We start from the raw sequence: 57,671 nt of genomic DNA, 5'->3' as shown, positions 1-57,671 counted from the left end.
TTAATAGCAAATCTACGACCGTTGCTATCCAAGCTAAAAACAGAACCAGGCGAATAACTGTTACTGGCAACCAAGTCCCCGTGACCATCAAGATGAGACCTAGCAGAACAAACAAGAACCCCTGAGCAAGTAATTTCTTACCTGTCAGACCTAAAGATAGAATTTTCTCCATATAAAAACCTTTCAACAATAAAAATTAAACACTCCGATTAAACTGACTAGTAAATAGCCAACACTACAAACAGCCTGTGCCAGCAACATATGGTGACTAGAAATGACTGTAGTAATGTCACCATCTTGTCTTATGCACTTCTAAAATTTGTTATATTGATTAGAAACCAGAGCTTATAAAAACTAGCTAAACTCGAGAGATAGACACAATTGCGACGAAAAAATGTATAACCAATTCAACTTGTTAAGGTAAGAAAGCATTATTTCCAATCTATTAATTATTCATCTATTACCTATTATGACACAATATTCCCTATAGTTCAACTTTTTACTTGTTTTTATATTACACGGACTAAAAAGTTTTCAACAGTTGATTGCATTTGTTTTAATAAGTTTTAACCTTTCTTGGTTAGATAAAAAAAGAACCATACAGTTTAGAATCTGTATGGTTTTTGCCCCACTTTTGTCCCATTTTTAAATCATGACATTGAAAATACCTAAAATCACTTATATTTCAATATTTTTAATTGCTCTCAATATGAAAGTCCTTTCCAAATCCCTGTATGTACTGCACCCCAAAAGTTAGACATAAAAATCTAACTTTTGGGGTGTTTTTTTATGAAATTAACTTATGAAGATAAAATAGAAATTTATCAACTAAGAAAACAAGGTGAAAGCTTAAAGAATCTTTCACAGAAATACGATATCGCCGTTTCTAATATTAAATACTTAGTTCGATTGATTGATCGATATGGGATAGAAATTGTTAAAAAAGAAAAAAATCGTTACTATTCACCAGAGCTAAAGCAGGAAATAATGGATAAAGTTCTTTTAGAAGGTCGTTCACAATCAAGTGTATCTATTGATTATGCACTTCCAAATTGGGGTTTACTTTCGAATTGGCTAGCACACTATAAGAAAAATGGGTATACTATTGTTGAGAAAACAAAAGGGAGACCAAGAATAATGGGACGTAAACCAAAGAAAACAATAGAAGAAATGACAGATTTAGAACGTCTTCAACTAGAGAATGAATACTTAAGAGCGGAGAATGCCATTCTAAAAAAGTTGAGAGAACTCCGATTGAAGGAGGAAAAAGAGAAAGAAGAAAGACTGAAATTGTTCAAGAATTAATCAATGAATTTCCATTGGATATTCTTCTTAAAGTAATTAAATTAGCTCGTTCAACGTACTATTACCATTTAAAACAAATGAACCAACCAGATAAGAATCAACAGATTAAAGATGAAATACAAGAAATTTTTACCGAACATAAGGGAAACTATGGTTACCGTCGAATTCATTTAGAATTGAGAAATCGTGGTTTTAAAGTGAATCATAAGAAGGTACAACACTTAATGAAAGTTCTTGGTTTAATGGCTCGTATTCGTCGTAAACTCAAGTATTATTCGCATAAAGGAGATGTTGGTAAGAGATCAGATAATCTGATTCAACGTGATTTTGAAGGGACTAAACCAATGGAAAAATGTTACACAGATGTAACTGAGTTTGCCATTCCGAGTAGCGAACAGAAACTATATTTATCACCAGTTTTAGATGGATTTAACAGTGAAATTATTGCGTACAATCTTTCACGCTCACCTAACTTACAACAAGTAAAGACAATGTTGAATGAGGCATTTACAGGTGAAAAGTACGAGAACACAATTCTCCATAGTGACCAAGGGTGGCAATACCAGCATGATTCTTATCATCAATTTTTAGAGAATAAAGGTATACTACCGTCTATGTCACGTAAAGGAAACAGTGCAGATAATGGTATGATGGAATCTTTCTTTGGTATTTTGAAATCAGAAATGTTTTATGGATTTGAAAAGGAATTTAAGTCTCTTGATGAATTAGAGAAAGCTATTATCAATTATATTGATTACTACAACAATAAACGTATAAAAATTAAACTGGATGGACTAAGTCCTGTAAAATACAGGATGTATCATTCAAACTCTGCTAGTATTGCTTAACTAGAAAATCTATTTGAACGTTTAAAGATATATCAAAAAAACGCGCCAAAATTTTTGGCGCGAACCCCCTAGGGGGTTATTCATACATTTTATCAATCAAAAAGAGACGACTAAAGTCGTCTCAAAAAAAGTCTAACTTTTTGGGGTCACTTCATGTAGGGGGCATTTTTTGTATTTTCTAGTGTTTCCTGGGATTGTAAAACGTTGTTAAATCAACGTTTTCTATTTTTTGTTTCGCCGATTTCACGGAACATTTACGGAACACGGAACATTTTTGGAACATGGAATAGATACGAAATAAATACTTTTAAAATCAATATTTTATAATGTGGGAAGTTTTGATTTTTAAATTATTTTTAAATTACTTGAGTAAATGGGTGTCTAAAGAAAAGTCTAAAGAGATTTTTGATAACAATATTAAGAAAAGAAAATAACACCCCTATGGTTAAGATGAAAAAATGCACCTTGCTTTTTGAAGTGAGGTGTTTTTTATTTTTGAACTTAGAGGTTGAGAAGTATCAGAATCCAATGCGACATCTCATAGGAGATGTGCCAGAAATATAGGAGACCCGACAGTCCTGCTTATTTTGGCATCTAGTTTTTACTAGATGCTTTTTTTATGCAAAAAAGCACTTAACAAGTGTTAAGTACTTGGATGAAATTTAGTATTAAAATACACGAGCTATGTGTTTGATTCGTACGTTATCCCCTTTATATTCTTCAATGCCTAAATGGTCTAATATAGCTATGTACAAATCATGAAAAGTCATTTTTGCAAAAGTCTCAAATTCATAATCGTCTTTTAGTATAGATAATTTCTCAGCTTTTTCTTCTGGAGTTAAATCACTTTTTAAAACTGTAGCTATTAATTTACATTTTTCAATCATTGATAGTTTTTTCATTGTTCCTTATCTCCTTCCTTTTTAAAATTAGAGTTATATTCTTAATTCATTAATCTTTATCTCTAATCATCCCAACTCTATTTTCTGGAAGATAACAAAAATGATGTTTAAGATATAATTTATCAGCCGGGATTTTAGCTACTAAAGTAATAAAACTACTCTCATGTGTATTTTCATCAAACCATTGATCAATGATTCCCATAATTTTATTAGCAATTCCACGTCTCTGAAACTTTTTATCCACCATAATATCAGACACGACAAAGGTAATTCCTCCATCACCTACGACTCTTCCTAGTCCAATAAGTTCATTATCCTCATATACAGAAACAGCGAAAAGTGTCCCCTCAAGTGCCTTTTTAACTTCAGAATTTGGTTTAGTACTATTCATCCCTGAGTTAACTCTCAATTTGTTATAAGCTTCAACACTTGGTACTTTATGAATAAATTCCATACTAGTAATTCCTCCAATACCTTCGTATAAAGTTATTATATCACTTAAATTCAATACTGTGTTTTATAAAGGCTATTCTATACAAACTTGCTTTAGTTATGTCGCTGTTTTGGATATAGACTTTAACTCAATCTAAAAAACAATCATGACCAGCAGTTAGATAGCTGAACATGATGGTAAATTATGTGCAGTTAATGAAAAAACTTTTTGATTGGTTTGAAAAAATCGAACCAATCAAAAAGCTGAATTAGTTTTACGCCATAATTATATCAAAGAAAAAAATGAAATGCAATTAGAAAACAACCGTCTACGAAGTCCACTTCTACCATTAGAGCAAGAGATAAAAAATACCCCTATACACCTATTTCAGCCACAACTTCTTCCACATCAAACAACTCTAGCGTACCATTTATTTTTTCTTTTTCATATTCAGCAATTATGTTTAACTCATGCTCTAATTCAATCTTTTCCAATAAAGCTCGTTTAAATAAAGTGGACAAATCTACTCCTGTAAATTCAGCGTAATTTTTGAAGAGTTGTTCCTCTTCTTCACTCAGATGTATCGATACTATCATTCTGTCTATCCCTCGCTTCCACTGAGTCTATAGTTTCCACCCATATTTTCTAATCTTACAAGTCGTCTTCACTTTCACGATACTCAACATGCAATTCGTCCTTATACTCTTCACAAATCGTTTGATAATCGTATTCAGATAAGCTTGCGATAAATAAGTCATAGTCTAAATTCAAGTGATCAGCTTCAAAGCTTTCTTTCCAAATTTCAAATTCTCTTTCAAATGGTAATGTGCTCTTCCATTCATCTTCTTCTGAGAAGCAATGTTCTGAAATAAAATGTGCTAATGCTTTGTAAGAGTCAAAATAGTAATAATCCTTCTCCATTGGTAGTGCTACTTCTAATGATTCATTTCCTTGTTTTACTTGATTACGATGTACATATAACTGACTCATATTAAATCCCTCTTTTTCTTATATTCTCTTACACTTCAAACTATATACGAAATACCTATTTCCAGCAATCAAAATCCTTTATTCTGCTTGTCGAGTCTATCTCAAACAAACAAAAACTCAACGAACCCCGCTCTACAGGAACTCGTTGAGTTTAAATTTTACAATGATTCATCTCCTATCGGTAATAAAATTTCAAATATGCTTCCTTTTCCTAGTTCACTTTCTACTGAGATTTCTCCTTGTAGACGATGCACAATTGATTGAACAATTGCAAGCCCTAATCCATTTCCTTCTTGAACATGAGAGTGTTCTGCTTGGTAAAATTGTTCAAAGATATGTCGTTGTGCTTCAGGAGAGAGTCCAATTCCCTTGTCTTCTATCTGAACCTTTATGTGCTCATTTTCTTCAAGAATCGTAATAATTAATTCTACCGTATCTCCAGAATATTTAATAGCATTATCAATTAAATTTGTCCAAACTTGCATCATCAAGTCTGCATCCGTTTGACAATAGACAGGCTTGCTTGAAAAAGTTAGGTGAATGTCTTTCTCTTTCCATTTTTCTGTCATCAAAATAACTGCATGTCGAATTTGTTCATCCAATTGTACTCTTGTTTTCTGTGGCAAAAAGTCTTTTTCCATTTTGGTAAGTGTTACAATATCATCACATAAACGGCTCAATCGCATACTTTCCGATTGTAAAATATGCGTTAAGTCCCTCCTTGTAGCTTCATCCAATTTTTCATCTGCTAATAAATCACTCACTCCGACTAATGCTGCAATGGGAGTTTTTAATTCATGGGAGAAATTGGCTATAAAATCAGCACGGTGTTGGCTACTCTTCTTTAAATCTTCAGCCATTTGATTGACATTTTGAGCTAATTGGTCAATTTCATTATGATATTTTGCAGTATCTTTTGGATATTTTCTACGATGGATTTTATGATTATAATTCCCCTTAGAAATTGCTTTAACTGATTCATTCAAATCAGAAATGGGACGTGTTAAATGAACGGATCCCCACCACATCACTAAACTTCCAATCACAATAATCGTGCCACTAAAAATCAATAACCAAATTGTTAAACTTGTTTCAATTTTTAAAAGATTTTTTAGGAAAAATATGACTGCTACTCCAATCAAACTTGTCGCTATCAATATCCTAAAAAATAAGCGGAGAAAATATTTCCGAAGTGAAAATTGAATTTCTTTTTGTTTATCCATGTTTCATTGTTCCTTTATAGCCTAATCCTCTAACGGTTACAATATCAAAGTCTTCATTTCCTTTCAATTTTTGACGAAGTCTTTTAATACAAGCATCGATTAAACGTTCATCATAATCTTCTTCCATTCCCCATATATCATCTAACAAATCTAATCGTGTAAAGATTTTTTCTGGATAACTTAATAATTTATATAACAAGAAAAATTCTTTTGGGGGAATTTGTACTTGTTCTCCTGTTGTTAACTCCGTCATTGTTAAGGTATTGTAATCTAATCGAGTGTGAGTAAAAGTCAGCACTTTTTCTGCTTCAAGTTGAGATCTTCTCAGTAATGCTTTCACTCTTAAAACGAGCTCTTCTAACCGTAGAGGCTTCACCATATAATCATCCACCCCTAATTTAAAAGCTGCTTCTAGCGATTCTAATTGAGATTTTGCTGTTATCATTAAAATAGGCAATGTATGCTTCGTTTCTCGCAATGTTTGAACGAATTCATAGCCATCCATTTCAGGCATCATAATATCTGAAATGACTAAGTCAATCTGCTGTTTTTCCATCAAATTTAAAGCTTCTTGTCCATTTTGTACGGTATAGACTGAGTAATTTTCTTGCTTTAATTTTGTTGAAATCATTGTTTTAATCGCAAAATCATCTTCACAAACTAATATACTAAACATAGTTCCTCCTTATTAGGAACATTATAGCATATTTCTTATAGGCGAACTAAACTTCCTTTTTTTAATTCATAGACAGTGTCCACATATTCTAATACAGAACGGTCATGAGTAACCATAATAGCACTCTTTTGTTTTTCTTTTACTTCTCTTTGAATTAATTGTGCAATTTCCTGTGCTTTTTCCGGATCCAAACTCGCCGTTGGTTCATCTGCTAAAATTAATTGCGGATTTCCGATAAATGCTCTTGCAATGGCAACTCTTTGTTTTTGCCCACCAGAAATTTGATTTGGGTATAAATAATAACATCCCTCTACTCCTAATTCTTTTAATAATGTTTGAACTTCTTCTTTACGTTTAGCAGCATCTTTTTGTCCTTTTAATTTAGAAACCTCTTCTAATTGGTCTCCGACTGTCATATAAGACAATAATTGATGATCTTGGAAAATAAATCCTAATAATTCTAAACGCTTCTTAGTCCATTCACTTTGCGTTACATTTGTTAAATTTTGATTTGCTATATGAATTTCTCCTGAATCAGAAGATAATAATAATCCAGCAATCGATAAAAACGTTGATTTTCCTGAACCTGAAGGCCCTACAATCGCAACAAATTCCCCTTTATTCACTGTCAAATTCAAATCATGAAGAATTTCTCTTTTTTGCATTCCATCCATAAATGATTTTGTAATATTTTTTAATTCAATAACTGACATTTTATTCACCCTTTCCACCAATGACTTCAATTGGGTCTACTTGTTTAATTTTTAAGATGGATAATATTCCACATAATATAGAAATCATAATAAAACTTAATGCAATTGTTACATTTCCTTGTAATGTCATATAAAAAGGCATTGAACTTGGGAGAACAAAAACTAAACCTAAAGCACACCCTAATCCAATACTTACTCCGATAATAGATAAAATACTAATTTGAGATAATTGAATCATGGTAATTTGTTTCATAGACATTCCAATTGCTTTTAACACCCCAAATTGTTGTAATTTTTGTAGTGTTAAAATATAGAAGAATACTCCTAAAACTGCTGAGGACGCTACTAATAATACCCATGTAATCATTGTTAGAGTTAGATTTGTAGCAGTATACCCTGGAATTTTTTTAATTAATTCTTTTGAATTGTAGACAACCAATTGACTTGATAAATCTTCTGAATTGATTGTTTGATTCGTTATAATTGTTTGTGGCTTCCAAGTGTAATTTGGATCAATTTTTTTACGCATCGCTTCATATGTTTCTGTTGTTACAAACGCAATCGAACTATGTCCATATTTAGCATTTTTTGCAAAAGCTACTACTGTTAAATTCTCTTTTGAAGTTTTATCTTGAATCGTATCTCCTACTGCAATTCCTTTTTCTTTATACGATTCATCTAATACCACTTCTTGATTTCCTAATTTTTCTAATGAATAATCCATCGTTTCTACTTTACTTGATACTAAATTTAATTGATCGATTGCAAAAAACGTTACATCTTGATTATTATCTTCATCTTCTTTAGAAAGAGATGAACGTTGAATGACTAACCCAAAAGAATCTTCTAATTTTAAGGCTTCAATTTCTGTTACATTTTGATTTGTTAAATTAGAAAAAGGGATAACCCCTTGCGAATCTTTCGAAAGAATATAATGTACTTCTCCAAAATTTTCAATTTGTGCGGTAATAATTCTTCCTAAACCATTTGATAATCCAGATAAAAAGATAACCATAAACATCATTATGACGATTAGTACCTCGATTAAAATAAATTTTTTAGGTTGATATTTAATTTCATTCCATGCAATTTTCATATAAAATTCTCCTTTGTTCTCAATGTATATGTCTACTATAAAAGAGAAATATGACCTGAATATGACATTGACTAAAAAAATAACCCGTTGATTGAACAACGGGTTATTCCTTTAAATTCCAAAACTAATTCTGAGTCCTTCATTTACTTTTTCCATAAAGGCATCATCAACTTCTGTTATTTTTTCAATTAATCGAACTTTATCAATTGTACGAACTTGTTCTAATAATACAGTAGATTCCCTGCTAAATTGAAATTGATCTTTTTGAATTTCAATATGTGTTGGTAAATTTGCTTTTTCGTGTTTTGCCGTAATAGCAGCGACAATGACCGTCGTACTAAAATGATTTCCAACATCATTTTGAACAATTAGAACGGGACGTTTTCCTCCCTGTTCACTTCCTACTACAGGAGATAAGTCCGCTAAATATACTTCTCCTCGTTTTACCATTTATCTTTCTCCTAATCATCATTTATAACTTCTTGGCACACGATCACTAATTAAACAAAGTGATTCATATGAAATTGTGTGGCTTCTATGAGACAATTCTTCTGCTGTAATGCGCTCATTACCATTTTTTCCTAATAGAGTTACCTTTGTACCAACAGGAATTTCATAAGGAAGACGAATCATACATTGATCCATACATACTCGTCCAACAATCGGACATCTTACTCCAGAAACAATGACTTCACCAGGAGCATACGCACGAAGATAGCCATCAGCATATCCTACTGGTAATGTGGCAATCCATTCATCATCACTACAAGTATAGGTAGCACCATAACTAATTGTGTCCCCTGCATGTAATTGTTTTACAAAAACAATCTCCGTTTCCCAAGTTAATGCTTTTTCTAATGGTAATGTATCAGGAAGTCTTAATCCTCCATTAGAAGGATTTAATCCATACAAGCCAATACCCCAGCGAATAACATTTGTTGTTAATCCTTCATGCCAAATAGCCGCAGCTGAATTTGAACAATGAACATAAGTAGGACGTTGTTCTAAAGCTTCAACACACTCGTTAAATGATTTCAACTGCTGTTCAAACTGACTCGTATCTGCTTCATCAGCAGTCGCAAAATGAGTAAAGATTCCTTCAAAAACAAATTGCGAATCATGTTCTCTTAAAAATTGTTCGATCTCTTGAACTTGCTCTGGTGTTCGAACGCCAATTCTTCCCATCCCTGTATCAATCGCTAGATGCACAATCAGTTGCTTTCCATCTGGAATTAGAGTCTGTGCTTTTTCTAACCAATCCAAAGAACTCACTGTAGTAGATATACGATAGTCACAGAGAATTGGTACATCTTCTAATCGGCTAATTCCTAATATCAGAATCGGTTCTTGGAATCCTTCTTGTCTTAATTGAATCGCTTCATCTAATAATGCGATACAAAACCCCGCAACTCCTTCTTCATGAGCCGCTTTAGCCACTTCCATCATTCCATGTCCATAAGCATTTGCCTTTACTACGGCAAAAATATCTGTATTGGGATAATGATCTTTAACAGCTTTAATATTTTGTTTAATTGCATTTAAATGAACGATTACACGTGTATTCCTATGAATTGCAGGAAACATATCTTCACTTTCCTTCTTCTATATTTGGGGAGTCTCTTCTAATATAACGACAGCATACGCATCATGGTTTGTATGCGTGATACTGACATGTTTTTGATAATGGTGCGGAGCAGTTAATACTGGTTGTCCAGTCTCAGCATTTAGAATTTCAATCTCTTGAAAAGACACAGCTTTCCCTATTCCAGTGCCTAACGCTTTAGAATACGCTTCTTTTGCTGCGAATCTTCCAGCTAAGTATTCAACTTTTCTTTTCATCCCTAAAGTTTCATACACAGAATATTCCATTGGAGTTAATACTCGTTGAATGAAAGATGAATCTTGTACTACAATTTTTTCAATTCGTGATAATTCAATAGCATCCATTCCGACACCAATAATCGCCATTTCAATTCTCCCTTTAAAAACATAATGTTACTTCTTATTGTATCAAATGAAATACTATTTGTCAGAAAAATTTAATAATCTTTAGTAAATTTTGTTTCAATTATAGGAACGAAAAAAGACGACCGGAGCCGTCTTAATCCATTTGGTTTTATAAAATTTTACTCTACCTTACTCTTTTACCCATTGATCATTATCCATAATAAATGGTTTTGCCAAGCCATCTCCTGTATAATGTTCATATTTTGTTGCTAAATATTTATAACTATCTTCTTTACTCGCAAATTTAATGGCTTGATATGGTTCTTCAAATGTTAATTTTTCTACAAATAAAAATCCATCTTCTGCTGGCACTAAAACTCCTACATGTCCTACAAATAAATATTCTCCATCTAAGTTATCATGTAAAACAACAGAAAGCATTCTTGCATGTTCATTAAATTCAAATTGCTTAAAGAATTTTTCCATTTTTTCTGCGTGAACTTTCATATCGGTCGTAGCTTCTGTTTTCACACGTGAAAATAAAATATCAAACTCTTGCTTATCCTTATCATTCATTAAATTACCTTTATCAATCGCCTCATTATCTAAAAATAATAATTCATCATTTTTCTCAATTGAAGGAATTTTAACGGTATTTTTCAATAAAGTATAAGTTGTAATTCTACAATTTGTTCCTACAAAGTCTCCCTTTTTCTTACCCCAAAGCGAACTAATCTTTTCAACATCATATTCTGTAGTTGTAAATGTTTTAAAATCTCCTGTTAATTCTGTTTCTCCAACTGTATGATTATAATCATTTACGGAGTTAAAGAATTCATCTACACTATTTTTATCTAAATAAGCATATAATAATGACTCTACTTCTTCTGCACTTACTTGATTATTTAAATTCGAATAAGATGCATTCCACGAAACAGGCTCTTTTTGAAGTTGAGTTGTTTCTATTTCTTCTTTTGTACTTCCATTATGTTTCGAATTTGGGCTACAAGCAGCCAAACTCAGTACAAAAGCTGTGCAAAAACTAAATTTTACTAATTTACTATATTGTTTCATTTGTTTCTCCCTTATCAAAAAAATTTTTAAAACTTACTTTTTTAAGTTATCACTATACAATTTCAAAAAAACTACCTTTTTTAATAAAGAAACATTATCTATCCAAGATAACGTTTTCATTATTATAACATGTATTTAACAAAAAGCTTTAGTGATTTTATCTTGATAGAATTTAAATACAAAAAAAGACGACCGAAGTCGTCTTATCACTGATTATTTTTGACGGATTGTAAATCCTTTGTCAGATTTCTTTTTATGATTTCTACGACGAGAATCTTTACTCTTATATCCACGAGTATATTCTTCGTCTAACCCACGACCACGGCGGTCTTCTTTACGTTTGAAGCTTCCTTTACCATTACGTCCACGATTATCTTTACGATCGCTACGGTTGTAGTTTCCACGGTTATTACTACGTTTACGGCTTGGTAACGGACGTTCTGGAGTGATTTTAACAGGAATTTCTGTTGGGTCTTTAATCATTCCACTCACTAATAATGCTGCTAATTCATCTGCTTCATATTCATCTAATAAATAAGAAATAGCTTCTTTGAAACGACGTGTGTCTACTGACTTCATCTTTTCATCAATTTGCTCAATGGCAGATTTCATTTGTCCTTCTATTGCTTCCATTTGAGTTGGTGGACGTAATGCAGTCATTCTCTTACGAGTTAAATCTTCAATGACTCTTAAATAATCCATTTCATTTGGTGTTACAAAAGTAACAGACATTCCTTCTTGTCCCGCACGTCCTGTACGTCCAATACGGTGAACATAACTTTCTGGATCTTGTGGAATATCGTAGTTATAAACATGCGTTACACCTGAAATATCTAATCCACGTGCTGCTACGTCTGTTGCTACTAAAATATCTAAATGATTATTCTTAAAATCACGTAAAACGCTCATACGTTTTTGTTGACTTAAATCTCCATGAATTCCTTCTGCACGAAAACCACGCATTTCAAGTCCACGTGCTAATTCATCCACACGACGTTTTGTACGGCCGAATACAATCGTTAATTCTGGTGTTTGAACATCTAATAAACGAGTCATAATATCAAATTTTTCGAAATCTTTACATTTTACAAAATATTGATCAATTAATGTCGCTGTCATTTCACTTGATTTAATACGAACATGTTCAGGTTCTTTCATAAACTGAACTCCAATTCGTTTAATATCATCTGGCATTGTGGCAGAGAATAATAAAGTTTGACGGTTTTCTGGAACTAATTTAATAATCGATTCGATATCTTCTAAAAATCCCATGTTTAACATTTCATCTGCTTCATCTAATACTAATGTTTCAATATTGTCTAAACGAAGTGTTTTTCTAGAAATATGGTCCAATAAACGTCCAGGTGTTCCTACTACGATATGTGGTTGATCTTTTAATTGGCGAATTTGACGACCAATATCTGCACCACCATAAACTGCTTGTACATGAATTTTTTTATCTTTTCCTAAGCGATATAATTCTTCTTGAGTTTGAATCGCTAACTCACGTGTTGGAGCAATGACTAATCCTTGTACTTTACGATTACGAAGATTAATTTTTTGAAGCATTGGCAATCCAAAAGAAGCTGTTTTCCCTGTACCTGTTTGCGCTTGACCAATGACGTCTTTGCCTGCTAAGGCTAATGGAATCGTTTGTGATTGGATAGGTGTAGCTTCCTCAAATCCCATTTTTTCAATTGATTCTAATAAGGCTGAATCTAAGCCTAATTCATTAAATTTCATATTTTCCTCCTTGTACTACTGAAGAGAAGCACACGAGGTATTTTACCTTCACAATAAAAGTCTGGAACATCTTGAGCTCCAGACTTCTGAACATTATGAGATTATACAATATTACTTGTTCAATCTTCATCATATATATCATTACATTTGTGTAAACTTCTCAACTCTTCAAGTACTATAGCATGTTCAAAGCTAGATTGCAAAGAAAAGGCCTTAAATTTCACAAATGAAATACTGAACAAATAGAAATTAACCTTCTTTTAAGGCCTCTACGACTGATAACAATCCAGTACCATTACTAGATTTCACTAATACTTGATCATTTTGTCGCAATTCCTCTTCCAACAGTCGGATTAATGCCTGTTTATCATTTTCAACATAATGTAAGTGAGATGCTTCAAAACGAGTTTTTAATGCTTCAAATAAAGCACTCATTTCTTCCCCATATAAATACACTTCTTGAATGTCCTCTGGGAACATCACTTCAGAAATACTAGCATGTAATGCTTTTGATTGTTCTCCTAATTCACGAATATCTCCTAACACGACAATTTTACGTCCTTTAGTTGCTACAGATGTAAAGGATTGGATCACAGATTTCATCGCAATTGGACTTGCATTATAGGCATCATTTAAAATTTTAGAACCATGAATGCCATCTACCCATTGCGTACGATTTTTTGTTAATTCAAACTGTTGAATTGCTTCAATTGCTTGTTCTAATGGCACACCACATTCTAATCCTACTTGAAGGGCAGCTAGCGCATTATTGACATTGTAAGCTCCTAATACAGGAAGTTGAACAGACTGTTTAGAAGGTTTCACTAAATCAAAAATAGTATGGTCTTCAAATAATTGAATATTTTCAGCCTGAATCACACTGCTACTACCTTCTCCGAACGGTAACACCTTAAAGTGTTCTTCTGCCTGCATTTCTTCTAGTTGTTGTTCTAATAAAGGTTCATTTGCTGGGAAAATGATACTTCCTTTTTCACGCAATCCTTTTAAGATTTCTAATTTAGCCTTTGCAATTCCTGCACGACTTCCTAAATTTTCCATATGGGATTCACCAATTAGAGTAATCGCTGCTACAGAAGGTTTTGCTAGTTTGCTTAAAAATTCAATTTCACCAAAATCACTCATGCCCATTTCTAATACTAATTGTTCGGTATCTTCTGGCATATCTAAAATCGTTTGAGGTAATCCAATATCATTATTAAAATTTCCTTGCGTTTTATAGACACGATAACGACTAGCAAGTACTGCAGCTGTCATATCTTTTGTCGTTGTTTTCCCAGAACTTCCTGTAATTCCAATAACATTTGGTTGAATTTTTTCCAAATACCATTTTGCTAATTCTTGGAAAGCTTCTAGTGGATCATCCACCCATATCGCACAAATTCCTTCTGGTGGAGTTTGGTCTTGTCTTCCCCAAAATACAGCTTTTGCGCCCTGATCTATTGCTTGTTGAATATAATCATGTCCATCTGTTTGTCCTTTTAAAGGAATAAATAGACTATTTTGAGATAATTTTCTTGTATCAAATGAAACTGACTCAATCATATCAAAACGATAATCTGTTTGATAATCAATTGCTTTAACAGCTTTTACAATTTGTGCAACTGTTCCGATTGCCATATTTTTACTTCCTCTCTCACAAAAAGCGCCTCTGTGAGGCGCCTTTCTTATCCATTTTGTCGATCTTTATAACGTTTTAAAGCTAATTGAATTAATTCTTCAACTAAATCTTTATAAGAAATTCCTGTTTTTTCCCATAGAAGTGGATACATACTAAATTGAGTAAATCCTGGTAAAGTATTTACTTCATTAATGTAAATATCATTTGTTTCCGTTAAGAAGAAATCACATCTTGTTAACCCACTACCATCAATGGCACGGAATGCTTTTGCAGAATATTCTCTTACTTTGGCAGAAACTTCATCTGAAATTTGCGCTGGAATTTCTAAGGTGACAGTATTATTAATATATTTTTCATTGTAGTCATAAAATCCACTTGTTTTTACAATTTCACCTACAACAGAAGTATTCGCTTCATCATTTCCTAGAACCGCACATTCAATTTCTCTTGCTTCAATTCCTTGTTCTACTACAATTCTACGATCATATTTCAAAGCCTCAACAATTGCAGTGGTTAGTTCTTCACGATTTTCTGCTTTTGAAATTCCTACACTTGATCCCATATTAGCTGGTTTAACAAATACTGGGTAAATTAATGTACCTTCAATTTTATTAAAAATACTTTCAGGATTTTGTTTCCATTGAGTTTTATTAAATGGTACATATGGTAATTGTGGTAATCCTGCTTGTTGGAATAATTGTTTGCTTGTAATTTTATCCATTCCACAAGCGCTTGCCAATACGCCACATCCAACGTAAGGAACATCCATCATTTCAAACAATCCTTGAATGGTTCCATCTTCCCCATTAGGTCCATGTAATACTGGGAAAACCACACATTCCTCTTCTTTTAAATCATAAGGAGTTACAAGTACACCTGTCGAAACTTCTCCTTCACTTGTTGCAAAGTGAGCTTCTTGACTTACTTCTAATCTTAATGCTTCAGAAAAAGCTACAGGACCTGTTAATGGTTCACCTTTCAGCCATTCTCCTTTTCGATTAATATAGACTGGTTGAACTTCATAATAATCAAAATAGATTTCTTTAATAATTGAAAAAGCCGTTAAAATTGAAATATCATGTTCAGCACTTTTGCCTCCATAAACGACTATAATTTTCATAAACAATCCTCCAACTAGAACTATCTTATCTAGATACTTCTTTCATAGTTCATACACTAGTATATCAAATGCACTATAAACTGACAAGGTACTCACATTTTGCAAAAACACCTTCAGAAAATATAAAAAGAGCCAAGCGAACTTGACTCTTCAACAGATTTACGATTATTCCTTGGCTGGTCGGTGTATCCAGCATCTCAGGTACCTCAATAAGGTGCGGCAGGAACCCTTTCTGCCCTCAAAGAATAATACTTGTTATCTGTATTTTACGGCTTATTATTTTTATTGTCAACTTTTTTCAGTCTCCCACTAAATAATCGGGATTGCAATTTATAATCTGTTATTGTATACATACTAGGTATATAATAAAAATCCTTAGAACCATGAATTTTTAATGCTACTAAAACATTATCTTCAAAAATCTTTACATACTCTATACTCTCAGATTTTTCATTTGGATTCATTCCTACATAATCTGGATTATTTATAATTTCTTCTATCTTATCAAAATATTTTAAAACATCTATATGGTTTCTTTTAATTAAATGTTTTTCAAGATTAGTTTTTGAATACTTAATATTCTGGACTTCACTAACTATACCTAATAATTCTTTAATATACCTCTCAACTTTCATTATCCAATCCTCCCACATAAAGTGTAGCAAAACTTGTTAACTATTGTGGGAAGTATTATAGAAATTATCACAATAGTAAAAATAAATGAAATCTATCTTATGTAAGTAGTAAATTTTAATTTGACTTTTTTGATAAAACTTTAACCTTTTAAATCTAAGAATTTCAAATTAAATATCCCTCTTTAGAAATACCCCTCTTCCTTTAAAGAGCAATAGGTATGATCCCCCACAATAAAATGATCTAACAATTCAATTCCCATCATTTCTCCACATTCTGATAATCGTCTTGTAAAATCAATATCAGCTTGAGACGGAGTAACATTTCCACTTGGATGATTATGTCCGATAATGATTCTTGCTGCAGAAAAACGAACCGCTTCTCTAAAAATTTCTCTTGGATGAACGACTGCTTGATTCAGTCCTCCTCGAAAAATAATTTTTTTCTTAATAACTTCATTTTTTGAATTTAAAAATAATGCAATTAAATGTTCTTGGTATAAATCTTTCAATTCTTCCATAATACATTCTCCTGCTTTTTGCGAGCTTGTAATATGTCCTAATTTTGTTTGCTTCGCTGTTCCTAATCGAATTCCCAATTCCATTGCAGCTTTTAATTCAATAGCTTTTGTTCGTCCAATTCCATGAATCGCCATTAATTCTTCTACTGTTGCCATTTTTAATGTAAATAAATCTTCAAACGTATTCAACACAACTTTCGATAATTGCAATACATTTAATTCTCTGGATCCTGTCCGAAGCAAAATTGCTAATAATTCATAAGTTTCTAAACTTTTAGCTCCTAATTTTTCTAATCTCTCCCTTGGCATAGATTCTAATGGCAATTCTAATAATTGTTGATCCATTTCCATTTTATTTCCCCCTTTTGCTATAGTTCTTTCAACTTATATATACGCAAAAAAGGCTTAAAAATATTTATTTTATAAAAATTTTTCTCACAAAAGAAATAAAATAAAGTGAACCTGTAATCCAAAGTATTTCTTGGTCTGACGTTTTGTTAATGTAATTCTCGATAAATTGTTGAGCATTCTCTACAAATTCAATCTCACTAGAAGGGTAGTCCGTTTTTTCAATTGCACCTGCATACTCAAATGTTGTTACTACTAAACGAGCTTCAGGTAACTCTTTTCGTAAATAATCGACCATTTCTATATAGTGTTTTCTCTTTAGTGCAGAAAATAAAATCGTATGTTGAGCTTCCAGTTCTCCATGTTGTTTCACCGTTTCAACAAATCGTTTTAATGCATGAATATTATGAGCTCCATCTAATATTACTGTAGGACTTTGATGCACTACTTCCATTCTTCCTGGCCAAGTAACCGTTTGGAAACTTTCTTGAATGGCAGATAGTTCAATTGGCAGTTGGAAATTCTTTTCAAATTGTAAAAAGCATTCTAACGCTACTGCAGCATTTTCTAATTGATAATTTCCTTTCAAATTCAGATAAGAAATGTGAATTCGAGTATCTGAATTTGTAAAAATAAACCCATCTTCAAACGGTTCGATGTTAAACTCTCGTTCGAACGTATGTAAGTCACAGTTATAAGCTTTTCCGACTACTTCAGCTACTTGTAGTGCTTCTGTTGGTAATTTTCCTAATACGACTTCTTGATTTGGTTTAAAAATTCCCGTTTTTTGAATCGCAATTTCTTCAAGCGTATTTCCTAACATTTCTTCATGATCCATCCCAATCGATGTAATCACGCTCATCGTTGAATGGACAATATTAGTTGTATCTAATAATCCACCAATCCCTACTTCTAATAAAGCAACTTCTACTTTTTTTCTAGAAAAATAGACTAACGCCATAGCCGTCATGATTTCAAAGAAACTTAATGGTTCATACTCATCTATCAATTTTACTTCTGCTTGTTGAACGAGATTTCCAACGATTTCAAAATCTTCTTCGGGCATTACGTTACCATTGATTAAAAACCGATCCGTATAATCGATTAAATGAGGGGAAACAAATGCTCCTACCTTTTGCCCATGATGAACAAATAAGGACGATAACATCGCAATTGTTGAACCTTTTCCATTTGTTCCTGTTACATGAATAATCGGATAATCTTCCTGAGGATTTCCAAGAAGCGACATTAATACTCTCATTCTGTCTAATCCGTATTTTCGTTTATATTTCATTCGATCTAAGATCCACTCTCTAACTGTTTGCATGATTCCCCTTCTTTCATTTTTCATCATACAAATTCCCTCTTCAACTTGCAAGACATAATAATCTTGAACAAATAAAGGTTGTTCGACAAATCCTGTTGGTGAGAAATCACCGACAGGATTTTTTATATGAAAAAAAGAGAAATCCAGGTTATGATTAAGTCGACCAAAACCAATCAAAGGAGGATTTCTCTCATGGACTATTGTATACGAAAATTACTAGGATTAACAGAAAAAAATTTTATTGCGGATGAAAATTGGTTAGAAACGGTGACAGAAAACCACGAAATTGTTCATAAAGTTAAAGGAACTTGGACAAATACTTGTACTTCTTGTCCATATTGTTCTAGTAAAAATGTCATTAAACATTCTCCAATGGAACATAAAATTAGAATTCCACATCTATACGGGAATAAAACTCTTTTAGAATTAAAAGTACAACGATTTATCTGTAAAGATTGTCGTAAAACTTGGGTTACAGATTGCCCTCTTGTTCCCAAAAATAGTAATATTTCTTATGATTTAGCGTGCCAAATTATGTTGTACTTAAAAGAAAACTTTTCTAGAAAAACAATTGCCAAACTTCTTTCAATTTCTGACAAGACAGTCGAAAGAGTGATGAAAAAGTTTAAAATAAAAACAATGCAACGATATAACTATTTACCTAAAGTGCTTTGTTTAGATGAATTTAGAGGCGTTAAAACGCAAGAAGGGAAAATGAATTTCATTTGTTTAGATGGAGAAAATCACCAATTAATTGATATTTTACCTGGTAGAACACTTCATGAATTGATTTCTTTCTTTATGAAGTTCTCCCGTAAACAACGTTTAAAAGTAAAATATTTAGTGATGGATATGAATGCTTCTTATCAAAACCTTATTAAAGCAGTATTTCCAAACGCTGTTATCGTAGTAGATCGATTCCATATTGTCCAACATATGAATCGTAATTTTAATCAACTTCGAGTTGTAATTATGAAGCAATTCTCTGCTAAATCAACACAACAGAAGACATTAAAACGTTACTGGAAACTACTGTTAAAACCAAGTGAAGAATTGGATGAAGAAAAGCTACGCTATAACTATCACTTTAAAACGCATCTCACCCAAGCACAATTAGTGGAAAAACTATTGAGTTTTGATGAAGTGTTATCAGACGCATATGATTTCATTCAAGAACTTAGAAAAGCCTACAAGAAGAAAGATTATGAGGTATTTATGACATGTATAAAACAGATTCCAAAACAATTACCTTATGAATTTAAGAAGAAGTTTGAAGTATTCAAACGCTTTAAGGATGGGATTTATCAAGTATTTATGACAGGATATTCCAATGGAGCTATTGAAGGAACGAATAATTTCATTAAAGTGATTAAACGTGTGGCATATGGATATCGAAATTTTGAGAATATGAAATTAAGAATTAAGATTATCAAAGGGTGTTTCTTTACCCCGGTCAATAGAAAATCATTATGATTTAAGAGAGGTTGTATAGAGTCGTTTTAACTTGACAATGAGCCTCCATGGGCATGTTGAATTGGGGGAAGCGAAAAATAATATCAAATTTCACAGCCCCCAAACCGCTAATCGCGGATAACATGCCCCTGCTCATTATAAAGTTAAAACTAGATTTCATTCATAGTTATGTTTGTGGTGGATTCATCAATAGACTAAATATTTCAGTTTCTCTCACCTTATTATTAAAAATTAAAGACTTAATTTGGTGTTAAATTTGATCCACCAACAGAATTTGTCGATGAGCCCAAATCATGACCACCCGTCTAACGGGTGGTTTGAACCGGGGCTATAAGCCCAGATTACAAGCCAGCGCCTCAAGACGCTGGCTTTCACTTTGTTCAAGCCTTATTGCTTTTGACTCGTCACTTGCCTCTTAAAGAGGCGTTTGTATTACTTACCATCATCCCTGAAGGGATCCTCATACTCTTTTACACTTAATTTATCGATTGCTATATCATGTTTTTCTTGTTCTTGTATATACTTTCTTATGGTAGCTTCATTGAGTCCTACTGTACTTACATAATAACCTTCTGCCCAAAAATGACGGTTCCCAAATTTATATTTTAAATTTGCGTGTTTATCAAACATCATTAGTGCGCTTTTTCCTTTTAAATACCCCATAAAACTTGAAATACTTATCCTTGGTGGAATACTTACCAACATATGAACATGATCCGGCATAAGATGTCCTTCTATAATCTCTACCCCTTTATAACTACACAATCGACGAAATATTTCTCCCAAACTTTTCCTATATTGATTATAGATAACTTTCCGTCTATACTTAGGTGTAAAAACAATGTGGTATTTACACATCCATTTTGTATGTGATAAACTATTAGCTTTTTCAGCCATATTTTTTCTCCTCTCGCTATATGATAGGCTTGAACACCTTTATTGTATCGCGATTGGAGTTTTTTTTGGTATAACCTTTGATGCGCACCCGCATAGCGGGTGGTTTATTTGTCACGCACCTACGGAGCGTGACGGACTGAAAGTCACATAATAAAAAATCCTGCTAGTGATTTCTCACCAACAGGATTTATCGAACACCTGATTTATCTCAGTATTCTTTTATGCTAATGTTTTTAATGTTGCAATACGTTCTAGAACTGCTTGACGTTGATCAGCGTATTCTTTACCTTTGGCACGTTCTGCTTCTACAACAGCTTCTGGTGCTTTCGCAACGAATTTTTCATTTGATAATTTTTTCTCTACACGATTCACTTCATCTTGTAATTTAGCCGCTTCTTTTTCTAAACGAGCAATTTCATCATCAATATTAATTAATCCTGCTAATGGTAAATAAATTTCAGCTCCACTAATCACACTTGTTACAGCGTGGCTTGGTGCTTCTACTTCTAAACCATATTCAAATGATTCAGGATTACAGAAACGAGCAATATAGCTTTCATTTTCTGATAAAATAGCTTGAATATCTGCGCTTGAAGTTTTGGCAACAATTGCAATTGGTTTAGATAATGGTGTATTCATTTCATTTCTGCTTGTACGAACGGAACGAATAAAGTCCATTAAGAATTCCATTTTTTCTGCTGCTACTTCATCCATTTGACTTTCTTGTACAACTGGATATGAAGCAACTACTAATGAATCTCCAATATGAGGAACTGATTGCCAAATTTCTTCTGTTACGAATGGCATAATTGGATGTAATAAACGTAATGTTTGATCTAATACATACACTAAAATACTACGAGTTGTTAATTTAGCAGCTTCATCATTTCCTGCTAATGTTTCTTTAGACATTTCAATATACCAGTCGCAGAAATCATCCCAAATGAAACGATATAATAGACGACCCGCTTCACCAAATTCAAATTTTTCGAATAATTCTGTTACTTTAGCAATGACTTGATTTAAGCGAGTTAAAATCCATTTGTCTGCTAATGTTTTTTCACCAGTGATATCTAATTGATCCACTGTTAAATCACCAATATTCATTAATGCATAACGACTAGCATTCCAAATTTTATTGATAAAGTTCCATGCAGCATCCATTTTATCAGTTGAATAACGAACGTCTTGTCCAGGTGCTGAACCATTTGCTAAGAACCAACGTAATGCATCTGCTCCGTATTGTTCGATAACTTCCATTGGATCTACACCATTACCAAGAGATTTACTCATTTTACGTCCTTGGCTATCACGAATTAATCCGTGAATTAATACATTTTTAAATGGACGTTTGCCAGTAAATTCTAATCCTTGGAACATCATACGACTTACCCAGAATGTTAAAATATCATAACCTGTTACAAGTGTACTTGTTGGATAGTAACGTTTATAGTCGCTAGCTTCAACATCTGGCCAACCCATTGTTGAAAATGGCCATAATGCAGATGAGAACCATGTATCTAATACATCCACATCTTGTGTCCAGTTTTCTGCATCTGCTGGAGCTTCCATTCCAACGTATACTTCACCTGTTTCATTATGATACCATGCTGGAATTTGATGTCCCCACCATAATTGACGAGAAATTACCCAGTCATGAATATTTTCCATCCAACGTAAGTAAGCATCATTAAAACGTGGTGGATAGAAATTAACCGTATTGTCTTCTTCTGCACGTTGTGCTTGAATTGCTTGTTCTGCTAAAGGTCCCATTTTAACAAACCATTGTTTTGATAAACGAGGTTCTACAACAACATCTGTACGTTCAGAATGTCCCACACTGTGAACATGTTTTTCGATTTTTACAAGAAGACCTGCTTCTTCTAAATCTTTAACAATAGCTTTACGAGCTGCAAAACGATTCATACCTTCGTATTTTCCAGCTAATTCATTCATCGTTGCATCATCATTCATCACATTTACACGTGGTAAATTATGACGATTACCTACCTCAAAGTCATTTGGATCATGAGCAGGTGTAATTTTTACAACCCCTGTTCCAAAATCTTGTTCAACATACTCATCAGCAATAATTGGAATTTCTTTTCCAACTAATGGTAAGATAACTGTTTTTCCAATCAATGCTTGATAACGTTCATCTTCAGGGTGAACTGCAACAGCAGTATCTCCAAGTAGCGTTTCAGGACGAGTCGTTGCAACTTCTAATACTCCACTTCCATCTGCTAATGGATAATTCATATGGTAGAAAGCACCTTCTACATCTTTATGAATAACTTCGATATCTGATAATGAAGTTTTTGCTTTTGGATCCCAGTTAATAATGTATTCTCCACGGTAAATCAAGCCTTTTTCATATAATGTTACGAATACTTTTTTAACAGCATCTGATAAGCCTTGGTCTAATGTGAAACGTTCACGACGATAGTCTACAGAGATTCCCATTTTTGCCCATTGTTCACGGATATGGCTTGCATATTCTTCTTTCCATTCCCATGTTTGTTCTAAGAATTTTTCACGTCCAAGGTCATAACGAGATAAACCTTCTCCACGTAATTTTTCTTCTACTTTTGCTTGAGTCGCAATTCCGGCATGGTCCATACCTGGTAACCATAATGTATCGTACCCTTGCATACGTTTTTGACGAATAATCATATCTTGTAATGTAACGTCCCACGCATGTCCTAAATGTAATTTACCTGTTACATTTGGTGGTGGGATAACGATTGAATAAGGTTCTGCATTTGGATCTTCGTTTGGATGGAAGACTCCTGATTCAACCCACCATTGATATTTTCCTGCTTCAACTTCTTGTGGTTGAAACTTTGGTGACATTTCTTTTGCCATTCTTTTTCCTCCTTAATGAAATGATTTTGATACAATAAAAAAATCCTATGAAGAATTCACTTCATAGGACGATTATTTTCGTGGTACCACCTAATATTCGCATCATAACTGATGCCTTTAACGTTGTTAACGAAGTCTACTCCGAGCTAAGTTACTATGATTCCCCTAGCCAACTTACAAGCTACCTTCATACAAATTTGTTAAGAAGTTTCACCAACCCTTCTCTCTCTATCAACTAAAATTCGTATTACTCCTCTTGTGCAATGCTTTTATTCTATGGAATATAGTCTACCATTGTTTAAGAATACTTGCAAATGATTTTCCTTCCATTTATCACACTTATTTTTTCAAGAAACGACGCATTGAGAAAATAGAACCAAATGATCCAATTAAAATCCCTACTCCAGCCATCGCCCAAGATAAGCGATATAAGAAAGGATTTGGTGCTAATAAGCTAAAAGTTGATCCCGCAAAGAAATCACTTCCACCTTTATAAATCCATACATATAAAGCCCATAATAAAGCAATTGGTACAATTGAGCCAATTAACCCAATTAATCCACCTTCTAAGAAGAAAGGCCAACGAATATAAGCTTTTGTCGCTCCTACTAATTGCATAATTTCAATTTCTGTTCTACGAGCATGAATCGTTGCACGAATTGTATTAGAAATTAAGAAAAGAGCAATAATAATTAATACAGCAATAACTCCTATTCCTACATTTCGAGCTGTTGCAATAACTTTAAATAACGTATCCGCACGAGCTCCACCATAGTTTACACGAGCTACGTATTCCATTTTTTCAATCGTAGTGGCAACTTCTTTTGTTTGCTTTGGATTTTTTGTACTTACATCAAATGCATTTCTTAAAGGATTACTATCATTTTTAAACAACTCAAATTCTTGAGCAACACTCTTTGTAATATCCTCTAACTCCTCATCTTTTGAACGGAATTTTACTGTAGAAACTGCTTCTAATGCTTCAATTGCAGCTCTTAATTCTTCAGTTTTTGTTTCATCTGCTGCTAAATCAATATAAACTCGTACATTCACGTCTTGCTCAATATCTGTCGCAATTTTATTCATATTAAATAATAACGAAACAAAAACTCCTACTAATAATAATACCATTGATACTGCAGAAATCGCTCCAAAAGTTGACCAACCATTTCTGAATAAGCTTTTAACCGCATCACGAATATGACGCAACATAGTTCTAATCTTCATATCCGTACTCCCCTTCCTCTTGGTCACGGACAATGCGTCCCATTTCAATTGCCAAAACTCGATGTTTCTTTTCATTTACAATTTGGCTATTATGAGTTGCCATTACAATGGTTGTCCCTTGTTGATTAATTCTTTCTAAAATATCCATAATTTCCATAGAAGTTTCTGGATCTAAGTTACCTGTTGGCTCATCAGCAATTAATACAGCTGGAGTATTTACAATCGCTCTTGCAATTGCAACACGTTGTTGTTCTCCCCCTGATAACTGATCCGGGAACATAGTCATACGGTGTTTTAAGTTTACTAATGCTAATACTTCTTCAACTCGACGTTGAATCTCTTTTGGTGCTTTTTCAATTACTTCCATCGCATATGCAACATTTTCATATACGGTTAAACGTGGTAATAATTTAAAATCTTGGAAAACTACGCCTACATAACGTCTTAAATGAGGAATTTCACGTTCTCTCATTTTCGTTAAATCATATTTTCCAACGGTAATTCTTCCTTTGGTAGCTTTTTCTTGACGATACATCATTTTAATAAATGTAGATTTTCCTGCACCTGATGGGCCTACAACATATACAAATTCTCCGTCTTGAATTCTTACAGATAAATTATTAACGGCTAAAATACCTTTTCCATATTTCTTTGAAACATTCATCATTTCAATCATTTGCTCACCAGCTTTCTCTAATCATAGTATATGTCTTATCCATTATACCATTTTTCAGATGACATTCTATTGACAGCATATTACAAAAATATGTCAATTTAACACTGCGAGGTTATTCTACTATAGTGAAACTTGATGATAAAGTTGTGTCAGATATAATAATAAATATTGCAAGTTCTCCTCTTTTATTAGATGAGGAGATAAAAACTTTTCATCCACACAAAACGAAGATAAAGTTTGATTTCTAAAATGATGTAATAATGGTTTAAAAGGATGATCATAATGATCATTTAACATCCCACGTTCAAAAGCAGTTAATATAATTCCAATTCTTACTAATGGAATCCCTACCCCTTCTAACAGGTGTTGAAATATTCTCAATGTAATTTCAAACTCATTAAAAGAAGTCTTACCAAAATATTCAACTATTAATTCCTGCCATTTGATTAATAATTCTCTTGAAGTAATTTCTCCATCAATCCACTTTTCCTCCAATTCATACCCTATCATATCAATTAAAAACAATTGAAAGACATTAATATTGGATAATGAGATAGGATTTCTTCTAATTGCTAAATAATTTTTTAATAAAATATTATAAATTTCTTCAGCACTCCCTATTCCCACAAAAAATTTTTCAATCATCTTAGAAAAATCAATAGAAATAATAGGTATGAGAGTAGCATAACAACTAAAAGCTTGTTTTTCGTAACTTTTAGATTCTTCTGTTTGTTCATTTTTTAATGGTTTTTCTAAAATTTTAGAATAAACTTCACCTAATAAGGTTAAAAATTCAAATAAAGAAACTGAAAAAGAGTGATATGGGGATAAATTAATAAGGAATTTTTGATTGATTTTGATAATCTTTGCTTTTTGAGTAAATTCTACTTTAACGTTACAAGAATGGATTAAACTACTAAATTGATTTAAAAAGAAATTAAAGAAATAGAACGCTTGTTGCTCTGTAATTCTCAAATCAGAGACACTTGCATTTGTTGGAATTGTTTGAGATAAAAGATAGGATTGATAAAAACGGATGATTTTTTCACGATATTTTTTTAATTGTCCACAACACGAGTATACAAATTCCTCGCCATACATATTCGTTAAAAAATCTTTATATTTAGGAGATTGAAGTTGAAATTTTTCTACAAAATAATTGGAATAAAACAATCTGAGACGATCTAAATCTTGCTCGAACGATTCCTCGAATTGATTTGAGTTTAAAGACTCCTGCCATTTGTCTTTTAATTCATCTTGTACTACGTTATAACTTTTCCCGAAAAATTTCTCAGCATATTTATCTTTTAAATAATAATCGGAAATTTTTTGAATCTTCCTTTGTTCATTAGGAGTTAACTCGTCTAAATGATTCATAAAATACTGATAAATCATCAATGAACTTTGAGATCTCATATACTTATCCATAAACTCAAATCGAATAATATGAATATCATGATTCCTTTGATATTTATCCAAGCTCTCATACGATTGAATTAATTCTTCAATCATATCCATTGTATCCAATAATCCACGAAGTTCACTAACTGCATATTGCATTCCCAAAAACCCCCTTTTTTATCTTATTTTTATTTTACTGCTTCCATCCTTTTAAAACAATTATTTTTTCTATTTTTTCGTACTTTTTTCCGAAAAAATAAAGTTGTTTAGATATGACCCCAAACAACTTTATTTTAATCATTATTCTTAGTAGCATTAGCCATGAGATTCACCTACGAAGCTACTGGCGTCCTCTAGAAACTTTGAGACCCAGGCTCAAAGTTTAGCCATGAAATTCGCCTAGCGAAGCAGCTGGCGTCCTCCTACTACTATATTAAAAAGTCACTGTTTTATACGTACCCTCATTCGATTTCCGTTCAAATAAAAATGACTTTTTATAGTAGTATTAGTGATAGAAACCACGAGATGTGGTTTCTATCACAGGAAACTTTGAGACCTTAGGCTCAAAGTTTAGCCATGAGATTCGCAAAGCGAAGCTGCTGGCGTCTTCTTTCTACTATTTAAAAAGTCAATTTTTATTCCGTTTCGCCGGATAGTGTCCATTTTAAGTACGCATCCATAAATGGATCTAAATCTCCATCCATGACAGCACCAATATTTCCTGTCTCATGACCAGAACGCAAATCCTTCACTAATGAATACGGATGGAAAACATAATTCCGAATTTGAGAACCCCAAGCAATATCTTTTTGTTCGCCACGAATTTCAGCTAATTCAGCTGCTTTCTTCTCTTCTTCTAATTGATATAATTTTGTTTTTAACATCGCCATCGCTTGATCCTTATTTTTAAATTGCGAACGCTGCGCCTGACTTTGAGTTACAATCCCAGTCGGAATATGTGTAATACGAACAGCTGATGAAGTTTTATTAATATGTTGCCCACCAGCACCACTCGCACGATATACATCAATTTTCAAATCATCTGGATTAATTTCAATATCAATATCGCCTTCTAATTGAGGCATAATATCAATGGAACAAAACGAAGTATGGCGTTTTCCGGCAGCATCAAATGGAGAAATTCTCACTAAACGATGCACCCCTTTTTCGCTCTTTAAATAACCATAAGCATTTAATCCTTCAATAGATAAAGTAACAGACTTAATACCCGCTTCTTCTCCATCTTGATAATCGACTGTTTCGATGCGGTATCCATGTTGTTCAGCCCATCGTGTATACATTCTTAACAACATACTTCCCCAGTCTTGCGATTCTGTCCCACCAGCTCCTGGATGAATTTCTAAAATCGCACTACATTTATCATGAGGCCCACTTAGTAACATACTCAATTCATATTTTTCTAGTTCTTTTTCTACACTATGAACACGTTCCACTAATTCATCATGAATTTCTTCTTCGGGATCTTCCTTATACATTTCAAATAATAGTTCCACTTCTTCTACTTGCAATTCTAATTGATGAAAGGTATCATATACAGCTTTTAATTCATTACTTTTTTGAATGACCATTTGTGCTTTTTCATTATCATCCCAAAATCCAGGTTCAGACATTTGTTGCTCATAAGAAGCAATGTCTTCTTCTAAATGATCTAAGTCAAAGAGACCCCCTATAACTTGTCATTTGCGTACTCATTTTTTCTAATGCATTTCTGATTTCACTAATTTCCATACCATTCTCCTATCTCATTGTAAAAAGGTAGGCTGGACTTTTGCCCAGCCTACTTCTTATTATGCTTGTTCTGGTTCCTCAGTTGGACGATCATGCCCTTGAGCAATCACACTTCTAGCACCTTGTACTTGTTCACGTTGTAAGTTTTGACGAATTTGAGATTTCATCAAGATACGAGTCACATCATAATCAATAGCCGCAATCATTTGTTGGAAACGATTGAAACCTTCTGTTTGATATTCTGTTAATGGGTCGATTTGTGCATATCCACGTAAACCTACACCCTCACGTAATTGATCCATATCATCGATATGATCCGTCCATTTACGGTCAACTACTCGTAAAATAACAACTTTTTCAAACTCAAGCATTTGAGAATCCCCATTTAATTGCTCTTGTTTTTCTTTGTAAATTTCCATTGCTTTCTCATTCAATAGACCTTCGATTTCTGAAGGAGTTTTTCCTTTTAAGTCAGATAATGAAATATCGTCTGGATGACAAATTGCATTAGCTGCGAAATCTACTAAGCTTTCTAAATCCCAAGTTTTCTTTTCACCTAATGTATGATTTTCTACCATACGGTGAATTGTTCTACGAATCATTGATTTTGTTACTTTTTCTAATGAATTTTCTTCATTAATAATTTGTAATCTTTGTGAATAAATGATTTCACGTTGTTCACGCATGACTTCGTCATATTGTAATACGTTTTTACGTGTATCATAGTTATTTCCTTCAACACGTTTTTGAGAAGATTCAACTTGACGTGATAACATTTTACTTTGGATGAAATTGTCGTCTCCATTTTCGTCAATATTTAATCTTTCCCAGATTGCTTGCATTCTTTCTCCACCGAAACGTTTCATTAAGTCATCTTCTAATGATAAGTAGAATTGAGTCGCACCTGGATCTCCTTGACGTCCAGAACGTCCACGTAACTGATTATCGATACGACGACTTTCATGACGTTCTGTTCCGATAACACATAAACCACCTAATTCTTTAACACCTTTACCTAACTTAATGTCTGTACCACGACCTGCCATGTTTGTTGCAATTGTAACGGCACCACGTTGTCCAGCCATCATAACGATTTCTGCTTCTTTAAAGTGGTTTTTAGCATTTAATACTTCGTGAGGAATTCCTTCTTGATGTAACATTTGTGAGATTAACTCACTTGTTTCAACTGCTACTGTACCAACAAGAATTGGTTGTCCTTTTTCATGACGTTCTTTAATATCACGAACGACTGCTTTAAATTTACTCTTCAATGATGGATAAATTACATCATGAGCATCGATACGTTGAATTGGACGGTTCGTTGGAATACTAATAACATTCATATTATAAATTTCACGGAATTCTTCTTCTTCTGTTTTAGCTGTCCCTGTCATACCAGATAATTTACGATACATACGGAAGAAGTTTTGGTAAGTAATTGTCGCCATTGTTTTAGATTCATTTTCAACTTCTACACCTTCTTTAGCTTCAATCGCTTGGTGTAAACCATCTGAATAACGACGACCTTCCATAATACGACCTGTAAATCCATCTACGATTTTTACTTGCCCTTCATCTACTACATAATCAATATCTCGAATCATAATGTAGTTTGCACGTAATGCTTGGTCAATGTGGTGAACTAACGCTGAATTATCTATATCATATAAGTTTGGTAAACGGAAAGTTTGTTCCGCTTTATTAATCCCTTCATCTGTTAATGAAATAGATTTAGAAGTTAGATCAATAGTGTAGTCTTCATCTTCTTTCAATGCTTTAACAAAGAAATCTGCACGTTGGTATAAAACTGTAGATTTTTCAGCTTGACCTGAAATAATCAATGGTGTACGAGCTTCGTCAATTAAAATTGAGTCTGTTTCGTCAACTACCGCATAGTTTAATGGACGTTGTACCATTTGTGATTTATACACCACCATGTTATCACGTAAGTAGTCAAATCCTAATTCACTGTTTGTACTATATGTGATATCTGCGTAATAAGCTGCGCGTTTTTCTTCTGGTGATTGTCCAGTTAAGTTTACCCCTACACTTAATCCTAGGAAATTATATAATTCTCCCATTTCTTTCGCGTCACGTGTAGATAAGTATTCATTAACTGTTACTACGTGTACACCATCCCCTGAAAGTGCATTTAAATATACTGGCATTGTTGCTGTTAAAGTTTTACCTTCCCCTGTACGCATCTCCGCAATATTCCCATTATGTAGAGTAATTCCTCCCATAATTTGAACTTTATAAGGGAATAAACCTAGTACACGTTTAGCACCCTCACGTACTAAAGCGAACGCTTCTGGTAATAATTTATCTAATGATTCTCCTGAAGCATATCTTGCTTTAAACTCTTCTGTTTTTACTGGAAAGTCTGCATCACTTAATGCTTCCATTTTACTTTCCAAACTAATTACTTTATCCGCTAATTTTTCAAGTTTACGAACTTCGCGTTTGTTATTTTCAACTAATTGCTTTAAAAAATTTGCCATTCTATGACTCCTTTATTTTATTCTTTCCTAATCATCTATCTTGCAAATGAGTATACCAATTGCATCTTATTCATTTTACCATCATTATTCAAAATAGAAAAGAAAAAAAGGCAGAGTTGGAAAAAATTTTCCAACTCTGCCTTAAAAAGAAGGTATTTTTTATGCATTTGTTTCAATTAAGCCATATTTTCCATCTTTACGACGATATACAATATGAGTTTCATTTGTTTCAGCATCTTGATAGATAAAGAAATTATGTCCTAACATATTCATTTGTAAAACTGCTTCTTCACTATCCATTGGTTTTAAATCTACTCGTTTTGTACGTACAATTTCTAATACTGATTCATCTTCGTCAACCGGTTCTGGTACAACTGGTGCAACAGGAATATCAAATCCTTTTTCACGAGATTTACGATTAATTTTTGTTTTATATTTACGAACTTGTCTTTCTAATTTATCAATTACTAAGTCGATACTACCGTATAGGTCTCCAGAAGTTTCTTCTGCACGTAAGACTAAGTATGGAAGAGGAATTGTTACTTCAACTTTTGCTGTTTTTTCGGTATATACTTTCAAGTTAACATGTACGGTTGCATTTGCAACATCCCCGAAGTATTTTTCTAATTTTGAAAGTTTCTTTTCCGCATAGTTACGAATTGCTTCTGTAACTTCAATGTTTTCTCCGCGAATATTATATTTGAACATAATAATCTCCCCTTTCATCTGGCTTTGCCAGACTGAAGAAATCTCTTAAGGACCACTCTTAAGAATCCCTTCTTTTGATTTCTTTCTATGCTTAAATTATAAACCTTTTTCTATTTTTTTACAACCGTTTTCAAATTTCTTTAAAGAATCATAAACATTTATTTGAACATTTTTTAAAATATAGAAAAATTAGTCGAAATAACATTTAGTTTTTAAAAAAATACATGATTTATTTTGTTAACTTTTTCTCAATGCTCGAATAAATTCATTGTAAAACAAGAAATAAACTGATTACTTCTATTGACAGAAACCGTTCTCAGTATTACATTGAAGATATCTTATAACACAAAGGAGTGTTGTTTTATGGAAAAAGTTTTTGCAAGTCCTTCTCGTTATGTTCAAGGAAAAGATGTGTTTAAAACAGGTCTTTCCCATGTTTTAGCTTTAGGAAATCGACTACTTCTTCTATGTGACCCAATCGTTTATGATTTAGTCGGAAAAGAATTAGAAGAAAATTTTGTTGCTGCTGGAGCAACTGTTTATCATGAAAGCTTCAATGGTGAAGCTTCGAACAAAGAAGTTAGTCGTGTAGCTGACATTGTTAAAGAACATGAATTAACAGTGGTTGTTGGTTTAGGCGGCGGTAAAACAATTGATACTGCTAAAGCAATCGCAGATGACTGTCAATGTCCTGTAGCTATTTTACCAACAGTTGCTTCTACAGATGCTCCAACTTCTGCTTTATCTGTTATTTATTCTCCAGAAGGAGTATTTGAACGTTATCGTTTCTATACAAAAAATCCAGAATTAGTTTTAATTGATACAAATGTTATCGCTCATTCTCCTGTTCGTTTACTTGTTTCAGGAATTGCAGATGCTCTTGCTACTTGGGTTGAAGCTCGTGCAGTGATCGAAGCTCAAGGAAAAACAATGGTAGGAGATACTCCAACAATCGCTTCAGAAGCTATTGCTCGTGCTTGCGAATCTACTTTATTTGAAAATGGTCTTCAAGCATTAGCTTCAGCAAATGCAAAAGTAGTAACTCCTGCTTTAGAAGCTGTTGTTGAAGCAAACACATTATTAAGTGGTATTGGTTTTGAATCTGCTGGTTTAGCTGCTGCTCACGCCATCCATAATGGATTTACAGCATTACATGGAGATATCCATACTCTAACTCATGGTGAAAAAGTAGCTTATGGTACATTAACACAACTTTTATTAGAAAATCGTCCTAAAGAAGAATTAGATAAATATATTACATTCTACAAAGAATTAGGCTTACCAACTACATTAAAAGAAGTAAAATTAGATACTGTACCATATGAAGATTTACTAAAAATCGGTCGTTTAGCTACACAAGATGGCGAAACAATCCATCAAATGGTTGTTCAATATACTGCTGAAGATGTAGCCAATGCTCTAATCGCTCTTGATCATTACGTGACAACTCGATTTTAATTTTTAAAGAATACATTTTATTCAAAAAATAATACCAATCAGCTCAAGCAGATAACTGCTTCTGCTGAATTTTTTGTATATTTCCTAAATAATTCATAACCCCTATATAAATACTTCATTAAACACAGTATAATATAGGTAAAAAATTCATCTAAATTCATTTGAATCATTAAAATTGAACGGAGGGTTATTATGTTAAAAAAAATTATTGCTTCTACTAGTTTGTTATTATATCTATTACTACCTTTTTTCAATATCCAAATGATGAATATATTTTATCCTAACTTTTCAAGAAATAATCATACTGCTTTTTTAGGAATATTCATTCTATTTATCTTAAATATTGTATTAACAATTTTAGTCATTACTCTATCAATCAAAACTAATATACTGAAATCTCGTATGATAACAGTTGGAATCTATCTTTTTATAGGATTTCTCCTTCTTGTTTTGATTATTGGAATCCCAAAGAGCTTACAATTTTTTATTCTTACCCAATTAATTACATCCCTTTTTTCATTTGCTTTTGTTTTCGGGGTAGTTATTTCTTTAACTGTTTTATCAAAATTTTAAACAATATCTATATTAAAGTTTAAAAGGAATTAAGTAGCTTTAATGACTTAATTCCTTTTTTATTTCATCATATTATCGAAACACCGTAAACAATTTAACGTCTTCTATCCCTTTATCCTGTAATAACTTAGCAGCTAGTCGAATGGTTTTCCCAGTCGTATAAATATCATCAAACAATAAAATTTTATTGGGTAACGGTATCTCTTCTTTCAATACAAAAGGTTGTTGGAGTTTCATTCTCTCTTCTCTTGTCTTTTCAGATTGTTTTTTTCCTTTTCCAATATGTTGAAAGAGTTGCTGATATGGAATTTTTGAGAGTTCTAAAAGATATTCAACCGATTCAAATTCTCTTTTTTCTAAACTTTGTTTAGACGTTGGGAGTGGACAAATCGTATACCCTTGCTTTAAATATCTCTTCAATCTCTTTTTTAAATCTTCTTGTATTAAAAAGGCTACAGCACAATCTCCTATAAATTTATATCGTTCCATAAATTCTTTTGCCTGTTCTTCATAAACATATAATGCTTGATTCATGGGGAAATAAGAATCTATCTCTTTCCAACGAATACAGTCATAACAGAATGCCGCATCCTCCATTAAGCGCCCACATCCCGGACAAATTGGTTCCTTTTCTAATGAGTGAAATAACTGTTGACACTCCCTACAAATCGGTCTTGAATTCCATAGAAATAAAGAACTAATTCCTGAATCTGCTGTTACATCATTTCCACACCATACACAACGCATTTTAGTCACCTTCAATTAATCCTCTTTTTCTAGCTTCTTCATTCAATGATTCGATTTCTTTCTTAGCTTGTTTCATTGCTCGACTCATTCCTTCATAAAAATAGACAACTTCTCCTCCTGGATGATCCACACTTCTGCCTGCTCTCCCAGCAATTTGCACTAAAACTTCCCTTGTAAAAATCTCTTCTTGAGCTTCTATTACCGCTACATCAATACCATAAAAAGTAACGCCTCTTTCAAGAATCGTTGTTGTAATTAAAAAATCTAACTTTCCTTCTCTCATCTGTTGTATTCTTTCTTGTCGCTGTTCCTCTTGAGAGGAAACACTGGAAAAACTTGCATTCGGAAAAGCTAGACCCATCATTTCTTCCACTGCAGAAATTTCTTGAATCGTTGACACAAATACTAAAAACGGAGTTTTTTCATCAATTCGCTTCTTCATCCAGAAATACAACTCTTGCGGAATTTTTTTCTTTTCTAAAGCTCTATTCCAATTTCGTAATTCCTTAAACAGAGGTACAACAAGAGGTTGCCGATGGAATCTTGCTGGTAATAAAGAATACGATAGTTGATGATGTTGAATTTGGTACAATTCCAACTTCGAAGGTGTAGCTGTCATAAAGACCAGCCTTCCCATGGATTTAACTGCACGATGGACGGCAAATTGTAACATGTCACTATTGGAATAAGGAAAGGCATCTACTTCATCTACAATTAGTACATCAAATGCATGATAAAATCGTAACATTTGATGAGTCGTTGCAATGGTAATCGGTGTTCTTTTATACGCCACATCCGTTAATCCATGTAAAACAATTACTTCTTCTAAAGGAAAGGCTTCTTTAATTCTGGGAGCTAATTCGTTACAAACATCAATTCTTGGAGCTGCTAAACCAACTCTTCCTCCCTTTTCTAATACAGTTCGTATTAATTCAAAAATCATTTCCGTTTTCCCTGCTCCAGTTACAGCCCATACTAAATGCTCCTTATCTGTTACTTCAACTAATTCTTGCGAAAGTTTTTCCTGTTCTTTAGACATTGTATGCTTATAATATATCTGAACAGAATGTGGTGAAAATGCCGGAGTTTTCTCCTCAACAGCAACTAGCACACAACATTCTTTAACTTTCCCCATATTCAAGCATTTTAAACAATAATGACACTTTTTATTGCATATAATACATGGCCCTACTGCAAAGTCTTCCATATTTTTATTACCACAACGATTGCAAACAAAGTTCCCTTTTTCTGTATTGAATCCCGGCAATACTTCTCCCATCTTTTCCAGTCTATAATCTCTTTGTGACTGAAATCTAACTTGAATTCTACCCTGTTCTTCCATAACCACCCCTCCAATCTTTATATACGAAAAAAACAGCGAAAAAATTCGCTGCTACGATAAAAGTATATAAAAAAACAAACATCCCATTTGGGATGTTTGCTTTATATACGATTAAATTCATTCAAGATGAAGATTATTTAGAAGCGACACCTTTATCAGCTACTAACTCAATTTCTTCCCATCCAGTTCCTTTATCTGGAGTGATATTAACTTTCTTAACACGTTTATTAACGGCTGTTAATTCAAATGTATTGAAACGAGGAATTGCAAATGGGTTTTCTTGAACGTATTGTTGCCATTCTAAGAATAATTGTTTTTTAACATTTTCATCGAATGTTTCATTTGAAGAGATACGTTCTAATAATGCTGTATGTTTAGGTTCTACAAAGTGACCAAAGTTGAAGGCAGCTTTAGGTCCATATAATCCATCTGGAGATGGGTTATAACCGATTGTAAATCCACCTGTCCACATATCGAAATCATCAGCATATTTTTGTAGTTTTTCAGCATAAGTTTGGAAGTCTAATGTACGACCATTTAATAATTGTACATTTAATCCAACTTCTTTCCACCATGTCATGTATTGTTGTAATACTGCTTCAGCAGTTTCACTACCTTTAGCAGCTAAGAAGTTAATCACTAATGGTTTTCCTTCTTTATCTTCTACAAGTCCATCGCCATCAACATCTTTATAGCCAGCTTCTTTTAAGATTTCTTTTGCTTTTTCAGGGTTGTATTCAAATCCAGGTACAACGTCTTTTCCTACATATACGCCTTTAAAGAATGGTGATAATAATGTATTAGCACGAACTGATAAACCATGGTAAGTATCTTTACCGATAGTATCATTATCGATTGCATAAGCAACTGCCTTACGTAATGCAACATCATTCATTTTCTTTGAAGGATCAATTACGTGTTCCCCTTTAGCAGCATCAAAATGTCCAACATTGAAACCAGTATAACTAATTGAGTTTGTCATTAATCCTAATAATGAAATATTGTCAAGATCTTTAAATGTTTCATATTGATCAGAAGGCATTCCACTAACGTAATCATAGTGACCAGCTTTTAATTCTGAAACAATTTGTTCACTACTTACAACGTCTAATTTTACATCAATTTTTGGTTGACCTTTATAGTAGTATGGGTTTTTCTCAAAGCTTACTGATTCACCTGGTACAATATTTTTGATTACGAATGGACCGCTACCAACAACTGTTGTACGAGAGTAATCTGATGTAATCATATCTTGATAGCTCATATCTTTAAAGATATGTTTTGGAATTACTAGAGCATTAATCGCTTGTCCCCCAAGTTCAAGTGCTGGATAAACTTCTTTTAAATGGATTTTTACAGTTTGATCATCGATTTTTTCTAAACCTGAAATAGATGATGCTTTTCCTTCGTGGAATTCTTCTACTCCTTCAACATTTAAAAAATCTTCAGAGAAACGAACCCCTTCATAATCTTTACGACTAATCACTTCATAAGTGAAAATATAGTCATCAATGTTTAAAGGTTGTCCGTCTGACCATTTATAGTCACTTTTTTTCAAATGCACTGTAAATGTTTTATTTTCGATGTCTAATTTGTAATCAGCCATCCCTCTACTATTATCGATTTTTTGGTTTGCATCATATTCAAATAAGCTTGAATATGCCATATCTACAACTGCACCGTCACCAGAGTCGATATATAAAACAGGGTTAAATAATCCCTTAAATGGTGAGTTAGATACTTGTGCCACATTTAGTGTTCCACCACTAATTGGTGTACCTTCGTTTACCACCTCTGTTTTAAATCCATCTTCAACAGGTGCTTGTACTGATGAAGAAGATTGTTGTTTGTTACCACACGCAGCTAATGCTAATGCAGCAGTAATACTAAGAAATCCTGTATATAATTTCTTATTATTCATATTATCCCCTCCTAAGTTAAAAAACTAATGAATGTTTCGATACTAACACTGTTTACGATGTATTTCAATATTTATTTCATTTTCTAACATTTTTTTCATCTACTTTTAATGAACTTTCTATATCTATATGTTATAATTATAACCTTTTATAGTTATAGAAAATTTTTATAAAAAAAAACGAGCCTGAGCTCGTTTTTTTCTTATGCTTGTTGACTAACAATATAGTTCACAGCATCTCCAATTGTAACAATTTGTTCCGCATCTTCATCAGAAATCTGAATTCCGAATGCATCTTCTAATTCCATGACTAATTCAACAACATCTAATGAATCAGCACCTAAGTCTTCTTGGAATGTTGTATCTTTTGTAATTTTTAATACATCGACACTAAAACGTTCCGAAATTAATTGAATTACCTTGTCTAATACTTCTTGCTCTGACATTTGTATTCCTCCTTGTCTAAGCGATTTCTCCCTACACTCCTAATGGATATACTCTTATTTTACTCAAATTTGGCTTTATTGTCTATCATTTCTTTTGAAAGCACTTTAATTTATATAGTACTATGATAAACTGTTTTTCCAGATTTCAGCTTGTTCTTTTGTAGTTAGTACAAAATGTCCTGGAGTAATTTCTAACATTTCTTCTGGTTCATTTTGAACGGTTGGCTGATAAATCACTCTTTTACGATTTCTTTCATATTGAGGATCTGGTAAAGGAATTGCTGATAATAAACTCTTCGTATACGGATGGAATGGTTGATGATAAACAGCATCAGCAGTTCCCAATTCTACGATTTTTCCTTGGTACATCACTGCAATACGATCACTGATGTATTTTACCATCGATAAATCATGCGCAATAAATAAATACGTTAATTGTTGCTCTTTTTGCAATTTTTTTAATAAATTAACGATTTGTGCTTGAATCGATACATCTAATGCTGAAATTGGCTCATCACAGACAATAAAACGAGGATTTACTGCTAGGGCTCTTGCAATCCCGATTCTTTGACGTTGACCACCAGAAAACTCATGTGGGTAACGATTGGCATGTTCTGGATTCAATCCTACCATTTTCAACAATTCGTTTACTTTTACATCTCTTTCTGCACGAGTTTTAACGATACCGTGGATATCCATTCCTTCAGCAATAATATCTCTAACTTTCATTCTTCCATTTAAAGAAGCATATGGATCTTGGAAAATCATTTGTGCCTGTTTTCTAAAATCTTTCAAGTCTTTTGTTTTTGTTGGAATTTCTTTTCCATCAAATAAAATTTGTCCATCTGTTGCATCATTCAATCGCAAAATCGAACGACCTGTTGTAGACTTTCCGGAACCTGATTCTCCAACAAGACCGAAAGTCTCACCTTCAAAAATTTCAAAACTAATATCATCGACTGCTTTTACAACTTGTTTCGAAGAAGAACCAAAGTAACACTTTAAGCCTTTAACTTCGACTAATTTACGTTTACTCATTTGTCACTCTCCTACTTTCAAATTGTGCCCAGCGTTTTTGAATTTCTTCCGGTGGCTCTACTTTTGGAGCACGTTCATCTAATAACCATGTTGCTGCAGCATGTGTATTCGATACAGCAAACATTGGTGGCATTTCTTCAAAATCAATATCTAATGCATAATCGCTTCTTAGAGCAAATGCATCTCCTTTTGGAGGATTTAATAAATCTGGTGGTGTTCCAGGAATCGTATATAAGGATCCTTCTTCTTCTAAAGAAGGCATTGAGCATAATAATCCCCATGAATATGGATGTCTTGGATTGTAAAAAATTTCATCGACTAGTCCATATTCCACAATCTTCCCAGCATACATTACAGCCACTCTATCTGCAACATTAGCTACAACACCTAAATCATGCGTAATAAAAATAATAGAAGTGCCCTGCTTTTGTTGAATTTCTTTTAATAATTCTAAAATTTGTGCTTGAATCGTTACATCCAATGCAGTCGTTGGTTCGTCCGCAATTAAAATATCTGGATTACATGCTAATGCAATCGCAATAACGATTCTTTGTCTTTGTCCACCAGAAAATTGATGCGGATAATCATTCACTCTTTTTTCTGCATTTGGAATTCCGACTTGTTCTAATAATTGAACGGCTTGTTGCAAGGCTTCTTTTTTCGATAATTTTAAATGCTTGATCATTGATTCCGCCACTTGCATACCAACTTTCATCGTTGGGTCTAATGACGTCATTGGATCTTGGAAAATCATCGCAATTTTCTTCCCACGAATTTGTTGCATTTCAGTTTCTGATTTTTCTAAAATATTTTCTTGTTCGAAAATAATTTCTCCATTTTCAACTAAAGCATTGGCAGATAATAATTGCATAATGGATCTAGTCGTAACAGATTTACCTGAACCAGACTCACCAACAATCGCTAAAGTTTCTCCTTTTTTCAAGTCAAAATCTATCCCTCGAACCGCTTGAACTTTTCCATCAAATGTTTGAAAGGATACTTGTAAATTTTTTACACTTAAAATTGTTTCACTCATACATTTCTCCTATTCTTTCATTTTTGGATCAAAGGCATCTCTTAATCCATCTGCTAATAAATTAAAACTAATCATTAAAATACATAATACAATTGCCGGGAACCACATTAAGTGTGGTAAAAATCTAAATGTTTTATACCCATCATTAATAAGCGAACCTAATGAAGCATTTGGTACTGGAACCCCAATTCCTAAGAAACTTAAAAATGCTTCAAAGAAAATTGCTGAAGGAATTGAAAACATCGTTTGAATAATAATAATTCCAGCAATATTGGGTAATAGGTGTTTCAATGCAATTTTCCAAAAACTTTGTCCTAATGATTTAGACGCTAGGACATATTCTAAATTTTTTAATTTTAATGTTTGTGCACGAACTACACGAGCCATTGTTAACCAACTCGTAACCCCAATGGCTAAAATAATCGTACCGACACCTGGTTGTAAAAATAACAACATTAACACTAAGATAACTAAGTTTGGAATAGCTGTCATAATTTCTAAAATACGTTGCATCACTGTGTCTACACGACCACCAAACCAACCAGAAATCAAGCCATATAATACTCCTACTGTTAAATCAAAAAGTGCTGCAGCAAAGGCAATTAATAATGATAATCTTGTTCCATATAAAATTCGAGATAATAAATCTCTCCCTAAACCATCTGTTCCTAAATAGTAATAAGTCCCTTCAGGAACTCCTGCTTGAGCATATGCATCTACTCCCGCTCTCATCCCTTTAAAAATACCAGGAATTTTAGCTGGTAAATTCGCAAATTGAACATTTTGTTCCAATGGATCATGCGGACTAATAAAAGGGGCTAATAAAGCAAGAATGATAAAGAGAACTACAATTCCTAACGATACAACAGCTCCCTTATTTTTTTTCAATCGTCTCCAAGCATCTTGTAAAAAACTTTGAGGAGGAAGTGAAATATTTTCCACTTGTTCAAAAGACGATGCTACACGTTTAAATGCTACTTTTTCTGTCATTATGAAGCTTCTCCTCCTTGTGTTAAACGAATTCTAGGATCAATAAATCCATACAATAAATCTACAATTAAAATGGTCACAACAAGTAAAAATGAATACATCATTGTCACACCCATAATCGTTGGATAATCATTTGTTAAAATGGATTTAACAAATTGCTCCCCAATACCAGGAATGGCAAATATATTTTCAATAACCATTGAACCTGTCATTAAACCAACTAACATTGGACCAGCAATGGTCACTAAAGGAATCAACGCATTACGTACCCCATGTTTCATGACCACTTCCATACGGCTCAAACCTTTTGCACGTGCTAATTCCATATAATCAGACTGTAACACTTCAACCATTTCTGTACGAATAAAACGAGCAGAATCCGCTACTGGAGAAATGGATAAGGCTAAAGTTGGTAGAATCGAAGAAATAAACCCTTGATTCCATAATGCAATTGGTAAAATCGGAAAAATAACGCCGAATACTAATTGTAAAACAACTGCAAATACAAAACTTGGCACTGAACGTCCAATAATCGCAAAAAAAGTTGCTCCAGTATCCACAATCGTATTTTGTTTCATGGCTGCCACTAATCCAAGCAATGTCCCCATTCCCATACCGAAAATCAATGCTTGTAGCCCAATTTGGAACGACGGGCCTACACGGCTAGATAATAAATTTAAAACCGTTGAATTATATTGGAAAGACATTCCTAAATCTAATCGAACTAAACCACCTAGATAAATGAAATATTGCATCCAAACTGGTTTATCCAACCCATATTTTGCATTCATAATTTGTAATTGAGCATCTGTTAAATTTTCTTCATTCGCATATGGCGAACCCGGTAATAATTTCATTAAGAAAAACGTGATTGTCGCAATTAAAAACAATGTAACAATCATGTAGAAAATCCGTTTTAAAATATATTTCGTATATTGATTCATGTACTTCCTCCTGAAAATACTCTTCACTTTTTAATAAAGAATGTTTTATCTATCATACTATTTTTAGCTTTTATAATTCAATTATTTTGTTTGAAAAAGTTTAAAAATCTAATGTTCTTAACAAAAAAAGACACATAAAGTGTCCTTTTCAATAAATATATTTTCATTCCATTTAAATTTTTTCAGTTACTTTTAACTTTCCATCTTCCAACACATAAATCTTGTGATAGTCCTCTGGATGTTTCGGTATACGGTGAGAAATTTCAATGAAACTAATTTGTCTGTCTTTTAATAGTTCTCGAATAAAAGTAGTTGTTTCTTCATCAACTGCAGAAGAAAATTCATCTATTAATAATACTTCATAAGAACGAAGCAATAATCGAGCTAAACATAATCGGGCTTTTTCTCCTCCAGATAAATTGTCAACTAAGTTTACAGTTTCATCCAATAAATCATATCGTTCCAATAAATAAGACAAATGCACTTCTTTTAAAATATTTTCCATCTGTTCTATAGAATACTCTTCACCAAGGGTTAGATTAAACGCTAATGAATTCATGAAAATAGTAGATTCTTGCATAAAATAACCAATCTTAGCTTTTTGAAAAGCATTATTCGTCTCAGATGCCTCGACTCCTGCAAAACTTATTTGACCAGATTGTGGATGGATATCTCCATAAATACAATCTAATAAAGTTGTTTTCCCACTTCCTGATGGCCCCATTAATAAAATCCGTTCTCCTCTATTCATCATAAAGTGTAACTCATTTAAAATCGTATGTTCTTTTAATGTCAAATGAATATTCGTTAATTGAATAGGAAAAACTTCTGTGACAAGTACTTCTTCTTCCTTCATCGGTTCAAACTCCAAATATTTATTCATCCGCTGAACCATTGGAATCGTTGTATTCATTTTTTGATAAAAATCCATTGCATTTAATAATGGACTAATAATACGATCACTTGCTAAATAAATTGCCATGACAACAGATAATTTCAAATCACCCTGAATAGAAAAATAAACACCAATTGCTAAAGGAAGAAAAGAACTAATTCCTGATACTAAATTCGCTAATATTTTTGAAAGAAAACGTAAATGATTCATCTGATAATAATCTTCTTCGGTAGCACGAATTTTACTACCCAAATTCGAAATAGCAATCGATTCTACTCGAAAATTTTTAATCACACGTTTATAATCAATAAATTCATGTTGCCTTGCAATATATTGTTGATTATTCTGTGACCACTCTTGTGCCTTAACTTTAATCTTCTTCGTAAACAAATGCGGAATGAGTAAAGGTAAAATTGCAAACGCTAAGAATATAATTGTCATTTTCAGATCTAAAACAGCGATATAAATAAAGGTAAAAAAAGAAAAAGTCAGACAATAGACAAAACTAATAAACGAAACAATTCCTTGTTGTTGAATCACATTCCATTCCGTTAATAAAATGGATTCCACTTCAGTTGGTTCAAAGTCACCTGCATAATAATTCGTAATTAGTTTTTCTTTCGTTTGTATCGACAATAATTTTAATAGTCGTTGTTGAAATTCATCCCAAATAAACACTCCAAAACGAACAAAACCATACCCTAATATCCCAACAATCGAAATAAGTACTAAATCTGAAACATTTTTAGAAGTTCCCACTTCGATTAAATTGGAAATAAAATAAGGAATTACAATCCCATCCAATGCCGTAATACCCATTCCAATAACAATGAGCAAAAGAATTTTCTTTGGAATCGATTGGAATAATTTTAATAAACTCAGCATATTTCATTTCTCCTTTTTTTAAGTATTTTCTACAACTGAATCACTTCATCATATAAATCATTAACTAATGATTCTTCCCTATGAGAAATATGAATCACAGTTCTATCCTCTAGTTGCAATAACTCATGTTCAATTTTTCGATACAAGTCTCTATCTAATGCAGAAATAGCTTCATCAAGAATAATCCATTTTTTATTTTCTAACAAAACTTTTATTAAAATAATTCTTTGAATTTGCCCACCTGAAAGACTTGAATCTTCAGTATATACTTGTTCTAAAGATTCTATCGTTGGAAATCTATCTTGTAATTGAAAACGATAAATCAACTCTAACAATCTTTCATCATCTATTTCTTGGTAAGAAGTTATATTATTCCGTATTGTATCATGGAAAAGTGATACATTTTGAGGGATATAACTTATTTCCTTTTGAAGACTCTCATACGAAATATCTTGAAGTTTTTTATCATTTAAATACACTTCGCCATTAAATGCTGTTAAATTTCCCGTTAAAATAAGTGTTAAGATCGATTTTCCCCCACCACTTTTACCTGTAATTAAATATTTATTTCCTTTTTCAAAAATCATTCTTTTAGAATGAGCAATCATGAAATTTTGAAACGGAATTGAAACTTCTTCAATCCGAATATTCTCTAAATTTTCTAATGATATTTCTTTAGGGTTATCTTTGTTCGATTGCTTCATTAAATTTTCAAAAATGGATTGTACCGATTGGATTTGACTAATTGAACTAGCAATTAAATTAGCAGGCAATGTTAACTCTTGAGAAATGGAAAACATTGAAATCAACACTCCAATTGTCATTTTCTCATGTAACACCTGTATTCCACCTACTAAAAGAATAGCGATTAAAGTCATATAAAAACCAAATCCCACTAATATATCCACTAATGCTACTTGACGTTCTTTTGTTAAAGTATCTGTATTTATTTTCTCATACTTATGAACAGCTACTCCCATAATTGTTCTATAAGAATGACTATTTTTAACTAATAATTTATTTCTTAATAAATCCGATAAATAGGTTATATATTTTTTCTTTGCCAATGAAATCGATTCTTGCTTTCTTTTCAAAGAATTTTTAAACAGTAAAGGAATCAAAATTGGAAGTAACATTGTCAATAAAATTGCGGTAGCAACCCAAATATTCAGATAATACAAAGCAATCGTAGAAAATATAAAAGAAGTCACTCCTTGTATCATAGAAATTTTTGTATCATAATGAAGCTCTTTAACCATTTCAATATCATTTGTTATTTCTGATACTTTTTCACCAACAGATAATTGTTCTTCTTCTTGAAGTGAAATACCTTTTGCAACTGAATAGTTTAAGGATTTGGAATGAAAATAACTCCCTACTTTATTCAAATACAATATATTAAAAACTTTTCTACCATATTCTACGACTAATAAAAGTAAAATAATACCAAGCAAATAAGCAATTTGAGAAAAGAAAGTATAGGTATCTTGATTCGAAACAGCATCAATAACGTCCTTTATTTGATAATTTAACAAGACTGATAGAAACGAAACACCCATCACACAGACAACTGTTAAGGAAAAATATTTTTTCATCAAGCTCCCTCCTTTTTTCAGCATTATTGTTCACTATATCGCAAAGTAGTGTTTTAGTAAATAGTATTCTGACAGGAAACCAAAGGTTTGCTGCCGTCCTCTCTGCTACTATAGCCAAAGTCATTTACGCTTTACGTATTCTACTTCTAAGCGCTATCCCCTTAGATACAACAAGTAATGACTTTTCATAGTAGCAGTAGTATTAGAAGTCGCTCCGACTTCTATTACAGGAAACTTTGAGACCCTAGGCTCAAAGTTTAGCAATGAGACTCGCTTTGCGAGGCTGCTTGCGTCCTTACTGCCACTATAAACAAAGTCATTTACGCTTTTCTTTCCCTCATCACAATGCTTCCATCTTGTATTTCTAAACAATAATCAAATTGTTGCATAAATTCTTCATCATATTGGTGTGTACTATAAACGATTAATTTATTTTCTAACTGTTTCACTACTTCTTCTACTTTCAAGCGATTCTGAGAATCCAACCCAGCAGTCGGTTCATCAAATAATAGAATTTCTCTATCAAAGAATAATAATCTCGCCAAATCAATTCTTCTCTTTTCACCACCCGATGCAGTCGAAAGAATACTATCCAACTCCGTTGACTGATCCGCCCATTTTTCTAATCCAACTTGCTTACATAACTCTTGAAACTGCCCATCTGTAATAGAATTTTGTAAGCTAATATTCTCTTTTAATGATAATTGAAAGAGTGAAGTTTCTTGTCCAATATAAGAAATTTGATGAGAAATCTTTTCTAATTCAGAACTATACAACGATTTCCCATTTTCTAATTGAAATTTCAATGAATGATTTTCAACAGGAATTGACCCAATCAGCGATTTTAAAAAGGTTGATTTTCCACTACCACTTTCACCAATCAAAAGATACTTCTTCCCTTTTTCTAATTGAAGATTCAAATGTTGAAATATTAGTTTTTCATCAAAATTTACCGAAAAATCTTCAAAAATAATTTTCTGGATATTAGATTCTTCTTTTACGACGTTAACTTTTCTTTGATCAATGATTTCAAACACTTTATCTTTCACACTTTTAGCAGCGACTACTTCCGTATAACTCGCTCCAAATCCTTGAATAGGATATGCTACATATTGTGTTAATTGTTTAATTGTAAAAAATACTGCTAAAGTAACCGAATGGTTTAATACAAAATAGCCTCCTAATACCCAAGAGAATACATTTACAAACATTCTCAATCCATAAGAAATTGCATAAACAAATTTATTAGTATGAGTTACGTATACCTTTGCTTCTACTAAATCACGACTTTTACTTCTTAAACGTTTATTAAATAACGGAAAAACATCATATACTTTTAAAGTTGTAAAAGAATCGAATATCTCTGTTAATAACGATAAATACTTTTCATTGATTTGAGATAAATTTAATTTTGCATTTCCTAAAATTTTTCTTGAAAAATATGGCAACGCAAATGGTAACGAACTTAATCCAATCATTAAAATAGCAAACAAAGGACTAATGACTATGGCAGATACGAATCCTAAAATAAATACCCATACATCATTGTACATACTTAACAATTCTTTAATATAATCACTTTCAATAGTTTCTAAATCTTTTGTGTACATATTTAAGTAGTAATCTCTACCTAATTTTTCAAACTCCATAATGGATTGACTTTCAATTGATTCGAGTAAATCTTCTCGAATGTGATACATTAATTCCTGAGTAAGTCTTTCATTTACAACATCTACTGCATAATCTAAATATGAATCAATCAATACATAAACAAAGGATAAAACTGCAATCCATATAAAATTTTCAATTTTACCTTCGGTGATAGTTTCTACTAATAAATTAATAATATAAGCCATAAAAACAACAGATACTGCCCCAAGCATACTAACGAAAGAAAAGGCAATAAATGGTTTCATACTTTTACGAATATAACGATACATTAAATTTCCTCCATAAAAATCTAAAATACAAATATTACTCGATTAAAAAACATGATGTTACCTCCTTCACATTAAATTTTAGAAGATTAAACAACTTCCTATTCAGATTATAGTTTAATTAAAAAACAAAAACAATACGATTAGAAAACTTCTCGATAAAAATCCTACACGAAACACATTTTGACACTGAACAATGACTTTTCATTGTAGGAGTAGCAATGAAACCGAAGGTTTGCTGCCGTCCTTTGCTACTATAGACAAAGTCATTTACGCAAAAATGTAGTGACCCCAAAAAGTTAAACTTTTTGGGGTCACTACAGAAAACATGCTGATATGAAATACTCCACTATTTGTTCTACACATTAAGTCTCAGTGTAATATTTCGTAATAAAAGAAAGTTATTCAGTTACAAAACATATTGTTTAGTTAATCTTTGAATCACATACTCTGACAGATGATGAGTTACCATTACTACAGTAAGCGTGTCATTATCGAACAACAATTTTTCTATTTCTAGTGCAGATTGATTATCTAGCGATGAAGTAATTTCATCTAATAACACGACTTTTTTATTTCTCAACAAACCTCTTGCTAATATTATTTTTTGTTTCTGTCCGCCAGAAATATTTTTTGCTTGATAATCAATAATTGTTTCTAACCCTAGTTCCAAAGAATCAATCCAGTCGCTAAGACCAACCTGTTTTAAAATATTTTCTAATCTATCTTCCTCTATCGATTCATTTAAAATAATATTTTCACGTATCGTTGCATTAAATAAATGTGGATTTTGATCAATGTAGATTATAGAATTATGTAAACTAGTAATGTCTAAGTCTTTATAAGAAATATTATCCCAGTAGATATTACCTTTAGTTGGTTCTAGACGACGATTCATAATATTTAACAGTGTTGATTTCCCTTTTCCTGATTCAGCAGTAATCACTACCTTATCTCCCTTTTTAATTTCCATGTTCATATTTTCTAAAACAACACGTTCAGTATTAGGATAACTAAAATGAATATTTTGCAACCGGATACTATTTGTTAGCTCATTGACGACTTTCCCATCATTTCTTTCACAATTACTTTTTAATTTCTTACTATATTTCTCAAACACAGGTTGAACGGTTTTCAGTTCCGCATAATTAGCATTAAACCCTGTTAGGCTCGAGAAAATTGTTGCAGCGAAAAACTGCACTCCACCTATAGCTCCTATAGGGACATACCCTTCTACATATAAATACCCTGTAAATACCAATAAGATAATTTGACTAAATAAACTTAATCCATTTGTGGCAGATATCATTTTCCCAGAATCAACAGCGTATTGTACCTTTACTTTTTTTAATCTGTACGATCCAAATAAGATTTTATCCTTAAAATAATCTCCTAAATTCATACTTGATAAATCATTAAATCCATGCAGTACATCTGTAAAAGTACTCGTCACCTCATCACTGACTTTGGTCATAATTTCCATACTACTTGTCATTTTGGTGCTAAATTTTTTTGGAACTAACACCATTGCTATAAATAATAACACTATTACGACAATAATTGAATAATGAAAATAAACTATAGCCGATACACTCAAAGCAATCCCCACAGCCTGATTAATCATCATCTCTAAGTTGTTAAAACCGTGTTGATTAATCGTCATGATGTCATTCGTCAACCAAGACAAATAAACACCCTGTTCATTTTCATTAAAAGAAAGGTAATCTGTTGTCACTAATTCTTGCGCAATATCCTCTCGTATTCTGCAATCCATACTTTGAACTGCATCTGTTAGTAATTTTCTCTCAAAAAATAGTTGAAACATCCATACCATGAAGATAACAAGCAATTGAACACTTAATAACTTTGCTGTTTCAATTTCCAACTTGGCTAAAGCCGTCACTAAATTAGCTATACTAACTCCCCACAATACTAAACAAGCTTGCCCTACAATAATTGTCAATAACACATAACTATTCTTTTTCCATTCTCTTTTTATATATTTCATTAAACTTTTCATATTAATCTCCTAACTATATCCTAATAGAATATCCCCTTTGAATTGTTTATTCATGTGTAATGCTAACATAACCAATAACATACCACCATACCCCTCTAGAATTCGAAAATCTTGGTTTAGTTCGATAAATAGGCGCTCATAATATCGATTCAATAATCTTAAAATATTATGACTACACTCTAAATAACCCTCACGCCAGAGATAATATATAAGCCCTGCTATGCCATGGCACAAACAAACTTGATGATTATTTATAGGAAGAAAATCCATAGTTATCAACTTGGCAAGCGAATTGGTCATATAATGTTGCATTTCCTTAAGTAAATCTTTAGCTTCTTCTAAATCTTTCATATATATGCTTATCCCAACCAAACCATAACACCAAGAAAAATCACACGAATCAGATTCCATAATATCCATTTTCTTATCTAAACATGCCACTCTATGAATAATATTTTTCCCATTATCTATAATGATTCAACTTTATTATTTCCTAATATATTAATATTATTTAGTGCATCGTAAGTATCTATACTAGCAATAGCTAATGAACTTAAAATCTTTATATTTTTCGATAGTTCTTGTAATATGCTTTTTTTACTTTGTATATTATCTGCTTTTCTCATCAATTAAATATATGTAAGTATTTCATTATAGCCATAATTGGATATTCTAGTTACCACCTTTTGTCAATATAACAATTCATAAAAACCTCCACATTTCATAAACATAAAAAGCTGTAACATAGCTTCGGTAATCTATGTTACAGCTTAAATGTACTGTTAAAATAGTAACAAAATTAAAACATCACAATACTAGGTTCTGAAGAAGATGGTGTAGATGAAGAAGTCCCTCCACCTGTATGCGCATTCATAACTTTTAATTTTTCTTGTTCTTTCATTACTTGCTCATTGTACCCAATTTCTTTTTTAAACAATCCTGATGTTGTTTCTTTTATTACTTGATTACCATTCCATTTTATATTAAACATATGCCATCTCCCCTTTCATAATCAAATTAGTTAATTAACTAACTTGATTGTAATTCTAAATCAACTATCTGTCAACAGAATCATTTACGCTTCACGTACTCCCCATCAAACCGTTATTCCCTTCCATAAAACAAGTAATGACTTTTCATAGTAGCAGTAGTAATAGAAGTCGCTCCGACTTCTATTACTGGAAACTTTGAGACCCTAGGCTCAAAGTTTAGGCATGAAACCGAAGGTTTGCTGCCGTCCATACTGCCACTATAGACAAAGTCATTTACGCAAAAAAAAACATCTCATAAATGCTCTCCGCATTTACAAGATGTTTCTACAATTAGTTATTATTGTTGTTATCTAAGAAATAAATCAAAGTTTGCAATTCATTTGTTAAGTCAACGTTTTGAACACGAATATGATCCGGTGCAGTTAAACGAAGCGGTGTAAAGTTTAAAATACCACGAACATTTGCTTCCACTAATAAATTAGCAGTTTCTTGAGCAACCTCTTGAGGAACCGTTAAAATTGCCACTTGAATTTGTTGTACACGAAGTTGTTCTACTAAATCATTCATAGAGTAAACTGGAACTCCACTCACAATTTTTCCTACCATACTTTCGTCAACTTCAAACGCAGCACTAATTCTTACATGATTACTTTGGTGGAAATTATAGTTTAATAAAGCTTGTCCTAAATTTCCCACTCCCACTAAAGCAACATTTGTTAAACGATCATGATTTAATTGTTGACTGAAGAAGTCTAATAAATACTCCACATCATAACCATAACCACGTTTTCCTAACGCTCCAAAATATGAGAAGTCACGACGGATTGTCGCACTATCTACTTTAACTGCATCACTTAATTCTGTTGATGAAATACGGCGTTTTCCTGCATCATGTAAAAATCTTAAATAACGATGATAAATTGCTAAGCGCTTTGCGGTAGCTTTTGGAATTTCAATTTTTTTCATTTTTAGTCTCCTTTATATCAAATTTCATAAGTATTTTAGCATAAGTTTCATATTTTTCACAAGCAATATGCTTGTTTTTACATAAATTTATTAGATTTGTACATTTTATTCTACATATTTCTTAAAATGTTCACATTTTAAGTATATTGTGATTTTTTCTCAATCTTACATTTAGAGATAGAACATTAAAAACTTTTGTACTTACCATATGTGTGATAGAATAAATTTGAAACTGCATAGAAAGAGGATTATGACATGATTTTATTACAAGGTCAAGGGCTAGCTAGACATTTTGGCCCAGATGTACTATTTGAAAATATTTCCCTTGAAGTCCAAGAACGTTCTCGTATTGCATTAGTGGGAAGAAACGGAACAGGAAAATCAACATTATTAAAAATTTTAGCCGGAATTGAAGAACCTAGTTTAGGAATGGTCAGTAAGAAAAAAGACCTTTCCATCGGTTACTTAGATCAATATGCTTCAGTCGATTCTGAAAATACAATTTGGGAAGAAATGATTGAATTATTTAAAGGTGTCGAAACTCTAAAAAAAGAAGCTCTTTTCATAGCTGATAAATTAGGAAATCCAGATGTATTAGCCAATGAATCACTCTACCAACAAACATTAACTCGTTACGATGATTTACAAGAACAATTAAATAAAATGAACGCCTATGGCTATGAAGGTGAAATCCGCTCTGTCTTACATGGATTCCAATTTTATCCTGAAGATTATGATAAGCCTATTCAACAATTATCCGGTGGACAAAGAACTCGTTTAGCCTTAGCTAAAATTTTATTAGAAAAACATGATGTCTTAATTTTAGACGAACCTACGAACCACTTAGATATTGAAACATTAACATGGTTAGAAGATTACTTAAAATCTTCACCTGTATCACTACTGATTGTCAGCCATGACCAATACTTTTTAGATAAAGTCTGTCAAGAAGTATATGAAATTCATCATCACACTTGCGAATATTATAAGGGCAATTATTCATACTATGTTACTGAACGCGAAAACCGCTTCTTACTACAACAAAAAGCTTATGAAAAACAACAAGAGAAAATTCAAAAATTAGAAGAATTTGTTGCGAAAAATATTGTTCGTGCTTCTACTACGAAACGAGCACAATCCCGTAGAAAACAATTAGAAAAAATGGAACGCATCGAAAAACCACAGTCAGATTCACGATCCGCTCGTTTTTCATTTTCTGTTCAAAAAGAATCTGGGAATCAAGTGTTAAATGTGCAAGATGCTTATATTGGATATGACGGACAACCACTAGCAGGCCCCATCAATTTAAATATACGCAAACAAGAAGCGATTGCGATTGTTGGTCCAAACGGAATCGGAAAATCAACATTATTAAAATCTCTAACACAAGAAATTCCATGGATTGCAGGAGAAAGTTCATTTGGAGCTAATGTTCAAGTCGGTTACTATGATCAAAATTTAAGTGGATTAAACTCTAAAACAACTGTTTTAGAAGAACTTTGGAGCCGACATACGACGATGCCTGAAAAAGATATTCGTACGATTTTAGGAAGTTTCTTATTTTCAGGAAAAGATGTTGAAAAGTCTACGGCTCAATTAAGTGGGGGAGAAAAAGCAAGACTTGCTTTAGCAAAACTTTCATTAGAACATGATAATTTCTTATTACTCGACGAACCAACGAACCACTTAGATATCGATAGTAAGGAAGTTCTTGAACAAGCGCTCATTGAATATGATGGAACAATTTGCTTTGTTTCACACGACCGTTATTTCATTAATCAAGTGGCAACTTCTATTTTAGAAATCACTCCTGAAGGAAGTACCTTGTATTTAGGAGATTACGATTACTATATTGAAAAGAAACAAGAGCTTGAAGCCTTAAAACAAGAAGAAGCCACTCCTGTCGTTCAAGTAGAAGTAGCTTTAACCGATACTAAGAAAAATTACTTAAGTTCAAAAGAAGAACAAAAACAACTTCGTACTCTAACAAGACAAGTAGAACAACTAGAAGAAAAACTGCATCAAATCGAACAAGAAATTTCTTCCGTTCACGAAGAATTAACGTTAGAAGAAGTTTATATGAATCCTACTCGTTCTAGTGAACTTCAACAAACTTTACAAACCTTAAATGAATCATTAGAAGAAGTAATGATGGAATGGGAAGAAGCTAGCTTAGCTTTGGAAGAATTCCAAGCTTAATACGTCTCTCAAACAAAAAACAAAAGACTTTTCCTCGTAGCTTACGATATGTTCTGCTACTGAAGAAAAGTCTTTTTGAATTCTTACTCATTCATCCATTGGCTTTGATAAAGATGTTGGTAAAACCCTTGCCTTGCAATCAGTTCTTCATGTGTTCCTTGTTCTATCACTTGTCCATCTTTCAACACTAATATTTTATCTACATTTTGAATCGTTGAAAGTCTATGAGCCACAATGAAACTTGTTTTCCCTTCCATTAATGTTTGGAAAGCTTGTTGAATTTTCAACTCTGTTCTTGTATCAATGGAAGAAGTTGCTTCATCAAGAATGAGCATCGATGGTTTACTTAGCATGACTCTAGCAATGGACAAGAGTTGTCTCTGACCTTGTGAGAAGTCTTCTCCTTGTCGTTGAAGAGGTGTTTCTAATCCTTGTGGTAGCTTTTCAATCATTTTATCTAATTGACATTTCATTAATACTTGTTGAATTTCTTCATCGGTTGCATTGGGATTTCCTAATAATAAATTTTCTCGAATAGTCCCCGATTGCAACCAAGTTTCTTGTAACACCATTCCAAATAATTGTCTAAGTTGCTGTCTAGTCATATCTTTTATGGATATGCCATCAATGGTAATAGATCCTTTATCGACTTCATAAAATCGCATTAATAAGTTAATGAGTGTACTCTTACCACTTCCAGTTGGCCCTACAATCGCAATTTTTTCCCCAGGTTTTACTTCTAAAGAAAAATCCTCGATCAGTGATTGGTCTTTTTGGTAAGAAAATGACACCTGTTCAAATAAAACTTCTCCTTTAATCATTTCTGGTAAATTGATTTCTTTTCCTTCTTCAGACTCCATAGGCTCTTCCATCAATTCAAATACACGACTTGCACAAGCCATTGAATTTTGAAACTCAGTCATCACACCTGAAATTTCATTAAAAGGTTTTGTATACTGATTCGCATACGTTAAAAATGCTGCCAATTGTCCAATACTTAATTGAGATTTCAATACAAAAAATGCTCCCACTAACCCTACTACGGTATATACTAAGCTATTCACAAAACGAGTTGCTGGATTCGTAATCGAAGAATAGAAAATAGCTTTTAAGGAACGGTCTGCTAACTTTTCGTTCATTTTATCAAAAGTTTCTAATACATTTTTTTCTTGACTATACGCTTGAACTACTTTTATTCCAGTAATCGTTTCATGAGTAAAGGCTGTTTGTTCAGCTCTTAATGTTGATTGGTCATGAAATAAATGATATGTTTTTTTAGCAATAAAGGAGGCAACAACAAATGAAATAGGCGTTAAAAGAAGGACAACGATTGTCATTGTTAGTTGAATACTAAACATCCAAAATAATGTACTGATAATCGTTAAGATTCCTGTAAATAATTGAGAAAATCCTAATAACAATCCATCTGCCATTTGTTCTGTATCAGAGATTACAATACTTTGAAGAGAACCGTGTGCTTTTATATCTAAATAACTCAGAGGCATTTTAGATAAATGAATAAAGACATCATCTCTCAATGATTTCACCATGCCATAAGCAATATGATTATGACATAAACTCATCACATATTGACTCACCATACTGATTAGTGCTAGCACAAAAATCCATAATAAGCCATTTGTCACAATCGAAAATTGTACTTCTCCAACTCCTATCATAGCATCGATGGTTTGACCGATTACTTTTGGAATCCATACACTAGATAACACACTAACGATTGCTAAAAATAGAGAAAATAGTAAAAGAAAACCATATGGTTTTAAATAAGGAAATAATTTTTTATACACTTCCATTTTTTCATGCTTCATACTACTGTTCCTCCTTTTGAAATTGTGAGGCAGTTATTTCTTGATAAATCGCATTTGTTTCTAGTAACTCTTCATGAGTTCCAATTCCCACGATTTTTCCTTTTTCCATCACAATGATTTGATGAGCTTGCATCACTGAAGCCGCTCTTTGAGAGACAATAATAGTTGTTGGTTTAAACGGCGCTTTTGAAATGGCTTTTCTTAAGGCTGAATCCGTTGCATAATCTAAAGCAGAAGAACTATCATCTAATATTAAAATCTCTGGCTTTCTAACGATAGCTCGCGCAATCGTTAAGCGTTGTTTTTGTCCACCGGATAGATTTCTTCCTTCTTGTTCCAATACATACTCTAATTGATTTGGTTTTTGTTCAACCATTTCTTTTGCTTGGGCAATTTCTAATGCTTCATATAATTCTTGAGTTGTAGCATCTGCATTTCCCCATCTTAAATTTTCAGCAATCGTTCCTCTAAATAAAACTGCCTTTTGTGGAACAATCCCTATTTTCTGCCTTAATTCTTCTGTTGGAATCTTTTCTATGGATTGCCCATTTATACGAATTGTTCCACTCGTTGGAAGATAAAATTTAGGAATCAATGAAATCAGTGAAGTTTTCCCACTTCCTGTTCCACCAATAATGCCTAAAGTTTCCCCTTTTTTTAGAGAGAACGTTAAGTTTTCTAATACTTCATGACTATCTCCTTCATATTTCAGAGAAACATTTTCAAATGAAAGTACAATATCTGTCTCTTCTGTTGAAGATAAGTTACCCATTACTTCTGCAAACTCATTAGGTTGTTCAATCGTCAATATCGCTTCAATTCTCTTAGCACTTGCAATGGAACGTGTCACTTGAATCGTTAGATTCGCTAATTTAATAAGCTCTAACAAAATTTGCGACATATAATTTACTAAGGCTATCACTTCTCCCTTTGTTAAGATTCCTGTATCAATTTGTACCGCTCCTAACTGTAATAACACAATAATCGCAATATTAATAATAATCATTGTAATCGGATTGGTTAAACTCGATAGATTACTGACGAATTTTTGTTGATTCGCTAATGTATCTGTTTCAGTTTGAAAGGTATGTTGTTCGATTTCTACTCGATTAAACGCACGAAGAACTCTCACTCCTGTTAAATTTTCCATTGTTTTTTGAGTGATACGATCCATTCCTTCTTGTACTTTTGTAAATAAAGGAATTGTTTTTAATAAAATAGCATAAATAATGATCGCTAAAACAGGAATCGTCACAACAAATACCCAAGCTGCTTGTACATTTACAATAAACGCCATTATCATTGCCCCTAACACTACAAAAGGTGAGCGAAGTAATAAGCGTAAAAATAAATTCCAACCTGTTTGAACTTGTTGAATATCACTTGTCATTTTTGTAATAAGTGAATCCGTCCCAAGTTGATCAATGGTTGAAAAATTCATTACCGTGATTTTTTCTAATAAAGCATAGCGTAATTTCTTAGCAAAGCCAGTTGCTGATTTAGCAGCAAAATACTGCGCAGTAATCGAAACAACTAAACCAATAATTGCAAGAATCATTAACAAACCGCACATCGTTAGAATATAGGACGGGCGATTTTGAGCAATTCCAACATCCATTAATTGAGCCATCACTAATGGCACAAATAGTTCAAAACTAGCTTCTAATAATTTAAATAAAGGTGCTAGCAAACTTTCTTTTTTATAATAACTAGCATATTTCCATAATGTCTTCAAAAACTTACTCCTAATACAAAAATTTAATAATTAAATTGTAACAAAGTCTATAAAAAATGCAAATAAACACAAAAAACTTTTCGAAACATTAG

At 32.7% G+C, this 57,671-nt stretch carries 49 protein-coding genes and 1 other annotated feature (1 of these 50 running past the window's edge); of the genes, 5 read left to right on the top strand and 44 right to left on the bottom strand.

Annotated features, from left to right (window positions below; genetic code table 11):
• Nucleotides 1-172, bottom strand: partial view of a hypothetical protein gene (locus tag HMPREF0446_RS01645; RefSeq protein ID WP_006703567.1) — the 5' end (the start) only. It extends 1,118 nt beyond the left edge of the window; only the first 172 of its 1,290 coding nucleotides appear in the window; its start codon is at nt 170-172; its stop codon lies off the left edge, out of view.
• Nucleotides 173-789: 617 nt separating this feature from the next.
• Here HMPREF0446_RS01645 and HMPREF0446_RS08255 point away from each other — a divergent pair.
• Nucleotides 790-2,153, top strand: a protein-coding gene (locus HMPREF0446_RS08255) for an IS3 family transposase (protein ID WP_156902303.1) whose coding sequence is annotated in 2 segments (ribosomal slippage) — nt 790-1,231 and nt 1,231-2,153 — 1,365 coding nt in all. Because the reading frame shifts where the segments join, the coding sequence is not laid out codon by codon here.
• Nucleotides 2,154-2,821: 668 nt separating this feature from the next.
• Here the strand turns inward: HMPREF0446_RS08255 and HMPREF0446_RS01630 are convergent.
• From HMPREF0446_RS01630 to HMPREF0446_RS01545, 18 genes are all read right to left on the bottom strand, one after another.
• Nucleotides 2,822-3,055 carry a hypothetical protein gene (locus HMPREF0446_RS01630; protein WP_006703565.1) on the bottom strand — a complete coding sequence of 78 codons (234 nt, stop codon included), beginning with the start codon at nt 3,053-3,055 and terminating at the stop codon, nt 2,822-2,824.
• A gap of 49 nt (nt 3,056-3,104) precedes the next feature.
• Nucleotides 3,105-3,509 carry a GNAT family N-acetyltransferase gene (locus tag HMPREF0446_RS01625; RefSeq protein WP_006703564.1) on the bottom strand — a complete coding sequence of 135 codons (405 nt, stop codon included), beginning with the start codon at nt 3,507-3,509 and terminating at the stop codon, nt 3,105-3,107.
• Between the two features lie 353 nt (nt 3,510-3,862).
• Entirely contained in the window at nt 3,863-4,084 is a 222-nt protein-coding gene (gene relB / locus HMPREF0446_RS01620) for a type II toxin-antitoxin system RelB family antitoxin (RefSeq protein ID WP_006703563.1), read from the bottom strand.
• 55 nt (nt 4,085-4,139) lie between these two features.
• The gene (locus HMPREF0446_RS01615; RefSeq protein ID WP_006703562.1) at nt 4,140-4,478 is read right to left on the bottom strand and encodes a hypothetical protein; all 339 of its coding nucleotides are present in this window, start codon (nt 4,476-4,478) and stop codon (nt 4,140-4,142) included.
• Nucleotides 4,479-4,636: 158 nt separating this feature from the next.
• Nucleotides 4,637-5,701 carry a HAMP domain-containing sensor histidine kinase gene (locus HMPREF0446_RS01610; protein WP_006703561.1) on the bottom strand — a complete coding sequence of 355 codons (1,065 nt, stop codon included), beginning with the start codon at nt 5,699-5,701 and terminating at the stop codon, nt 4,637-4,639.
• Nucleotides 5,694-6,377 carry a response regulator transcription factor gene (locus HMPREF0446_RS01605; protein ID WP_006703560.1) on the bottom strand — a complete coding sequence of 228 codons (684 nt, stop codon included), beginning with the start codon at nt 6,375-6,377 and terminating at the stop codon, nt 5,694-5,696. The genes HMPREF0446_RS01610 and HMPREF0446_RS01605 overlap by 8 nt, the downstream gene beginning before the upstream one ends.
• Before the next feature lie 35 nt (nt 6,378-6,412).
• The gene (locus HMPREF0446_RS01600; protein WP_020991269.1) at nt 6,413-7,090 is read right to left on the bottom strand and encodes an ABC transporter ATP-binding protein; all 678 of its coding nucleotides are present in this window, start codon (nt 7,088-7,090) and stop codon (nt 6,413-6,415) included.
• A 1-nt stretch (nt 7,091) separates the two neighbouring features.
• On the bottom strand, nt 7,092-8,186 hold the full coding sequence (locus tag HMPREF0446_RS01595) for an ABC transporter permease (RefSeq protein WP_006703558.1): 1,095 nt from the start codon (nt 8,184-8,186) through the stop codon (nt 7,092-7,094).
• Between the two features lie 111 nt (nt 8,187-8,297).
• A complete protein-coding gene (locus HMPREF0446_RS01590; protein WP_006703557.1) occupies nt 8,298-8,636 on the bottom strand; it encodes a type II toxin-antitoxin system PemK/MazF family toxin in 339 nt (112 codons plus the stop codon).
• A gap of 18 nt (nt 8,637-8,654) precedes the next feature.
• On the bottom strand, nt 8,655-9,770 hold the full coding sequence (alr, locus tag HMPREF0446_RS01585) for an alanine racemase (protein WP_006703556.1): 1,116 nt from the start codon (nt 9,768-9,770) through the stop codon (nt 8,655-8,657).
• Nucleotides 9,771-9,788: 18 nt separating this feature from the next.
• Nucleotides 9,789-10,154, bottom strand: a complete 366-nt coding sequence (acpS, locus tag HMPREF0446_RS01580; RefSeq protein ID WP_006703555.1) for a holo-ACP synthase — start codon at nt 10,152-10,154, stop codon at nt 9,789-9,791.
• A 168-nt stretch (nt 10,155-10,322) separates the two neighbouring features.
• Nucleotides 10,323-11,207 (bottom strand): DUF4300 family protein, encoded by an 885-nt coding sequence (locus HMPREF0446_RS01575; protein ID WP_006703554.1) that lies wholly within the window; start codon nt 11,205-11,207, stop codon nt 10,323-10,325.
• Nucleotides 11,208-11,420: 213 nt separating this feature from the next.
• Nucleotides 11,421-12,950, bottom strand: coding sequence for a DEAD/DEAH box helicase (locus HMPREF0446_RS01570; protein ID WP_006703553.1), 1,530 nt, complete (start codon nt 12,948-12,950; stop codon nt 11,421-11,423).
• Between the two features lie 249 nt (nt 12,951-13,199).
• Nucleotides 13,200-14,588, bottom strand: coding sequence for a UDP-N-acetylmuramoyl-tripeptide--D-alanyl-D-alanine ligase (locus HMPREF0446_RS01565; RefSeq protein WP_006703552.1), 1,389 nt, complete (start codon nt 14,586-14,588; stop codon nt 13,200-13,202).
• A gap of 47 nt (nt 14,589-14,635) precedes the next feature.
• Nucleotides 14,636-15,709 (bottom strand): D-alanine--D-alanine ligase, encoded by a 1,074-nt coding sequence (locus HMPREF0446_RS01560; RefSeq protein WP_020991268.1) that lies wholly within the window; start codon nt 15,707-15,709, stop codon nt 14,636-14,638.
• A 266-nt stretch (nt 15,710-15,975) separates the two neighbouring features.
• Nucleotides 15,976-16,344: a PBECR3 domain-containing polyvalent protein gene (locus HMPREF0446_RS01555; RefSeq protein WP_006703550.1), complete on the bottom strand. Its 369-nt coding sequence runs from the start codon at nt 16,342-16,344 to the stop codon at nt 15,976-15,978.
• A 182-nt stretch (nt 16,345-16,526) separates the two neighbouring features.
• A complete protein-coding gene (gene radC / locus HMPREF0446_RS01550) occupies nt 16,527-17,213 on the bottom strand; it encodes a RadC family protein (protein WP_006703549.1) in 687 nt (228 codons plus the stop codon).
• A 64-nt stretch (nt 17,214-17,277) separates the two neighbouring features.
• Entirely contained in the window at nt 17,278-18,564 is a 1,287-nt protein-coding gene (locus HMPREF0446_RS01545; protein WP_051349233.1) for a bifunctional folylpolyglutamate synthase/dihydrofolate synthase, read from the bottom strand.
• A 165-nt stretch (nt 18,565-18,729) separates the two neighbouring features.
• On the opposite strand from HMPREF0446_RS01545, the gene HMPREF0446_RS01540 reads away from it, so the two are divergent.
• Nucleotides 18,730-20,010 (top strand): ISL3 family transposase, encoded by a 1,281-nt coding sequence (locus HMPREF0446_RS01540; protein ID WP_006703547.1) that lies wholly within the window; start codon nt 18,730-18,732, stop codon nt 20,008-20,010.
• A gap of 432 nt (nt 20,011-20,442) precedes the next feature.
• Here the strand turns inward: HMPREF0446_RS01540 and tnpA are convergent, their stop codons facing one another.
• The 8 genes from tnpA to hpf form a co-directional block, all read right to left on the bottom strand.
• Nucleotides 20,443-20,907: an IS200/IS605 family transposase gene (gene tnpA / locus HMPREF0446_RS01535; protein ID WP_006703546.1), complete on the bottom strand. Its 465-nt coding sequence runs from the start codon at nt 20,905-20,907 to the stop codon at nt 20,443-20,445.
• A 219-nt stretch (nt 20,908-21,126) separates the two neighbouring features.
• Nucleotides 21,127-23,772 carry a valine--tRNA ligase gene (locus HMPREF0446_RS01530; protein WP_006703545.1) on the bottom strand — a complete coding sequence of 882 codons (2,646 nt, stop codon included), beginning with the start codon at nt 23,770-23,772 and terminating at the stop codon, nt 21,127-21,129.
• A 61-nt stretch (nt 23,773-23,833) separates the two neighbouring features.
• Nucleotides 23,834-24,045 (bottom strand) — a binding site (T-box leader).
• A gap of 66 nt (nt 24,046-24,111) precedes the next feature.
• Nucleotides 24,112-24,999, bottom strand: a complete 888-nt coding sequence (gene ftsX / locus HMPREF0446_RS01525; RefSeq protein ID WP_020991267.1) for a permease-like cell division protein FtsX — start codon at nt 24,997-24,999, stop codon at nt 24,112-24,114.
• A complete protein-coding gene (gene ftsE, locus HMPREF0446_RS01520) occupies nt 24,989-25,675 on the bottom strand; it encodes a cell division ATP-binding protein FtsE (RefSeq protein WP_006703543.1) in 687 nt (228 codons plus the stop codon). The genes ftsX and ftsE overlap by 11 nt, the downstream gene beginning before the upstream one ends.
• A gap of 120 nt (nt 25,676-25,795) precedes the next feature.
• On the bottom strand, nt 25,796-27,235 hold the full coding sequence (locus HMPREF0446_RS01515; protein ID WP_006703542.1) for a hypothetical protein: 1,440 nt from the start codon (nt 27,233-27,235) through the stop codon (nt 25,796-25,798).
• 476 nt (nt 27,236-27,711) lie between these two features.
• A protein-coding gene (prfB, locus tag HMPREF0446_RS01510; protein ID WP_156902302.1) for a peptide chain release factor 2 occupies nt 27,712-28,825 on the bottom strand; the annotation gives its coding sequence in 2 pieces (ribosomal slippage) (nt 27,712-28,767 and nt 28,769-28,825; 1,113 coding nt in all).
• 59 nt (nt 28,826-28,884) lie between these two features.
• Nucleotides 28,885-31,326 carry a preprotein translocase subunit SecA gene (secA, locus tag HMPREF0446_RS01505; protein ID WP_006703540.1) on the bottom strand — a complete coding sequence of 814 codons (2,442 nt, stop codon included), beginning with the start codon at nt 31,324-31,326 and terminating at the stop codon, nt 28,885-28,887.
• A 159-nt stretch (nt 31,327-31,485) separates the two neighbouring features.
• Complete coding sequence (hpf, locus tag HMPREF0446_RS01500; protein ID WP_006703539.1) at nt 31,486-32,034, bottom strand: ribosome hibernation-promoting factor, HPF/YfiA family; 549 nt, start codon at nt 32,032-32,034, stop codon at nt 31,486-31,488.
• 363 nt (nt 32,035-32,397) lie between these two features.
• On the opposite strand from hpf, the gene HMPREF0446_RS01495 reads away from it, so the two are divergent.
• Together HMPREF0446_RS01495 and HMPREF0446_RS01490 are read left to right on the top strand one after the other, a co-directional pair.
• Nucleotides 32,398-33,492, top strand: a complete 1,095-nt coding sequence (locus HMPREF0446_RS01495; protein ID WP_006703538.1) for a glycerol dehydrogenase — start codon at nt 32,398-32,400, stop codon at nt 33,490-33,492.
• Between the two features lie 192 nt (nt 33,493-33,684).
• The gene (locus HMPREF0446_RS01490; RefSeq protein ID WP_020991265.1) at nt 33,685-34,065 is read left to right on the top strand and encodes a hypothetical protein; all 381 of its coding nucleotides are present in this window, start codon (nt 33,685-33,687) and stop codon (nt 34,063-34,065) included.
• 72 nt (nt 34,066-34,137) lie between these two features.
• On the opposite strand, the gene HMPREF0446_RS01485 is transcribed toward HMPREF0446_RS01490, so the two are convergent.
• The 15 genes from HMPREF0446_RS01485 to HMPREF0446_RS01415 all read right to left on the bottom strand — a co-directional run bounded on the left by HMPREF0446_RS01485 (nt 34,138) and on the right by HMPREF0446_RS01415 (nt 51,816).
• Nucleotides 34,138-34,812 carry a ComF family protein gene (locus HMPREF0446_RS01485; RefSeq protein ID WP_006703537.1) on the bottom strand — a complete coding sequence of 225 codons (675 nt, stop codon included), beginning with the start codon at nt 34,810-34,812 and terminating at the stop codon, nt 34,138-34,140.
• 1 nt (nt 34,813) lies between these two features.
• On the bottom strand, nt 34,814-36,154 hold the full coding sequence (locus tag HMPREF0446_RS01480) for a DEAD/DEAH box helicase (protein WP_020991263.1): 1,341 nt from the start codon (nt 36,152-36,154) through the stop codon (nt 34,814-34,816).
• Between the two features lie 133 nt (nt 36,155-36,287).
• Entirely contained in the window at nt 36,288-38,075 is a 1,788-nt protein-coding gene (locus HMPREF0446_RS01475) for an oligopeptide ABC transporter substrate-binding protein (protein WP_006703535.1), read from the bottom strand.
• 200 nt (nt 38,076-38,275) lie between these two features.
• A complete protein-coding gene (gene acpP, locus HMPREF0446_RS01470) occupies nt 38,276-38,518 on the bottom strand; it encodes an acyl carrier protein (protein ID WP_006703534.1) in 243 nt (80 codons plus the stop codon).
• Between the two features lie 120 nt (nt 38,519-38,638).
• Nucleotides 38,639-39,556, bottom strand: a complete 918-nt coding sequence (locus HMPREF0446_RS01465) for an ABC transporter ATP-binding protein (RefSeq protein WP_006703533.1) — start codon at nt 39,554-39,556, stop codon at nt 38,639-38,641.
• Nucleotides 39,549-40,592 carry an ABC transporter ATP-binding protein gene (locus tag HMPREF0446_RS01460; RefSeq protein ID WP_006703532.1) on the bottom strand — a complete coding sequence of 348 codons (1,044 nt, stop codon included), beginning with the start codon at nt 40,590-40,592 and terminating at the stop codon, nt 39,549-39,551. Before HMPREF0446_RS01460 ends, HMPREF0446_RS01465 begins: the two co-directional genes overlap by 8 nt.
• 9 nt (nt 40,593-40,601) lie before the next feature.
• The gene (locus HMPREF0446_RS01455) at nt 40,602-41,582 is read right to left on the bottom strand and encodes an ABC transporter permease (RefSeq protein WP_006703531.1); all 981 of its coding nucleotides are present in this window, start codon (nt 41,580-41,582) and stop codon (nt 40,602-40,604) included.
• Nucleotides 41,582-42,526: an ABC transporter permease gene (locus HMPREF0446_RS01450; RefSeq protein WP_006703530.1), complete on the bottom strand. Its 945-nt coding sequence runs from the start codon at nt 42,524-42,526 to the stop codon at nt 41,582-41,584. The genes HMPREF0446_RS01455 and HMPREF0446_RS01450 overlap by 1 nt, the downstream gene beginning before the upstream one ends.
• A gap of 172 nt (nt 42,527-42,698) precedes the next feature.
• Nucleotides 42,699-44,306 carry an ATP-binding cassette domain-containing protein gene (locus HMPREF0446_RS01445; RefSeq protein ID WP_006703529.1) on the bottom strand — a complete coding sequence of 536 codons (1,608 nt, stop codon included), beginning with the start codon at nt 44,304-44,306 and terminating at the stop codon, nt 42,699-42,701.
• A gap of 29 nt (nt 44,307-44,335) precedes the next feature.
• Entirely contained in the window at nt 44,336-45,901 is a 1,566-nt protein-coding gene (locus tag HMPREF0446_RS01440; protein ID WP_020991262.1) for an ATP-binding cassette domain-containing protein, read from the bottom strand.
• A 320-nt stretch (nt 45,902-46,221) separates the two neighbouring features.
• Nucleotides 46,222-47,841 (bottom strand): ATP-binding cassette domain-containing protein, encoded by a 1,620-nt coding sequence (locus HMPREF0446_RS01435; RefSeq protein ID WP_006703527.1) that lies wholly within the window; start codon nt 47,839-47,841, stop codon nt 46,222-46,224.
• A 406-nt stretch (nt 47,842-48,247) separates the two neighbouring features.
• Nucleotides 48,248-49,858 carry an ATP-binding cassette domain-containing protein gene (locus tag HMPREF0446_RS01430; RefSeq protein WP_006703526.1) on the bottom strand — a complete coding sequence of 537 codons (1,611 nt, stop codon included), beginning with the start codon at nt 49,856-49,858 and terminating at the stop codon, nt 48,248-48,250.
• A 9-nt stretch (nt 49,859-49,867) separates the two neighbouring features.
• Nucleotides 49,868-50,269, bottom strand: coding sequence for a lanthionine synthetase LanC family protein (locus tag HMPREF0446_RS01425; RefSeq protein ID WP_040507409.1), 402 nt, complete (start codon nt 50,267-50,269; stop codon nt 49,868-49,870).
• 388 nt (nt 50,270-50,657) lie between these two features.
• The gene (locus HMPREF0446_RS01420; protein WP_020991260.1) at nt 50,658-50,849 is read right to left on the bottom strand and encodes a hypothetical protein; all 192 of its coding nucleotides are present in this window, start codon (nt 50,847-50,849) and stop codon (nt 50,658-50,660) included.
• 331 nt (nt 50,850-51,180) lie between these two features.
• On the bottom strand, nt 51,181-51,816 hold the full coding sequence (locus HMPREF0446_RS01415) for a redox-sensing transcriptional repressor Rex (protein ID WP_006703525.1): 636 nt from the start codon (nt 51,814-51,816) through the stop codon (nt 51,181-51,183).
• Between the two features lie 255 nt (nt 51,817-52,071).
• Here HMPREF0446_RS01415 and HMPREF0446_RS01410 point away from each other — a divergent pair, with 255 nt between their 5' ends.
• A complete protein-coding gene (locus HMPREF0446_RS01410; protein ID WP_006703524.1) occupies nt 52,072-54,015 on the top strand; it encodes an ABC-F family ATP-binding cassette domain-containing protein in 1,944 nt (647 codons plus the stop codon).
• 83 nt (nt 54,016-54,098) lie between these two features.
• Here the strand turns inward: HMPREF0446_RS01410 and HMPREF0446_RS01405 are convergent, their stop codons facing one another.
• Together HMPREF0446_RS01405 and HMPREF0446_RS01400 are read right to left on the bottom strand one after the other, a co-directional pair.
• The gene (locus tag HMPREF0446_RS01405) at nt 54,099-55,844 is read right to left on the bottom strand and encodes an ABC transporter ATP-binding protein (protein ID WP_020991259.1); all 1,746 of its coding nucleotides are present in this window, start codon (nt 55,842-55,844) and stop codon (nt 54,099-54,101) included.
• Between the two features lies 1 nt (nt 55,845).
• Nucleotides 55,846-57,579: an ABC transporter ATP-binding protein gene (locus HMPREF0446_RS01400; RefSeq protein ID WP_006703522.1), complete on the bottom strand. Its 1,734-nt coding sequence runs from the start codon at nt 57,577-57,579 to the stop codon at nt 55,846-55,848.
• Nucleotides 57,580-57,671 lie beyond the last annotated feature (92 nt).

Origin of the sequence: Granulicatella elegans ATCC 700633 (assembly GCF_000162475.2) — a bacterium.
Taxonomy (GTDB): domain Bacteria; phylum Bacillota; class Bacilli; order Lactobacillales; family Aerococcaceae; genus Granulicatella; species Granulicatella elegans.
This window is presented reverse-complemented; position numbering and strand designations above follow the sequence as displayed.

Bases quoted from the DNA above. Each gene is read 5' to 3' on its own strand.
- HMPREF0446_RS01630 (WP_006703565.1), bottom strand. From the start codon at position 3,055: ATGAAAAAACTATCAATGATTGAAAAATGTAAATTAATAGCTACAGTT.
- HMPREF0446_RS01625 (WP_006703564.1), bottom strand. From the start codon at position 3,509: ATGGAATTTATTCATAAAGTACCAAGTGTTGAAGCTTATAACAAATTG.
- relB (WP_006703563.1), bottom strand. From the start codon at position 4,084: ATGATAGTATCGATACATCTGAGTGAAGAAGAGGAACAACTCTTCAAA.
- HMPREF0446_RS01615 (WP_006703562.1), bottom strand. From the start codon at position 4,478: ATGAGTCAGTTATATGTACATCGTAATCAAGTAAAACAAGGAAATGAA.
- HMPREF0446_RS01610 (WP_006703561.1), bottom strand. From the start codon at position 5,701: ATGGATAAACAAAAAGAAATTCAATTTTCACTTCGGAAATATTTTCTC.
- HMPREF0446_RS01605 (WP_006703560.1), bottom strand. From the start codon at position 6,377: ATGTTTAGTATATTAGTTTGTGAAGATGATTTTGCGATTAAAACAATG.
- HMPREF0446_RS01600 (WP_020991269.1), bottom strand. From the start codon at position 7,090: ATGTCAGTTATTGAATTAAAAAATATTACAAAATCATTTATGGATGGA.
- HMPREF0446_RS01595 (WP_006703558.1), bottom strand. From the start codon at position 8,186: ATGAAAATTGCATGGAATGAAATTAAATATCAACCTAAAAAATTTATT.
- HMPREF0446_RS01590 (WP_006703557.1), bottom strand. From the start codon at position 8,636: ATGGTAAAACGAGGAGAAGTATATTTAGCGGACTTATCTCCTGTAGTA.
- alr (WP_006703556.1), bottom strand. From the start codon at position 9,770: ATGTTTCCTGCAATTCATAGGAATACACGTGTAATCGTTCATTTAAAT.
- acpS (WP_006703555.1), bottom strand. From the start codon at position 10,154: ATGGCGATTATTGGTGTCGGAATGGATGCTATTGAATTATCACGAATT.
- HMPREF0446_RS01575 (WP_006703554.1), bottom strand. From the start codon at position 11,207: ATGAAACAATATAGTAAATTAGTAAAATTTAGTTTTTGCACAGCTTTT.
- HMPREF0446_RS01570 (WP_006703553.1), bottom strand. From the start codon at position 12,950: ATGAAATTTAATGAATTAGGCTTAGATTCAGCCTTATTAGAATCAATT.
- HMPREF0446_RS01565 (WP_006703552.1), bottom strand. From the start codon at position 14,588: ATGGCAATCGGAACAGTTGCACAAATTGTAAAAGCTGTTAAAGCAATT.
- HMPREF0446_RS01560 (WP_020991268.1), bottom strand. From the start codon at position 15,709: ATGAAAATTATAGTCGTTTATGGAGGCAAAAGTGCTGAACATGATATT.
- HMPREF0446_RS01555 (WP_006703550.1), bottom strand. From the start codon at position 16,344: ATGAAAGTTGAGAGGTATATTAAAGAATTATTAGGTATAGTTAGTGAA.
- radC (WP_006703549.1), bottom strand. From the start codon at position 17,213: ATGGAAATGGATCAACAATTATTAGAATTGCCATTAGAATCTATGCCA.
- HMPREF0446_RS01545 (WP_051349233.1), bottom strand. From the start codon at position 18,564: ATGATGAAAAATGAAAGAAGGGGAATCATGCAAACAGTTAGAGAGTGG.
- HMPREF0446_RS01540 (WP_006703547.1), top strand. From the start codon at position 18,730: ATGGACTATTGTATACGAAAATTACTAGGATTAACAGAAAAAAATTTT.
- tnpA (WP_006703546.1), bottom strand. From the start codon at position 20,907: ATGGCTGAAAAAGCTAATAGTTTATCACATACAAAATGGATGTGTAAA.
- HMPREF0446_RS01530 (WP_006703545.1), bottom strand. From the start codon at position 23,772: ATGGCAAAAGAAATGTCACCAAAGTTTCAACCACAAGAAGTTGAAGCA.
- ftsX (WP_020991267.1), bottom strand. From the start codon at position 24,999: ATGAAGATTAGAACTATGTTGCGTCATATTCGTGATGCGGTTAAAAGC.
- ftsE (WP_006703543.1), bottom strand. From the start codon at position 25,675: ATGATTGAAATGATGAATGTTTCAAAGAAATATGGAAAAGGTATTTTA.
- HMPREF0446_RS01515 (WP_006703542.1), bottom strand. From the start codon at position 27,235: ATGCAATATGCAGTTAGTGAACTTCGTGGATTATTGGATACAATGGAT.
- secA (WP_006703540.1), bottom strand. From the start codon at position 31,326: ATGGCAAATTTTTTAAAGCAATTAGTTGAAAATAACAAACGCGAAGTT.
- hpf (WP_006703539.1), bottom strand. From the start codon at position 32,034: ATGTTCAAATATAATATTCGCGGAGAAAACATTGAAGTTACAGAAGCA.
- HMPREF0446_RS01495 (WP_006703538.1), top strand. From the start codon at position 32,398: ATGGAAAAAGTTTTTGCAAGTCCTTCTCGTTATGTTCAAGGAAAAGAT.
- HMPREF0446_RS01490 (WP_020991265.1), top strand. From the start codon at position 33,685: ATGTTAAAAAAAATTATTGCTTCTACTAGTTTGTTATTATATCTATTA.
- HMPREF0446_RS01485 (WP_006703537.1), bottom strand. From the start codon at position 34,812: ATGCGTTGTGTATGGTGTGGAAATGATGTAACAGCAGATTCAGGAATT.
- HMPREF0446_RS01480 (WP_020991263.1), bottom strand. From the start codon at position 36,154: ATGGAAGAACAGGGTAGAATTCAAGTTAGATTTCAGTCACAAAGAGAT.
- HMPREF0446_RS01475 (WP_006703535.1), bottom strand. From the start codon at position 38,075: ATGAATAATAAGAAATTATATACAGGATTTCTTAGTATTACTGCTGCA.
- acpP (WP_006703534.1), bottom strand. From the start codon at position 38,518: ATGTCAGAGCAAGAAGTATTAGACAAGGTAATTCAATTAATTTCGGAA.
- HMPREF0446_RS01465 (WP_006703533.1), bottom strand. From the start codon at position 39,556: ATGAGTAAACGTAAATTAGTCGAAGTTAAAGGCTTAAAGTGTTACTTT.
- HMPREF0446_RS01460 (WP_006703532.1), bottom strand. From the start codon at position 40,592: ATGAGTGAAACAATTTTAAGTGTAAAAAATTTACAAGTATCCTTTCAA.
- HMPREF0446_RS01455 (WP_006703531.1), bottom strand. From the start codon at position 41,582: ATGACAGAAAAAGTAGCATTTAAACGTGTAGCATCGTCTTTTGAACAA.
- HMPREF0446_RS01450 (WP_006703530.1), bottom strand. From the start codon at position 42,526: ATGAATCAATATACGAAATATATTTTAAAACGGATTTTCTACATGATT.
- HMPREF0446_RS01445 (WP_006703529.1), bottom strand. From the start codon at position 44,306: ATGCTGAGTTTATTAAAATTATTCCAATCGATTCCAAAGAAAATTCTT.
- HMPREF0446_RS01440 (WP_020991262.1), bottom strand. From the start codon at position 45,901: ATGAAAAAATATTTTTCCTTAACAGTTGTCTGTGTGATGGGTGTTTCG.
- HMPREF0446_RS01435 (WP_006703527.1), bottom strand. From the start codon at position 47,841: ATGTATCGTTATATTCGTAAAAGTATGAAACCATTTATTGCCTTTTCT.
- HMPREF0446_RS01430 (WP_006703526.1), bottom strand. From the start codon at position 49,858: ATGAAAAGTTTAATGAAATATATAAAAAGAGAATGGAAAAAGAATAGT.
- HMPREF0446_RS01425 (WP_040507409.1), bottom strand. From the start codon at position 50,269: ATGGAATCTGATTCGTGTGATTTTTCTTGGTGTTATGGTTTGGTTGGG.
- HMPREF0446_RS01420 (WP_020991260.1), bottom strand. From the start codon at position 50,849: ATGTTTAATATAAAATGGAATGGTAATCAAGTAATAAAAGAAACAACA.
- HMPREF0446_RS01415 (WP_006703525.1), bottom strand. From the start codon at position 51,816: ATGAAAAAAATTGAAATTCCAAAAGCTACCGCAAAGCGCTTAGCAATT.
- HMPREF0446_RS01410 (WP_006703524.1), top strand. From the start codon at position 52,072: ATGATTTTATTACAAGGTCAAGGGCTAGCTAGACATTTTGGCCCAGAT.
- HMPREF0446_RS01405 (WP_020991259.1), bottom strand. From the start codon at position 55,844: ATGAAGCATGAAAAAATGGAAGTGTATAAAAAATTATTTCCTTATTTA.